The 57,671-nt window shown below is 69.7% G+C and carries 51 protein-coding genes, 1 tRNA gene and 2 pseudogenes (2 of these 54 running past the window's edge); 50 read left to right on the forward strand and 4 right to left on the reverse strand.

Annotation, left to right across the window (positions count from 1 at the left end; genetic code table 11):
• The 43 genes and pseudogenes from aroB to pyk form a co-directional block, all read left to right on the forward strand.
• Window positions 1-654, forward strand: the 3' portion of a protein-coding gene (aroB, locus tag FBY40_RS10160; protein WP_141938456.1) for a 3-dehydroquinate synthase. The gene continues 423 nt to the left of window position 1, outside the view; 654 of the gene's 1,077 nt are visible here — the last part of the coding sequence; the start codon falls outside the window, past its left edge; its stop codon occupies window positions 652-654.
• Window positions 651-1,196, forward strand: a complete 546-nt coding sequence (locus FBY40_RS10165) for a GNAT family N-acetyltransferase (RefSeq protein ID WP_141938457.1) — start codon at window positions 651-653, stop codon at window positions 1,194-1,196. The genes aroB and FBY40_RS10165 overlap by 4 nt, the downstream gene beginning before the upstream one ends.
• Window positions 1,193-1,651, forward strand: coding sequence for a type II 3-dehydroquinate dehydratase (gene aroQ, locus FBY40_RS10170; protein ID WP_141938459.1), 459 nt, complete (start codon window positions 1,193-1,195; stop codon window positions 1,649-1,651). The genes FBY40_RS10165 and aroQ overlap by 4 nt, the downstream gene beginning before the upstream one ends.
• A 92-nt stretch (window positions 1,652-1,743) precedes the next feature.
• Window positions 1,744-2,304, forward strand: coding sequence for an elongation factor P (gene efp, locus FBY40_RS10175; RefSeq protein ID WP_124293206.1), 561 nt, complete (start codon window positions 1,744-1,746; stop codon window positions 2,302-2,304).
• Window positions 2,305-2,320: 16 nt separating this feature from the next.
• Entirely contained in the window at window positions 2,321-2,731 is a 411-nt protein-coding gene (gene nusB, locus FBY40_RS10180; RefSeq protein WP_141938461.1) for a transcription antitermination factor NusB, read from the forward strand.
• Window positions 2,732-2,753: 22 nt separating this feature from the next.
• Window positions 2,754-4,166: a guanine deaminase gene (guaD, locus tag FBY40_RS10185; RefSeq protein WP_200829973.1), complete on the forward strand. Its 1,413-nt coding sequence runs from the start codon at window positions 2,754-2,756 to the stop codon at window positions 4,164-4,166.
• A 98-nt stretch (window positions 4,167-4,264) separates the two neighbouring features.
• Window positions 4,265-5,836, forward strand: coding sequence for a Rieske 2Fe-2S domain-containing protein (locus FBY40_RS10190; RefSeq protein WP_141938466.1), 1,572 nt, complete (start codon window positions 4,265-4,267; stop codon window positions 5,834-5,836).
• Window positions 5,837-6,275: 439 nt separating this feature from the next.
• Window positions 6,276-7,220, forward strand: a complete 945-nt coding sequence (locus tag FBY40_RS10195) for a DUF559 domain-containing protein (RefSeq protein WP_141938468.1) — start codon at window positions 6,276-6,278, stop codon at window positions 7,218-7,220.
• Between the two features lie 280 nt (window positions 7,221-7,500).
• The gene (gene pyrR, locus FBY40_RS10200) at window positions 7,501-8,040 is read left to right on the forward strand and encodes a bifunctional pyr operon transcriptional regulator/uracil phosphoribosyltransferase PyrR (RefSeq protein WP_141938470.1); all 540 of its coding nucleotides are present in this window, start codon (window positions 7,501-7,503) and stop codon (window positions 8,038-8,040) included.
• The gene (locus FBY40_RS10205) at window positions 8,037-9,002 is read left to right on the forward strand and encodes an aspartate carbamoyltransferase catalytic subunit (RefSeq protein ID WP_141938471.1); all 966 of its coding nucleotides are present in this window, start codon (window positions 8,037-8,039) and stop codon (window positions 9,000-9,002) included. Before pyrR ends, FBY40_RS10205 begins: the two co-directional genes overlap by 4 nt.
• A complete protein-coding gene (locus tag FBY40_RS10210) occupies window positions 8,999-10,330 on the forward strand; it encodes a dihydroorotase (RefSeq protein ID WP_141938473.1) in 1,332 nt (443 codons plus the stop codon). Before FBY40_RS10205 ends, FBY40_RS10210 begins: the two co-directional genes overlap by 4 nt.
• The gene (locus FBY40_RS10215) at window positions 10,327-10,830 is read left to right on the forward strand and encodes a PH-like domain-containing protein (RefSeq protein WP_141938475.1); all 504 of its coding nucleotides are present in this window, start codon (window positions 10,327-10,329) and stop codon (window positions 10,828-10,830) included. Before FBY40_RS10210 ends, FBY40_RS10215 begins: the two co-directional genes overlap by 4 nt.
• A complete protein-coding gene (carA, locus tag FBY40_RS10220) occupies window positions 10,827-12,023 on the forward strand; it encodes a glutamine-hydrolyzing carbamoyl-phosphate synthase small subunit (protein ID WP_141938476.1) in 1,197 nt (398 codons plus the stop codon). Before FBY40_RS10215 ends, carA begins: the two co-directional genes overlap by 4 nt.
• Complete coding sequence (gene carB, locus FBY40_RS10225) at window positions 12,023-15,310, forward strand: carbamoyl-phosphate synthase large subunit (RefSeq protein ID WP_141938478.1); 3,288 nt, start codon at window positions 12,023-12,025, stop codon at window positions 15,308-15,310. Before carA ends, carB begins: the two co-directional genes overlap by 1 nt.
• The gene (pyrF, locus tag FBY40_RS10230) at window positions 15,307-16,164 is read left to right on the forward strand and encodes an orotidine-5'-phosphate decarboxylase (RefSeq protein ID WP_141938480.1); all 858 of its coding nucleotides are present in this window, start codon (window positions 15,307-15,309) and stop codon (window positions 16,162-16,164) included. Before carB ends, pyrF begins: the two co-directional genes overlap by 4 nt.
• Window positions 16,161-17,060 carry a guanylate kinase gene (gene gmk, locus FBY40_RS10235; RefSeq protein WP_141938481.1) on the forward strand — a complete coding sequence of 300 codons (900 nt, stop codon included), beginning with the start codon at window positions 16,161-16,163 and terminating at the stop codon, window positions 17,058-17,060. Before pyrF ends, gmk begins: the two co-directional genes overlap by 4 nt.
• Window positions 17,061-17,134: 74 nt before the next feature.
• The gene (locus FBY40_RS10240; protein WP_141938483.1) at window positions 17,135-17,989 is read left to right on the forward strand and encodes an ABC transporter ATP-binding protein; all 855 of its coding nucleotides are present in this window, start codon (window positions 17,135-17,137) and stop codon (window positions 17,987-17,989) included.
• On the forward strand, window positions 17,986-19,038 hold the full coding sequence (locus FBY40_RS10245; RefSeq protein WP_141938485.1) for an aliphatic sulfonate ABC transporter substrate-binding protein: 1,053 nt from the start codon (window positions 17,986-17,988) through the stop codon (window positions 19,036-19,038). The genes FBY40_RS10240 and FBY40_RS10245 overlap by 4 nt, the downstream gene beginning before the upstream one ends.
• 65 nt (window positions 19,039-19,103) lie before the next feature.
• Window positions 19,104-19,925, forward strand: coding sequence for an ABC transporter permease (locus FBY40_RS10250; protein WP_141940126.1), 822 nt, complete (start codon window positions 19,104-19,106; stop codon window positions 19,923-19,925).
• Window positions 19,922-21,922, forward strand: coding sequence for an acetate--CoA ligase (gene acs / locus FBY40_RS10255; protein ID WP_141938487.1), 2,001 nt, complete (start codon window positions 19,922-19,924; stop codon window positions 21,920-21,922). The genes FBY40_RS10250 and acs overlap by 4 nt, the downstream gene beginning before the upstream one ends.
• A gap of 29 nt (window positions 21,923-21,951) precedes the next feature.
• The gene (locus FBY40_RS10260) at window positions 21,952-23,283 is read left to right on the forward strand and encodes an O-acetylhomoserine aminocarboxypropyltransferase/cysteine synthase family protein (RefSeq protein ID WP_141938489.1); all 1,332 of its coding nucleotides are present in this window, start codon (window positions 21,952-21,954) and stop codon (window positions 23,281-23,283) included.
• Window positions 23,280-23,888, forward strand: coding sequence for a CoA-binding protein (locus tag FBY40_RS10265; RefSeq protein ID WP_141938491.1), 609 nt, complete (start codon window positions 23,280-23,282; stop codon window positions 23,886-23,888). The genes FBY40_RS10260 and FBY40_RS10265 overlap by 4 nt, the downstream gene beginning before the upstream one ends.
• A gap of 84 nt (window positions 23,889-23,972) precedes the next feature.
• Window positions 23,973-24,227 (forward strand): DNA-directed RNA polymerase subunit omega, encoded by a 255-nt coding sequence (gene rpoZ, locus FBY40_RS10270; RefSeq protein WP_124293224.1) that lies wholly within the window; start codon window positions 23,973-23,975, stop codon window positions 24,225-24,227.
• A gap of 81 nt (window positions 24,228-24,308) precedes the next feature.
• Window positions 24,309-25,502, forward strand: coding sequence for a methionine adenosyltransferase (gene metK, locus FBY40_RS10275; protein ID WP_141938493.1), 1,194 nt, complete (start codon window positions 24,309-24,311; stop codon window positions 25,500-25,502).
• A gap of 31 nt (window positions 25,503-25,533) precedes the next feature.
• A complete protein-coding gene (locus FBY40_RS10280) occupies window positions 25,534-27,519 on the forward strand; it encodes a primosomal protein N' (RefSeq protein ID WP_141938494.1) in 1,986 nt (661 codons plus the stop codon).
• An 8-nt stretch (window positions 27,520-27,527) separates the two neighbouring features.
• Window positions 27,528-28,451, forward strand: a complete 924-nt coding sequence (gene fmt / locus FBY40_RS10285; RefSeq protein WP_141938496.1) for a methionyl-tRNA formyltransferase — start codon at window positions 27,528-27,530, stop codon at window positions 28,449-28,451.
• Entirely contained in the window at window positions 28,448-29,812 is a 1,365-nt protein-coding gene (locus tag FBY40_RS10290; protein WP_141938498.1) for an RsmB/NOP family class I SAM-dependent RNA methyltransferase, read from the forward strand. Before fmt ends, FBY40_RS10290 begins: the two co-directional genes overlap by 4 nt.
• A 46-nt stretch (window positions 29,813-29,858) precedes the next feature.
• Window positions 29,859-30,557 carry a ribulose-phosphate 3-epimerase gene (gene rpe / locus FBY40_RS10295; protein WP_268815535.1) on the forward strand — a complete coding sequence of 233 codons (699 nt, stop codon included), beginning with the start codon at window positions 29,859-29,861 and terminating at the stop codon, window positions 30,555-30,557.
• Window positions 30,558-30,570: 13 nt separating this feature from the next.
• Complete coding sequence (locus FBY40_RS10300; protein ID WP_141938509.1) at window positions 30,571-31,164, forward strand: hypothetical protein; 594 nt, start codon at window positions 30,571-30,573, stop codon at window positions 31,162-31,164.
• Window positions 31,165-31,210: 46 nt separating this feature from the next.
• Entirely contained in the window at window positions 31,211-31,474 is a 264-nt protein-coding gene (locus FBY40_RS10305) for a phosphoribosyl-ATP diphosphatase (RefSeq protein WP_141938510.1), read from the forward strand.
• 41 nt (window positions 31,475-31,515) lie between these two features.
• A complete protein-coding gene (gene hisG / locus FBY40_RS10310) occupies window positions 31,516-32,358 on the forward strand; it encodes an ATP phosphoribosyltransferase (RefSeq protein ID WP_124293231.1) in 843 nt (280 codons plus the stop codon).
• 1 nt (window position 32,359) lies between these two features.
• Window positions 32,360-33,154, forward strand: coding sequence for an imidazole glycerol phosphate synthase subunit HisF (gene hisF / locus FBY40_RS10315; RefSeq protein ID WP_141938511.1), 795 nt, complete (start codon window positions 32,360-32,362; stop codon window positions 33,152-33,154).
• Entirely contained in the window at window positions 33,151-33,540 is a 390-nt protein-coding gene (gene hisI, locus FBY40_RS10320; RefSeq protein ID WP_141938512.1) for a phosphoribosyl-AMP cyclohydrolase, read from the forward strand. Before hisF ends, hisI begins: the two co-directional genes overlap by 4 nt.
• The gene (locus tag FBY40_RS10325) at window positions 33,537-34,163 is read left to right on the forward strand and encodes a Trp biosynthesis-associated membrane protein (protein ID WP_141938514.1); all 627 of its coding nucleotides are present in this window, start codon (window positions 33,537-33,539) and stop codon (window positions 34,161-34,163) included. Before hisI ends, FBY40_RS10325 begins: the two co-directional genes overlap by 4 nt.
• 45 nt (window positions 34,164-34,208) lie before the next feature.
• A complete protein-coding gene (locus FBY40_RS10330) occupies window positions 34,209-34,439 on the forward strand; it encodes a DUF6704 family protein (protein ID WP_124293234.1) in 231 nt (76 codons plus the stop codon).
• 35 nt (window positions 34,440-34,474) lie between these two features.
• On the forward strand, window positions 34,475-35,284 hold the full coding sequence (gene trpC / locus FBY40_RS10335) for an indole-3-glycerol phosphate synthase TrpC (RefSeq protein ID WP_141940128.1): 810 nt from the start codon (window positions 34,475-34,477) through the stop codon (window positions 35,282-35,284).
• On the forward strand, window positions 35,281-36,546 hold the full coding sequence (gene trpB / locus FBY40_RS10340; RefSeq protein ID WP_141938515.1) for a tryptophan synthase subunit beta: 1,266 nt from the start codon (window positions 35,281-35,283) through the stop codon (window positions 36,544-36,546). The genes trpC and trpB overlap by 4 nt, the downstream gene beginning before the upstream one ends.
• Window positions 36,543-37,349, forward strand: coding sequence for a tryptophan synthase subunit alpha (gene trpA, locus FBY40_RS10345; protein WP_141938516.1), 807 nt, complete (start codon window positions 36,543-36,545; stop codon window positions 37,347-37,349). Before trpB ends, trpA begins: the two co-directional genes overlap by 4 nt.
• Before the next feature lie 10 nt (window positions 37,350-37,359).
• The gene (lgt, locus tag FBY40_RS10350; RefSeq protein ID WP_141938517.1) at window positions 37,360-38,361 is read left to right on the forward strand and encodes a prolipoprotein diacylglyceryl transferase; all 1,002 of its coding nucleotides are present in this window, start codon (window positions 37,360-37,362) and stop codon (window positions 38,359-38,361) included.
• A gap of 66 nt (window positions 38,362-38,427) precedes the next feature.
• Window positions 38,428-43,017, forward strand: coding sequence for a glutamate synthase large subunit (gene gltB / locus FBY40_RS10355; protein ID WP_141938519.1), 4,590 nt, complete (start codon window positions 38,428-38,430; stop codon window positions 43,015-43,017).
• A 58-nt stretch (window positions 43,018-43,075) separates the two neighbouring features.
• Window positions 43,076-44,368: pseudogene (locus FBY40_RS10360) on the forward strand (glutamate synthase subunit beta); the annotation flags it as partial.
• Window positions 44,337-44,531, forward strand: a pseudogene (locus FBY40_RS17690) (hypothetical protein); the annotation flags it as partial. The pseudogenes FBY40_RS10360 and FBY40_RS17690, both read left to right, overlap by 32 nt.
• Window positions 44,528-45,976 carry a pyruvate kinase gene (gene pyk / locus FBY40_RS10365; RefSeq protein ID WP_141938522.1) on the forward strand — a complete coding sequence of 483 codons (1,449 nt, stop codon included), beginning with the start codon at window positions 44,528-44,530 and terminating at the stop codon, window positions 45,974-45,976. The pseudogene FBY40_RS17690 and the gene pyk, both read left to right, overlap by 4 nt.
• 25 nt (window positions 45,977-46,001) lie before the next feature.
• Here pyk and FBY40_RS10370 read toward each other — a convergent pair whose 3' ends face one another.
• Both FBY40_RS10370 and FBY40_RS10375 read right to left on the reverse strand, forming a co-directional pair.
• Window positions 46,002-47,627 carry a RecQ family ATP-dependent DNA helicase gene (locus FBY40_RS10370; RefSeq protein WP_141938523.1) on the reverse strand — a complete coding sequence of 542 codons (1,626 nt, stop codon included), beginning with the start codon at window positions 47,625-47,627 and terminating at the stop codon, window positions 46,002-46,004.
• 97 nt (window positions 47,628-47,724) lie between these two features.
• A tRNA-Leu gene (locus FBY40_RS10375) sits at window positions 47,725-47,810 on the reverse strand.
• A gap of 90 nt (window positions 47,811-47,900) precedes the next feature.
• Between FBY40_RS10375 and FBY40_RS10380 the strand changes: the two genes are divergently transcribed.
• Together FBY40_RS10380 and FBY40_RS10385 are read left to right on the forward strand one after the other, a co-directional pair.
• Window positions 47,901-48,539, forward strand: a complete 639-nt coding sequence (locus FBY40_RS10380; protein WP_141938525.1) for an ANTAR domain-containing response regulator — start codon at window positions 47,901-47,903, stop codon at window positions 48,537-48,539.
• Window positions 48,540-48,583: 44 nt separating this feature from the next.
• Window positions 48,584-49,411, forward strand: coding sequence for a class I SAM-dependent methyltransferase (locus tag FBY40_RS10385; RefSeq protein WP_235014775.1), 828 nt, complete (start codon window positions 48,584-48,586; stop codon window positions 49,409-49,411).
• A gap of 8 nt (window positions 49,412-49,419) precedes the next feature.
• Here FBY40_RS10385 and FBY40_RS10390 read toward each other — a convergent pair whose 3' ends face one another.
• A complete protein-coding gene (locus FBY40_RS10390) occupies window positions 49,420-49,854 on the reverse strand; it encodes a hotdog fold thioesterase (RefSeq protein ID WP_141938527.1) in 435 nt (144 codons plus the stop codon).
• Window positions 49,855-49,905: 51 nt separating this feature from the next.
• Between FBY40_RS10390 and polA the strand changes: the two genes are divergently transcribed.
• The 5 genes from polA to FBY40_RS10415 all read left to right on the forward strand — a co-directional run bounded on the left by polA (window position 49,906) and on the right by FBY40_RS10415 (window position 57,606).
• Window positions 49,906-52,545 (forward strand): DNA polymerase I, encoded by a 2,640-nt coding sequence (polA, locus tag FBY40_RS10395; RefSeq protein ID WP_141938528.1) that lies wholly within the window; start codon window positions 49,906-49,908, stop codon window positions 52,543-52,545.
• 76 nt (window positions 52,546-52,621) lie between these two features.
• Window positions 52,622-54,295, forward strand: coding sequence for a DUF885 domain-containing protein (locus FBY40_RS10400; protein ID WP_141938529.1), 1,674 nt, complete (start codon window positions 52,622-52,624; stop codon window positions 54,293-54,295).
• A 94-nt stretch (window positions 54,296-54,389) separates the two neighbouring features.
• Window positions 54,390-55,460, forward strand: coding sequence for an LLM class flavin-dependent oxidoreductase (locus FBY40_RS10405; protein WP_141938530.1), 1,071 nt, complete (start codon window positions 54,390-54,392; stop codon window positions 55,458-55,460).
• Window positions 55,461-55,469: 9 nt separating this feature from the next.
• Window positions 55,470-56,825 carry an MFS transporter gene (locus tag FBY40_RS10410; RefSeq protein ID WP_235014779.1) on the forward strand — a complete coding sequence of 452 codons (1,356 nt, stop codon included), beginning with the start codon at window positions 55,470-55,472 and terminating at the stop codon, window positions 56,823-56,825.
• 19 nt (window positions 56,826-56,844) lie between these two features.
• Window positions 56,845-57,606 (forward strand): SGNH/GDSL hydrolase family protein, encoded by a 762-nt coding sequence (locus tag FBY40_RS10415; RefSeq protein WP_200829974.1) that lies wholly within the window; start codon window positions 56,845-56,847, stop codon window positions 57,604-57,606.
• A 43-nt stretch (window positions 57,607-57,649) separates the two neighbouring features.
• Here FBY40_RS10415 and FBY40_RS10420 read toward each other — a convergent pair whose 3' ends face one another.
• Window positions 57,650-57,671, reverse strand: the final stretch of a protein-coding gene (locus FBY40_RS10420) for a dihydrofolate reductase family protein (RefSeq protein ID WP_141938531.1). Its footprint extends 542 nt past the window's final position; 22 of the gene's 564 nt are visible here — the last part of the coding sequence; its start codon lies beyond the right edge, outside the window — the gene reads right to left on this strand; its stop codon occupies window positions 57,650-57,652.

Raw genomic sequence — 57,671 nt, forward strand, 5'->3', positions numbered from 1 at the left:
ACCGGCGTGAACACCGCGGAGGGCAAGAATCTCGTCGGCGCGTTCTGGCCACCGCGCGCCGTGCTGTGCGACCTCGACCTGCTCGCCACGCTGCCGCGCAACGAGGCCGTCGCCGGGTTCGCGGAGGTCGTCAAGGCCGGGTTCATCTGGTACCCCGAGATCCTCGACCTCGTCGAGGCCGACCCCGAGGGGGTGGTCGATCCGTCGACATCCGGATTCCGACGTTCGATCGAACTGGCCATCGAGATGAAGGCGCGGGTCGCCGGAGAAGACCTCCGCGAGGCGGGCCTGCGAGAGGTCCTCAACTACGGGCACACCCTCGGTCACGCGATCGAGCACGCCGAACGCTATCGCTGGCGTCACGGCGCGGCGATCTCGGTGGGCATGGTGTTCGCCGCGGAGCTGTCGCGCCTGGCGGGGCGCCTGTCGGATGACGCGGCGCAGCGTCACCGCGACGTCCTCGGGGCACTGGGCCTTCCCCTCACGTACCGCGCGGGCGCCTGGCAGCAGCTGCTGGCGACGATGCAACGCGACAAGAAGAGCCGCGGTGGGATGCTCCGCTTCATCGTCCTGGACGACATCGCCCGTCCCACGGTGCTGCAGGCGCCGGACGAATCGCTGCTCTTCGCGGCGTATCAGGAGGTCGCAGGGTGAGGTCACCGGCGGAGGTGCGTCGGGTCCGCCTGCACGAATGGGCCGAGATCCGCGACCTCCGTATGGCCGCCGTCAGCGATCCCGACGCGTCGCTGGCGTTCCTCACCACCGTCGAGCAGGAGCGGGAGCGCGACGACGCGGCATGGCGTGATCGCGCCGCCGGCGCAGCCCTCGGTGAGGACGCGGCGCAGTTCGTCGCCGTCGACGGCGATTCCTGGGTCGGGTCGGTCAGTGTGCTGCTGCGCGCGCCCGGTGTCCGCGATCACCTCGGCCGCGACGTCGATGCGCCACGGGCCGACGTCGTCGGGGTCTTCATCGCCCCGCCGGCACGCGGTGCGGGCCTTCTGGACCGGCTGATCGAGGCCGCCGCCGGGTGGGCCGCCGAGCACGGTGCGGATGCCCTCACCCTCGACGTGCATCGCGACAATGCGCGCGCCCGAGCGGCTTATCGGCGGATCGGCTTCGTTCCGACGGGTGTCGAATTCACCAGCGTCATCGGGCCCGAGATCGAGATGCGCAAACCCCTGGGGAGGACGACATGACCACGAACCGACGCATCCTGCTGGTGAACGGACCGAACCTCAACCTTCTCGGCGTGAGGGAGCCCGCGGTGTACGGCACCCAGACCCTCGCCGACGTCGAGGACCTCGTCGCGCGGACGGCGGCGGAGCGGGGATTCGAGGTGCGGGCTGTGCAGAGCAACCATGAGGGTGTGCTCGTCGACGCGATCCACGCGGCGCGCGAGGACTGCGACGGAATCGTCATCAATCCCGCGGGGCTCACCCACACCTCGGTCGTCCTGCGCGATGCCCTCGCGGGGGTCGCGCTTCCGGTCGCCGAGATCCACATCTCCGACATCCGCACCCGCGAGCCGTTCCGCCATCACTCCTACGTCGCCGACGTCGCATCCGTCCACGTCATGGGAGAGGGGATCGACGGCTACCGCACCGCGACCCGCCTGCTGATCGACCTCCTCACCGGCCAGGCCGAGGGCTGAGGGCCGATCGTCACGTAGAATCGGTGGTCGGCCGTTCGGCCGCAACGCCTCCGGGGCACATCGCCCGCACTTCGAAGGATCCGATCAGCGCAATGGCATCGACCGCAGACATCAAGAACGGCGTCGTCCTCAACATCGACGGACAGCTCTGGAGCGTCGTGGAGTTCCAGCACGTCAAGCCCGGGAAGGGCGGGGCGTTCGTCCGCACCAAGCTCAAGAACGTCGTGACCGGCAAGGTCGTCGACCGCACCTACAACGCGGGCGCCAAGGTCGAGATTGAGAACGTCGACCGCCGCGACTTCACCTACCTCTACAACGACGGCGACAGCTTCGTGTTCATGGACATGAGCGACTACGACCAGGTCAACGTCCCCGCCGCGACGGTGGGGGATGCGAAGAACTTCCTGCTCGAGAACCAGCAGGTCACCATCGCGCTGAACAACGGCAACCCGCTCTACATCGATCTGCCGGCCTCGGTCGTGCTCGAGATCACCTACACCGAGCCGGGGCTGCAGGGCGACCGCTCGTCGGCCGGCACCAAGTCGGCCACCGTCGAGACCGGCTACGAGATCCAGGTTCCGCTGTTCCTGGAGACCGGAACCAAGGTGAAGGTCGACACGCGTACCGGTGACTACCTCGGTCGTGTGAACTGAGCGAGGACGCCATCCGATGAGTGCCCGCACGAAAGCACGCAAGCGCGCGCTCGACATCCTCTTCCAGGCCGACGTCCGCGGCGAAGATCTCGGGGTGATCCTGGCGGTCGAGGCCAAGCGCGCCGCCAGTGAGCCCGCGCGTGAGGCATCGTGGCTGTACGCCCGGGAGATCGTCGACGGCATCATCGATCAGCGCGACGACATCGACGAGCAGATCACGACCTTCGCGAAGGACTGGTCGCTCGCGCGGATGCCCGCCGTGGATCGCGCCCTGTTGCGTATCGGCGCCTGGGAGATCCTGTACAACGACGCCGTCCCCGCCGCAGTCGCCATCGACGAGGCTGTGGAGCTCGCCAAGGAGTTCTCCACCGATGATTCGGGAGCGTTCGTCCATGGAGTCCTCGGCCGTATCTCCCGCGCAACCTGACCGACCGGGCATCGGGACGGGCGTGCGCGCGATCAGGGGAGCATTCCTCGACTTCGTCGATGATCCGTGGCGACATGTCGGCGATGAGCAGGCGGCGACGCGCTTCTTCGCCGACGGACTGCTCGTCGTCGATGACCGCGGGATCATCGTCGACTTCGGACCGCATGACGAGGTTGCGGCCCGGCATCCATCGACGGAGGTCGTCGATATCCCCGATCGCCTCATCCTTCCGGGTTTCATCGACGGGCACATCCACATTCCGCAGACCCGGATCCTGGGTTCCTACGGCGAGCAGCTCCTGCCCTGGCTGGAGAAGTGGGTGTTCCCCGAGGAGCGGCGGTACTTCGATCGGGAGTACGCAGAAGAAGGCGTGCGCCGATTCTTCGACACCCTCCTCGCCTCCGGCACCACGACCTGTCAGGCCTTCACCACGGCTCAGCCGGTCACGACGGAGGTCGTCTTCGAAGAGGCCGCGCGTCGGAACATGCGCATCATCACCGGCATCACCGCCATCGACGTGAATGCTCCCCAGTGGTTCACCACCACCGCCGACGAGTTCTACGCCGCGGCCACGGAGCAGATCGCGAGGTACCACGGCGTGGGCCGGAGCTCGTACGCGATCACGCCGCGTTTCGCCTACGGTGCGACGAAGGATCTGCTCGCCGCGTGCGGGCGGCTGAAGGCGGAGAACCCCGACGTCTGGGTGCACACGCACATCTCTGAGAACCCCTCCGAGATCCGAGGAGTCCTCGCGCTTCACGACGACTGCGCCGACTACCTCGAGGTGTACGAGAAGTACGGGCTGGTCGGCCCCAAGTTCACTGGCGGGCACGGCGTCTGGCTCACCGACGGTGAGTTCCGCCGATTGTCCGAGGCGGGCGCCGCCGTGACGTTCTGTCCATGCTCCAACCTCTACCTCGGCAGCGGCCTGTTCCGCCTGGGACGGGCGACCGACCCCGAACATCGGGTCCTGCTGACCTTCGGCAGCGATGTGGGCGGGGGAAACCGCTTCAGCATGCTGAACGTCCTCGAGGATGCGTACAAGGTCGGGATGCTCAACAACACCCAGCTCGACGGGAGCATCGACCCTTCGCGGCAGGATACGGCCGAGGCGGAACGGAACAGACTCTCTCCGTACCGCGCGTTCTACTCCGTGACCCTGGGTGGCGCGGAAGCGCTGCGACTGGACGACAAGGTGGGCAACTTCGACATCGGCAAAGAGGCCGACTTCGTCGTCCTGGACGGAAGGGGAGGCCCGCCGGCCGTGCACTGGCGAACCGGCCTCAGCGCCGGCGATGGTGCGCCGGCGACCCTCGAGCACGCCGCCGAGCTCCTCTTCGCGATCATGATGGTGGGCGACGACCGGGCGGTCGCCGAAACCTGGGTCATGGGCGATCGCGCGTACTCGCGCGACGCGGTCGACGACGTCGGCTGACCGGAGCGGATGCCGCGCCGCCGCGCCGCGGGTTCCCACGCTCGGCGGATGCGGAGGCGGCCCGCGTAGAATCGCTCCGGTTCGAACGGAGGAGATGCATGCGGATCACAGGCCTCGGGCACGCCGGGATGTTCATCGAGACGCGCGGTGGCAGCATCCTCTGCGACCCCGTCATGGGACCGACGTTCTTCGGTTCCTGGTTCCCCTTCCCCGACAACAGGGGCCTGGACTGGGACCGCTTCGGCAAGGCCGACTTCCTCTACATCTCCCACCGTCACCGCGATCACTTCGACCCGGCGCTGCTCGAGCGCTACGTTCGGAAGGACATCCGCGTCCTGCTGCCGGAGTACCCCACCGACGACCTCGAGCAAGACCTCCGCCGCCTCGGCTACGACAACATCGTCTTCACCCAGGCCGGTGTGCCGCTGGACTTCGGGCCGCTGAAGCTGATGGTCACCCCGCTGCGGGCACCGAGCGACGGCCCCATCGGGGATTCGTCCCTGTCGGTGGACGACGGCACCGCCAGCATCCTGAATCAGAACGATTCCCATCCGCTGGATCTGGAGAAGCTGCTGGCGTTCTCCAAGCCCGAGGCCTACTTCACCCAGGTCTCCGGTGCGATCTGGTGGCCGATGGTCTACGACCTTCCCGCCGACGCCAAGCGCAACTTCGCCGGGCTCAAACGCGACGCCCAGAACAAGCGCGCGATGTACTACATCGAGAAGGTCGACGCCGAGCACGTGTTCCCGATGGCGGGACCGCCGATGTTCCTGCGCGAGGCACTGTTCAAGTACAACGGCCAGGGTCTGGACGGCGACGCGATCTTCACCGATCAGCGGGAGTTCCTCCGGCACATGGCCGAGGTGCGCCCCGACCAGAAGGGGTACGAGTTCGTGCCCGGGACGGTCGTGGAGATGAATGACGGTGCGTTGACGGTCACCCAGACGCTCTACTCCGAGGCCGAGATCGATCGCATCTTCGACGACAAGTGGGCCTATCTCGCTGAGCAGCGCGACGCGCGGCAGGACGAGATCGCGGCGGAGGAGTCCACTCGCGCACCGGTGCTGCCGCCGGACGAGATGCTCGCGGCGATCAAGGAGTGGTGGGAGCCGCTGCTGCGTCGGGCGCGGACCATCCGCAACGGTGTCGGGGGGAACGTGCGCTTCCGGATCGGCGAATTGGACATGGTCGTCGACTTCCCGCGCGCCAAGGTGCGCGAGTACGACGGCGAGGAGTGCATCTACTGGTACACGATCCCTGCCGATCTCGTCTCGACCAACATCCGCGACCATGAGATCGACTGGTCCAACTCGATCTTCCTGTCGATGCAGTTCGAGGTCGGACGCTCGGGCAAGTTCAACGAGTTCCTCACGACGTTCTTGAAGTGCCTGTCACGCGACCGCATCGAGTACGTGGAGAACTGGTACGCCGAGCAGTCCGACGTCTCCGAAGACATCCGCCTGGCCGACTGGGTCGTGCAGCGGCGGTGCCCGCACCTGCGCGCCGACCTGTCGAAGACGGGCAAGGTCGAGGACGGCGTGCTCACCTGCAGCCTCCACGACTGGAAGTGGGATCTCACGTCGGGCAAGTGCCTGACCTCCCAGGGCCACCCGATCCGCGCGAGCCAGGCCGACGAGTCCGCCGACCGCGCCGAGGCTCCGGCGGCCTGACCCCGCGCGCGGCGGCCCCGCCGCCGTCGGCTCGGCGCCCTGCCTCCGCGCGCCGGCTCGGCGCCGCGCCTCCGCGCCGTCGGCACCCGTTCACCATCCGTTCGTTCGTCGAAGATGTACGCCGCAGAGGCGAAACGTGTACATCTGCGACGAATGAACCGCGCGTGAACGACGGCCGAGCCACCGCTCCGCGTCGTCCACCGCGCCGCGTCGTCCATCGCGCGCGCCGCGCCCGCCGCGCGCCCCCGCCCCGCAACGCCGCCGCCGCCGCGCCGCCGCCGCCGCGCCGCCCCCGCCGCGCCGCCCCGCCGCCGCTGCCACGCCGTTCATCCGTCGAAGATGTACGTCTCGAAGGGGCTTTTCCGTACATCTTCGACGGATGAACCGGGGTTGTGGACAAAGGGCGAGGGACGGATGGCGCGCCGGGCACCCTGGTCGGATGAATGCAGGCGGGCAGCGAAGGGCCTTCACCGTGGCCGACGCGCGGACGCGAGGGATGTCGCGCCGCCGCGTAGACCGAGCAGAGCTCGAAAGGCCGTTCCACGGAGTCCGGGCCGAACCCCGTGCGCACGATGAAGCGGCGCATCCGTTCGCGCGCCAGCGCGCCGCGATCATCGAGGCGGCGCTGCGGTTCAGCGTGCGGATGAACGACGGCGGCTGCTTCAGCCACACCACGGCGGCGCTCCTGTGGGATCTGCCGGTTCCGATTCTCTCCGACACGCGCGTTCATGTCAGCACGCCGGGGCGCGCACCTCGGGCTGCCGGCACCGTCGGGCATCAGGTCCGCCCCGACCTCGTCCGGATCGTGCGGCACCCGCTCTTCGGGGTCCCCGTGTCCGATCCGGCGACGACCTGGGCGATGCTCGCGCCCATGATCACCGCCTACGACCTGGTCGCGATCGGCGATGCGATCGTGCGATCTCCGCGTGTGGCCGGGCCCTTCGGGTATGTCATCCGCCCCGCCTTGGCGCACCACGACGAACTCCGTCGCGCCGTCACCATCGGCCGCCGGATCGGTGCCGAGGCGCTTCGTGCGGCGCTCGAGCGCATTCGTCCCGGGGTCGCGTCGCGCACAGAGACCTGGGCGCGGCTGCTGCTTGTCGACGCCGGCCTTCCCGAGCCGGTGACCGATCATGACGTCTACGGCGCGGCGGGGGAGTTCCTCGGATGCGTCGACCTGGCGTACCCGGAGCTGCGGATCGCCATCGAGTACGAGGGCGACCAGCACCGGACCGACGCCGCGCAGTGGCAGCGGGATCTGGAGAAGCACGAGCGGCTCACGGATGCGGGGTGGCGGGTCATCCGGGTCGCGCGCGATCAGCTGTTCCGATACCCGCTGCAGTACGTCGACCGCGTCCGCGTCGCGTTGAGCACGCGCCGCTGACGATCGGTCGTCCGCAGGCGTGCAGCACCTCGCATCCGCTCCTCGTTCGTCGCAGATGTACGCCAAAGGGCCGTTGGTGTGTGCATCTCCGACGGATGAACGGGCTTGGGCGGGGGAGCGGCGGTCGGAGGCGGGCGGGGCGGCGGGAGTGAAGGAACGACGGCGGGAGCGGGGGAGCGGCGGTGGGGCGCGCGGGGGAACCGGGGCGGGTCCGGTAGGCTGAGGAGTGGTAACCGGCAACCTTTAAATCCGTCCCGTGAGGCGGAGAAGGGAGCGGCGGATGACCGTGCGCACCGTGCTGCACGACGCCGACATCACTCGGGCGTTGACTCGGATCTCCCACGAGATCCTCGAGTCCAACAAGGGACCCGAGGGTCTGGTCATTCTGGGGATCCCCACGCGCGGCGTCCCCCTCGCAGAACGCATCGCCGCGTTCGTGACCGAGTTCGGCGGCGCCCGCGTCCCCGTCGGGGCGCTGGATGTCACGATGTACCGCGACGACCTCCACCGTCATCCGACGAGGGCGCCCCGCCCCACCCAGATCCCGCCGGGCGGGATCGACGGGGCCGTGGTCGTGCTGGTGGACGACGTGCTCTTCTCGGGCCGGAGCATCCGTGCAGCCCTCGACGCCCTCCAGGACATCGGTCGGCCCGCCGCCGTGCGATTGGCGACCCTCGTCGATCGGGGGCATCGCGAGTTGCCGATCCGCCCCGACTTCGTCGGCAAGAACCTCCCGAGCGCCCGTGAGGAGCGGGTCAACGTGCGCCTCCGCGAGATCGACGGCGAGGATTCGGTCTCGATCGAGGGGAGCGGAGCATGAGACATCTGCTGGACACCAAGACCCTCGACCGGCAGGCCGCGATCGGCATCCTCGACGTCGCCGAGGACATGGCCGACACCCAGAACCGCGAGGTCAAAAAACTTCCGACGCTGCGCGGCAAGACGGTGGTGAACCTCTTCTTCGAAGACTCGACCCGCACCCGCATCTCCTTCGAAGCGGCGGCCAAGCGCCTGTCGGCCGACGTCATCAACTTCTCCGCCAAGGGCTCGAGCGTGTCGAAGGGCGAGTCTCTGCAGGACACCGCTCAGACACTGCAGGCGATGGGCGCCGACGCGGTCGTCATCCGCCACGGCGCCTCGGGCGCCCCGCGCACGCTCGCCACGAGCGGGTGGATCACCGCGGGAGTGGTCAACGCCGGTGACGGCACCCACGAGCACCCCACCCAGGCGCTCCTCGACGCGTTCACGATCCGCAAGCGCCGCTTCGGCGATGGCAGTCGCGGCCGCGGTCTCGACGGCATCCGCGTGACGATCGTCGGCGACATCCTCCATTCCCGGGTCGCCCGCTCCAATGTGTGGCTGCTCACCGCGCTCGGTGCCGACATCACCCTCGTCGCTCCGCCGACGCTCATCCCGCAGGATGTCTCGGACTGGCCGGTCACGGTGCAGTACGACCTCGACCGGGCGATCGCCGACGGCCCGGACGCGGTGATGATGCTGCGGATCCAGCTCGAGCGCATGCGCGCGGCCTACTTCCCCACCGAGCGGGAGTACGCCCGGGTCTGGGGCCTGTCACGGCAACGGGTCTCGGCCCTTCCGACCGATACGATGGTCTTGCACCCCGGCCCGATGAACAGAGGGCTGGAGATCGCCCCCGAAGCCGCGGATTCCGAGCGATCGACGGTGCTCGAGCAGGTGACCAACGGTGTGTCCGTGCGGATGGCCGTGCTGTATCTCCTGCTGGCCGGCGAGCGCGACGACGAGAGAGAGGACGGACGATGAGCGCCCCTCACCCCGTCAGCCCGGCCCCCCTCCTCATCCGCGACGCTGCGCCGCTCGCCGGAGCTCGTGTGGACATCCTCATCGAGGGCGGTGTGATCGCCGAGATCGGCCCTGGCCTCAGCCGGGCGGGTGCCACGGTGATCGACGCCGACGGGCTGATCGCCCTCCCGGGCCTGGTCGACCTCCACACCCACCTGCGTGAGCCCGGATTCGAGCACGCCGAGACGATTCTGACCGGCTCGCGTGCGGCGGCGGCCGGCGGCTACACCACGGTGTTCGCGATGCCGAACACCTCGCCCGTGGCCGACACCGCGGGCGTGGTCGAGCAGGAGCTCGCGCTCGGTGAGGCCGCCGGGTACGTCACGGTGCAGCCGATCGGCGCCGTCACGGTCGGGCAGCGCGGTGAGAGCCTCGCCGAGCTCGGCGCCATGGCGCACTCCCGAGCGCGCGTCCGTGTGTTCAGCGACGACGGGTTCTGCGTGTGGGATCCGCTGATCATGCGCCGGGCGCTCGAATACGTCAAGGCGTTCGACGGCGTCATCGCCCAGCACGCGCAGGACCCACGGCTCACCGAGGGCGCGCAGATGAACGAGGGCGCCGTTTCGGCAGAACTCGGCCTCGCGGGCTGGCCCGCGGTCGCGGAGGAGTCGATCATCGCCCGCGACGTTCTCCTGGCCGAGCACGTCGGCTCGCGCCTGCACGTCTGCCACCTCTCCACCGCCGGGTCGGTCGACATCATCCGGTGGGCAAAGCGCCGCGGGGTGGCCGTGACGGCCGAGGTCACCCCGCACCACCTGCTGCTGACCGACGAGCTCGTCCGCGGGTACGACGCCCGGTTCAAGGTCAACCCGCCGCTCCGCCGTGACGAAGACGTGCGCGCCGTGCGGGAAGGCCTTGCGGACGGCACGATCGACATCGTGGCCACTGATCACGCCCCGCATCCCGCCGAGGCGAAGGCGTGCGAATGGCAGGCTGCCGCCAATGGAATGGTCGGACTCGAGAGCGCGCTGCGGGTCGTGCACGAGGCGATGGTCGACACCGGGATGCTGGGATGGAGCGACGTCGCCCGGGTGATGTCGGAGGCGCCGGCCCGCATCGGCCGCCTCGCCGGCGCGGGCACGCCGCTCGCCGCCGGACAGCCGGCGTCGCTGACCCTCTACGACCCGGCCGCGCCGCGCCCGTTCACCGCGGCCGACCTGCGCGGTCGGAGCGAGAACTCGCCGTACCTCGGCCGCGCCCTTCCGGGAGAGGTCCGCTGGACGTTCCACCGCGGGGTGGTCACCGTCGCCGACGGAGCCGTGCTCGATAAGCCCGGGGTGCACTCGTGACCCGCGAGGGTGCACTCATCGTCACCCTGATCGGGGTCGGCGCTGTCCTTCTCCTTCTCGTCTGGGCCTGGCGCCGACGATCGCGTCGTGATGCGGGGCTGGCCGCGCCGGTGGGGACACCACCCGAGACCGCGGCCGAGCTCGCGCGCTTCGGTGTGCTCTACGTCGCCACCACGCGCCACGACGAACCGCTGGAGCGTCTCGCGATCCGCCACCTGGGCTTCCGCGCCCGCGGCGAGGTCACCGTCACCGACGGCGGCGTCGCGCTCGACCTCGACGGCGCCCCCCGGCTCTTCCTCGCCACCGCCCGCCTCGCCGCCGTCGACCAGGCCACCGTCGCCATCGACCGTGTCGTCGAGTCGGGCGGCCTCACCCGCCTCGTCTGGCGGCTCGACGACGGCACGCCCGTCGATTCCTACTTCCGGCCGCAGGAAGCCTCCGCACAGGCCCTTGCGACCGCCATCCGACCCCTCGTTCCCCCGACTGGAGACGACACATGACCCGGCTCCCCACCGCAGGACTTCTCACGACCGATCCCGCCGTCCTCGTCCTGGAGGACGGCACCCGTCACACCGGGCGGGCGTACGGCGCGCGGGGGACGACCCTCGGCGAGGTCGTCTTCTCCACCGGCATGACCGGCTACCAGGAGACCCTGACCGACCCGTCGTACGCCGGCCAGATCGTGCTGCAGACCGCCCCGCACATCGGCAACACGGGCATGAACTCCGAAGATGTCGAGTCGCGCCGCATCTGGGTGTCCGGCTACATCGTCCGCGACCCCGCGCGCGTGGTGTCGAACTGGCGCTCCGAGCAGTCGCTCGACGACGCCCTGGCCGCTGACGGGATCGTCGGCATCAGCGGGATCGACACGCGGGCCGTCACCCGGCACATCCGCTCCGCCGGCAGCATGCGCGGGGGGATCTTCTCGGGCGAGGCCGCCGGCTGGGACGCCGAGGAACAGCTCCGCGTGGTGCAGGAGGCTCCGGAGATGACGGGGCAGAACCTCTCCTCGACGGTCTCGGTGACGGCCACGGAGGTCACACCCGCGCGCGGCGAGCGCCTCGGCAACCTTGCGGTGCTCGACCTCGGCGTCAAGCAAGCCACGATCGAGAATCTCGCCGATCGGGGTTTCGACGTGCATGTCCTGCCGCAGAACGCCACGATCGACGACATCCGCGCCATCGACCCCGTCGCGGTGTTCTACTCCAACGGACCCGGCGACCCGGCCGCGTCGGCCGATCATGTCGAGCTGCTGCGCGCTGTGCTCGATGACCGCCTTCCCTTCTTCGGCATCTGCTTCGGCAATCAGCTGCTCGGCCGCGCCCTCGGTCTCGGCACCTACAAGCTGCCCTTCGGCCACCGCGGCATCAATCAGCCGGTGCTCGACAAGGTCACCGGACGGGTGGAGATCACCGCCCACAACCACGGCTTCGCCGTCGACGCGCCGCTGGACGGGTCGTTCGAGAGCCCGCAGGGGTACGGGCGCGTCGAGGTGAGCCACATCGGTTTGAACGACAACGTCGTCGAGGGGCTTCGAGCCCTCGACATCCCTGCCTTCTCGGTTCAGTACCACCCCGAGGCGGCGGCTGGTCCGCACGACGCCAACTATCTGTTCGACCGGTTCCGCGACATGGTGCGTGCGCATCGTGACGCCCGCTCCGGCAACGGTGACACCCAGGAGAGCAACGACTGATGCCCAAGCGCGACGACATCCACAGCGTCCTCGTCATCGGGTCCGGCCCGATCGTCATCGGCCAGGCCGCCGAGTTCGACTACTCCGGAACCCAGGCGTGCCGGGTGCTGCGAGCGGAGGGGGTGCGGGTCATCCTCGTCAACCCCAATCCGGCGACGATCATGACCGACCCCGACTTCGCCGACGCGACCTACATCGAACCGATCACCGCTGACGTGCTCGAGACGATCATCGCCAAGGAGAAGCCCGACGCGATCCTCCCGACGCTCGGCGGCCAGACCGCGTTGAACGCCGCCATCTCGCTGCACGAGAAGGGGATCCTCGAAAAGTACGGCGTCGAGCTGATCGGCGCCAAGGTCGATGCCATCCGGAAGGGCGAGGACCGACAGGTCTTCAAGGAGCTCGTCATCGAAGCGGGCGCGGATGTCGCGGCAAGCCGCATCTGCCACACGATGGACGAGGTGCTCGCCGGCGCCGCCGAACTCGGCTACCCCCTTGTCGTGCGCCCGTCGTTCACGATGGGCGGCCTCGGATCCGGCTTCGCCTTCGACGAGGCCGACCTCCGGCGCATCGCTGGTGCGGGCCTCCACGACTCGCCCACCCACGAGGTGCTCCTGGAGGAGTCGATCCTCGGGTGGAAGGAGTACGAGCTCGAGCTCATGCGCGACACCGCCGACAACACCGTCGTGGTCTGCACCATCGAGAACGTCGACCCCGTCGGGGTGCACACGGGCGATTCGATCACCGTCGCGCCGTCGCTCACCCTCACCGACCGCGAGTACCAGAAGCTCCGCGACATCGGCATCGACATCATCCGCGCCGTGGGCGTGGACACCGGCGGCTGCAACATCCAGTTCGCCGTCAACCCTGATGACGGCCGCATCATCGTGATCGAGATGAACCCTCGGGTGTCGCGCTCCTCCGCCCTGGCCTCGAAGGCTACGGGCTTCCCGATCGCGAAGATCGCCGCCAAGCTCGCCATCGGCTACCGCCTGGATGAGATCCCGAACGACATCACCCGGGTGACGCCGGCGAGCTTCGAGCCGACGCTGGACTACGTCGTGGTGAAGGTGCCGCGCTTCAACTTCGAGAAGTTCCCGGCTGCCGACACCACGCTCACCACCACCATGAAGTCGGTGGGCGAGGCGATGGCGATCGGTCGCAACTTCACCACCGCCCTGCAGAAGGCCCTCCGCTCGCTGGAGAAGCGCGGCTCGAGCTTCCACTGGGGCCCCGAGTCCCGGTCGGTGGACGAGCTGCTGGAGGCCGCGAAGACCCCCACGGACGGACGCATCGTTCTGGTCCAGCAGGCGCTCCGCCTGGGTGCCACCCCGGAGCAGGCGTTCGACGCCACGGCGATCGATCCGTGGTTCCTCGATCAGATCGTGCTCATCAATGAGGTGGCAGACCTCATTCGAGACGCCCCCGAGCTGGATGACGCGACGCTGCGGCTGGCGAAGGATCACGGTTTCAGCGACGCTCAGATCGCGCAGCTGCGCGGGATGACCGAGGCCGAGGCGCGCGGCATCCGTCACGGGCTCGGCATCCGCCCGGTGTACAAGACCGTGGACACCTGCGCGGGGGAGTTCCCGGCGCTGACGCCGTACCACTACTCCAGCTACGACGCCGAGACCGAGATCGCCGCGTCGGAGCGCACCAAGGTCGTCATCATCGGTTCGGGCCCGAACCGCATCGGCCAGGGTGTGGAGTTCGACTACTCGTGCGTCCACGCCTCGTTCGCCCTCGCCGACGCCGGGTTCGAGACCATCATGGTCAACTGCAACCCCGAGACCGTCTCGACCGACTACGACACCTCCGACCGGCTGTACTTCGAGCCGCTCACCCTGGAGGACGTGCTCGAGGTGCTGTACGCCGAGTCGCAGTCGGGGGAGATCCTCGGCGTCATCTGCCAGCTGGGCGGGCAGACGCCGCTCGGTCTCGCCCAGGGGATCGAGGATGCCGGGTATCGGATCCTCGGCACGAGTCCCGCCGCAATCGAGCTGGCCGAGGAGCGGGAGTTGTTCTCGCGCCTCCTCGATGACGCCGGCCTCGTCGCGCCGCGCAACGGCACGGCGATCGACGTCGAGCAGGCCGTGACGATCGCCGAGGAGATCGGGTACCCGGTTCTCGTTCGTCCGAGCTTCGTGCTCGGGGGCCGTGGCATGGAGATCGTCTACGACACCCCGAGCCTGCGGGACTACTTCGTGCGCATCGCCGATCAGGCGATCATCGGTCCGAGGATGCCGCTGCTGGTCGACCGGTTCCTCGACGACGCGATCGAGATCGACGTCGACGCCCTCTACGACGGCGACCGGCTCTACATCGGCGGCATCATGGAGCACCTCGAGGAGGCCGGCATCCACTCCGGCGACTCCAGCTGCGCGCTTCCTCCGATGTCGCTCGGCCGCAGCGACATCGACCGCGTGCGCGAGGCGACCCTCGCCATCGCGCACCGTGTGGGGGTGCGTGGGCTGCTGAACGTGCAGTTCGCGATCAGCGCCGGAGTGCTCTACGTCATCGAGGCCAACCCCCGTGCGAGTCGCACGGTGCCGTTCGTCTCCAAGGCTCTCGGGATCCCGCTGGCCAAGGCCGCCAGCCGCATCATGGCGGGCTCGACGGTGGCCGAGCTCGTGACCGAGGGGCTTCTCCCCGAGCCCGACGGCTCGCGCGTGCCCCTGGGAGCACCCGTCGCCGTGAAGGAGGCGGTGCTGCCCTTCAAGCGGTTCCGCACCCGCGATGGACAGATCGTCGACTCGGTTCTCGGGCCCGAGATGCGCTCCACCGGTGAGGTGATGGGGATCGACCGCGACTTCCCGACCGCGTTCGCCAAGAGTCAGGAGGCCGCATACGGCGGGATGCCACTGACGGGCACCGTCTTCATCTCGGTCGCCGACGGCGACAAGCGTGCCGTGATCCTTCCCGCCCATCGTCTCCAGGAGCTCGGGTTCGACCTCGTCGCCACGGAGGGAACCGCGGAGATCCTGGGGCGCAACGGCATCCAGGTGCGGGTGGTGAACAAGTACTCCGCGACGCAGGCGACGGGGGAGACGAACATCGTCGACCTCATCAACGCCGGCGACATCGACATCGTCGTCAACACCCCGAGCGGCGGGCTCGCGCGTGCCGACGGCTACGAGATCCGTGCGGCGGCGGTCGCGGCCGACAAGGCCCTGTTCACCACGATGGCCGTGCTCGGTGCCGCCGTGAGCGCCCTCCCGGTGCTGCGTGAGGGATTCGCGGTGCGGAGCCTGCAGGAGTACGCCGCCGATCGGGCGGAGGCCCGGTGACCGGTTTCGCCGAACGGCTGCGCGCAGCCCTCGACACCCACGGGCCCCTCTGCGTCGGGATCGACCCCCACGCGCACCTCCTCGCCGAGTGGGGCCTCGATGACACCGCCGCCGGGGTTCGCGACTTCGGGCTGCGGACAGTCGACGCGGCGGCTGGACGCGTCGGCGTGGTGAAGCCCCAGGTGGCCTTCTTCGAGAGGTTCGGGGCTGCCGGCTTCGCCGCGCTGGAGGAGACGCTCGCCGCCGCACGTGCGGCGGGGCTCATCGTCATCGCCGACGCCAAGCGGGGCGACATCGGCAGCACGATGGCCGCGTATGCGGCCGCGTGGCTGAACCCCGGCTCACCATTGGAAGCCGACGCGCTCACCGTCAGTCCCTACCTCGGACCCGATTCGCTCCGCGAGACCCTCACCGGCGCTGTCCGCGCGGGCAAGGGCGTTTTCGTCCTGGCCGGCACCAGCAACCCCGAAGCGACGTCGTTGCAGACCGCGCACCCCGTGGATGTGGCGGCGGAGGAGGGCCAGACCGTCGCCGCGCGGGTCGCCCGCGATGTCACGTGGGTGAACGGCTCGGCAGCCTTCACCGGCGACCTCGGTCCGATCGGACTCGTGGTCGGTGCGACGGTGGACCGGTGGGAACTCGGGCTCACCGACGACCTGCTCCGCGGTGCGCCGATCCTCGCGCCCGGTTTCGGAGCCCAGGGCGCCGAGCCCGCCGACCTGCCGCGCCTGTTCGGGGCGCTCTCGCGCAACGTCCTGGCCAGCGAGAGCCGCAGCATCCTCTCCGCCGGACCGACGAATCTCGCCGCTCGGATTGACGAGCGGCAGGCTCTGTACCGGGAGGGACAGTCGTGACATCGTCCCGTCGCCCGCCCGAGGTCGACCGCCGCGCCGCATCGGAGCGGGCGGTTGCGGCGCGACGCGGCCGCGCTGCGCTCAAGCGCGACCTGGCCACCCGCGTCATCTCACCCCAGGAGCTCACCCGGCGTGCCTTCGCCGCTCCGGATTCGCCCGCCGGGACGTTGCGCGTCACCGAGTTCCTCACCGCGCTGCCGGCGATCGGGGAGGGCAAGCGCGACCGCATCCTCGAATCCCTCGCCATCTCGCCGGTCAAGCGACTCGGCGGGCTCGGCGCCCGCCAGCGCCGCGCACTGACGGCCTTCCTCGACGAGCGGTGGCCCGAGCCCGAGCCGCGAACGGGCCGGAGTCGTCTGATCGTGCTGGCCGGCCCGACCGCGGTGGGGAAGGGCACGGTCGCGACGCACATCAAGACGCATCACCCCGAGATCCTGCTGTCCGTCTCCGCGACGACGCGTGCACCGCGACCGGGGGAGCGCGACGGCGAGCACTACTACTTCGTCGACGACGGCGAGTTCGACAGACTCATCGCCGAAGGCCAGCTCCTCGAGTGGGCCACGGTCCACAACTCCCACAGGTACGGCACCCCCCGCCGGCCGATCGAGGAGGCGCTGGCGGCGGGCCGCACCGTCCTGCTCGAGATCGACCTCCAGGGCGCGCGGCAGGTCCGGGCGGCGGAGCCGTCGGCGACGCTCGTCTTCCTCCTGCCCCCCAGCTGGGACGAACTGGTGAACCGACTCGTGGGGCGCGGCACCGAGGATGCCGAGGAGCGGGCCCGACGCCTGCGCACCGCGCGGGTGGAGCTCGCGGCCCAGCCGGAGTTCGACTACCGCGTGGTCAACGACGACGTCGCCCGGGCGGCGTCCGAAGTCGTTTCGCTCGCCGCGCACTGACTTCGCGCACCCCGACGTTTCAGAACGTTACGTCCGAGATGTCGTGAGGGCGTCGTGGTCGGCAGTCTGTACGCATGCCCACCCCGATCTCCCGCGTCATCGACGTGCCCACCGCCGGCCGAGGCCGCGGTGCGGTGCGTGTCGCCGGAGTGTCGCGGACCTTTCCGACGCCCGTGCCGCTGCCGGTCCTGCGCGGAGTCGACCTGACTCTCGCGCCCGGTGAGATCGTGGCCGTCGTGGGGCCTTCCGGGTGCGGCAAGTCGACGCTCCTGCGCCTCCTCGCGGGGCTGGACGCCCCGACGTCCGGGGTGATCGAGCTCGACGACGCCCCCGTCCGCGACACCGACGAGCGCACCGCCGTGGCGTTCCAGGAACCGCGCCTCCTGCCGTGGCGCACGATCGCCGACAACGTCGCCCTGGGACTGTCCCGGGGGATCCGCGGGACGGAGCGCCGCGACCGCGTCGCCGAGCTCCTCGACCTCGTCGGTCTCGGCCACGCCGCCGAGCGTCGCCCGCGCGAAGTCTCCGGCGGCATGGCCCAGCGCACCTCCCTCGCCCGGGCGCTGGCCCGGGGCCCGGAGGTCCTGCTGCTCGATGAGCCCTTCGGCGCCCTCGACGCCCTCACCCGCCTGCGCATGCAGGACCTGCTGCTGCAGATCCACGCCGCACGGCCCACCACCGTCCTCCTCGTCACGCACGATGTCGAGGAGGCGCTGTACCTGGCCGATCGCGTGCTCCTGCTGCGGTCGCTCGGCGACGACACCGCGGCGTCCTCGATCGCCCGCATCGTCGAGGTGCCGGGGTCACGTCCGCGCGACCGCGCCGCCCACGAGTTCACCACCCTGCGCGCCGAGCTCCTCGAAGGACTCGGCGTCGACACCCACCACAGCACACCCGACACCCGCACCCCTGCCGAGGAGACCCGATGAGCACCATCGCCCGCCGCACCGTTCCCGCCCTCGCGATCGCCGGGACGATCATGCTCGCCACGACCGGGTGCCTCGCCGGGGAGAGCGCCGGCGCGTCCAACCTGGATGCCGCGGGCTCGGCCGGCGCGGAGAGCACCGAGTGGTCCACCGACACCCTGTCGATCGACTTCGCCACCTACAACCCGCTGAGCCTGATCGTCCGCGATCAGGGACTCATCGAAGAAGCCCTCGGCGATGACGTCACGGTCGAGTGGGTGCAGTCCGCGGGCTCGAACAAGGCCAACGAGTTCTTGCGCGCCGGCTCGATCGACGTCGGTTCGACGGCGGGCTCGGCGGCTCTGCTCGCGCGCGCCAACGGCTCGCCCATCAAGGTGATCGACATCTACTCGCAGCCCGAGTGGTCCGCCCTCGTGGTGCCCTCGGGAAGCGACATCACCTCGGTCGCCGACCTCGCCGGGAAATCCGTGGCCGCCACCCCGGGCACCGATCCCTACTTCTTCCTCCTCCAGGCTCTCGAGACCGAGGGACTGACGGTCTCGGACATCCAGCTGCAGAACCTTCAGCACGCCGACGGCCGTGCCGCCCTCGACGCCGGCTCGGTCGATGCGTGGGCGGGCCTGGACCCGATCATGGCCGCCGCGGAGGCGGAGTCTGGCGCCGAGCTGCTCTACCGGAACGTCGACTTCAACTCCTACGGCTTCCTCAATGCCACCGAGCAGTTCCTGACCGACCACCCCGACGTCGCGCAGGTCGTCGTCGACGCGTACGAGGAGGCCCGCGCGTGGGCCCTGGAGAACCCCGACGAGACCGCGGCGCTCCTCGCCGAGGTCGCCGGCATCGACCCCGCCGTCGCCGAGACGGTGATCACCGAGCGCTCCAACCTCGATGTCAGCGGCATCCCCGGCGATGACCAGCTGGCGGTGCTGGAGAAGATCGGTCCGGTGCTCGTCGAGTCCGGGTCGATCCAGGGCGGTCAGGCCGCGGTCGACGACGCGCTCGCCAGCCTCATCGACGACAGCTTCGCCCGCGCGGCCACGGAGGACCAGTGAGCACCGACGTCCGACTCGATCGCGCTCCCGGTCTCGATCACGTCGCCGACCAAAGCGGGCCGGCCGTGACGGCCGCTCCGGTCACCGCCCCCGTCGCTGCGGCGACGGGGGCTCCCGCGCGCCGGGAGTTCTGGGCCCGGCCCGGGGTCCGCGTCATCGGCGGCCTCGTCGTTCCGGGCCTGCTTCTCCTCGCTTGGCAGGTCGCCTCCAGCACCGGGGCCATCCCGGCCTACCGGCTGCCGCCGCCCGCGACGGTCGTCACCGCGGCGGTCGAGATGGCGCAGACCGGCGAGCTGTGGCTGAACATCGCGATCTCGGTGCAGCGCGTCCTCCTCGGATTCGCTCTGGGCTCGGTCATCGGCATCGCTGCCGCCGCTCTGGTAGGCCTCACCCGCATCGGTGACGTGCTGCTGAGCCCGTCACTCGCGGCGCTTCGGGCCATCCCGTCACTCGCGCTCGTCCCGCTGCTGCTGCTGTGGATGGGGATCGGCGAGGAGTCGAAGGTCACCCTCATCGCGATCGGTGCCTTCTTCCCGGTCTTCACCACCGTCGCCGGCGCCCTCCGTCACGTCGACGCGCACCTGGTGGAGATGGGGCGGTCCTTCAGCCTGCGCGGATGGGACCTGTTCCGCACCGTTCAGCTCCCCGCCGTTCTCCCGGCTCTCGTGTCGGGCCTGCGCCTGGGGATGGCGCAGGCATGGCTCTTCCTCGTCGCCTCGGAGCTTCTGGGAGCGGCGATGGGCCTCGGGTTCCTTCTCACGATCTCGCAGCAGACCGGACGGGTGGATCGCATCCTCCTCACCATCGTGCTGCTGGCACTCCTCGGCGCGCTCTCCAACGCCATCCTGAGCGTGGTGCAGAAGCGGCTGCTGCGGCGGTGGGCGTGACCCCCGCGCAGACCCTCGACCGCTCCTCGCTGCGCTTCGCCCCGCCGGCGGAGCTCGCAGCGCGCGCCAACGTCACCGCCGAGGCCTACGAGCGCGGCGCCATCGATCCGCTGGGGTTCTGGGACGAGGCAGCGCGGCGCCTTCACTGGACGACCCCGTGGCAGCGCACCCTGGAGTGGACGCCGCCCGATCCCGCCGACCCCGCGGTGATCCCCACGGCGCAGTGGTTCGGCGGCGGGCGACTGAATGTCGCGGTCAACTGCGTCGACCGGCACGTCGCGGCCGGTCGCGGCGACACGGTGGCGCTGTACTTCGAGGGAGAGCCGGGAGATCGCCGTCGGGTCACCTACGCCGACCTCCAGCGCGACGTCGCACGCGCCGCTCACGCCCTGAGCGCGCTCGGCGTCGGGCCCGGCGACCGGGTCGTGGTCTACCTGCCCGTGCTCGTCGAGACCGTCGTCGTCGCGCTCGCCTGCGCGCGGATCGGGGCGGTGCACTCCCTGGTGTTCGGGGGCTTCTCCGCCGAGGCGCTCCGCTTCCGCCTCGAAGACACCGGCGCGAAGGTGCTCGTCACCTCCGACGGGCAGTTCCGACGCGGAGCCGCGATCGAGGTCAAATCCACCGCGGATGCCGCGGCTGCGGGTCTGGCAGACCTCGAGCACGTCGTGGTGGTCCGCCGCACCGGGCATGACGTGCCGTGGAGGACAGGGCGCGACCTCTGGTGGCACGAGATCACGGCGGCGCAGCCCGACGTGCACGCCGCGAGCGACGTCGATGCGGAGCATCCGCTCTTCATCATCTACACCTCGGGCACGACCGGCCGGCCCAAGGGGCTCGTCCACACCTCGGGGGGATATCTCACCCACGCATCGTGGGCGCACTGGGCCCACTTCGATGCCAAGGCCGACGACGTCCACTGGTGCACCGCCGACCTCGCGTGGGTCACCGCGCACACGTACGAGCTGTACGGACCGCTCTCCAACGGTCTCACCCAGGTGATCTACGAGGGAACGCCGGACACGCCCGACCGGACGCGTCACCTGGAGATCATCGAACGCTACGGCGTGACGGTGTACTACACCGCCCCGACGCTCATCCGCACCTTCATGGCGTGGTTCGGCGAGAGCCTGCCCGCCGGATTCGACCTGTCGAGCCTGCGCCTCCTCGGCACGGTCGGCGAGGCGATCAACCCCGCCGCGTGGCTGTGGTTCCGCGAGACCTTCGGTCGGGGAGAGCTCCCCGTCATCGACACCTGGTGGCAATCCGAGACCGGTGCGGCGATGGTCGCCCCGCTTCCGGGCGCGACGACCCTCGCGCCCGGCTCACCCACACGCCCGCTCCCGGGCATCGACGTCGCCGTGGTCGATGACGACGGGGCCGAGATCGCCCCGGGCGGGGCCGGCACCCTCGTGGTGAGACGCCCGTGGCCGGGGATGGCCCGCACCGTGTGGCGCGACCCGGCACGGTACCGGAGCGCCTACTGGTCGACCTTCGCCGGCCGCGGCGAATGGGGCGGATACTACGTCGCCGGCGACGGCGCGACCCGCGACGAGGACGGCAACATCCGCATCCTCGGTCGCCTCGACGACGTCGTGAACGTCTCGGGGCACCGGCTGTCGACCATCGAGATCGAGTCGGCCCTGGTCGCCCGCGACGACGTCGCGGAGGCGGGCGCCACCGGCGTCACCGACGCGGTGACGGGTCAGCGCGTGGTGGTCTTCGCCGTCGCCGCCGGCCACGAGCGACCCGACGAGGCGACGCTCCGCGACGAGGTGGCCCGGGCGATCGGTCCGGTCGCCCGCCCTCACCGCGTGGTGTGCGTGCCGGAGCTCCCCAAGACCCGGTCGGGCAAGATCCTCCGGCGCCTGCTCGCACAGCTCTGGGAGGCCGACCTCGATCGGCGTGCCGGGCGCACGCCGGCGCCGCTCGGCGACACCACCTCCCTGCAGAATCCCGAGGCCGTCGCGGCGATCGCCGCGGCCCTGGCCGCCCACTGACCCCCGACTCCTTCTTCGGAACAGGACCCATGACAAACGACCATCGCTTCGGCTTCCGCACCCGCGCCCTGCATGCCGGCGGCACGCCCGACGCCGCCACCGGCGCCCGGGCCGTTCCGATCTACCAGAGCACCTCGTTCGTCTTCGACGGCGCGAAGGATGCGGCGAACCTCTTCGCTCTGCAGAAGTACGGCAACATCTACTCGCGTATCGGCAACCCCACCGTCGCGGCCCTCGAGGAGCGCCTCGCCTCCCTCGAGGGGGGCATCGGCGCGGTGGCGACGGCGTCGGGCATGAGTGCGGAGTTCATCACCTTCGCCGCCCTCGTCGGCGCGGGTGACCACGTCGTCGCATCGGCGCAGCTGTACGGCGGCACGGTCACGCAGCTGGATGTGACGCTCCGTCGTTTCGGCGTGGAGACGACCTTCGTCGCCTCCACCGAACCGGCCGACTACGCCGCCGCCATCCGGCCGGAGACCAAGGTGCTCTACGTCGAGACGATCGGCAACCCGTCCGGCTCCATCGCCGACATCGAAGGACTCGCCGAGGTCGCCCACGCCGCCGGCATTCCGCTGGTCGTGGACTCCACCCTCGCCACGCCCTACCTCGCGCGCCCGCTCGAACACGGCGCCGACATCGTCATCCACTCGGTGACGAAGTTCCTCGGTGGCCACGGGACGACCCTCGGCGGTGTGGTGATCGAGAAGGGCACGTTCGACTGGGGCAACGGCAAGTTCCCGCAGATGACCGAGCCGGTGGCCTCGTACGGCGGCATCCGGTGGTGGGACAACTTCGGCGAATACGGCTTCCTCACCAAGCTCCGCAGCGAGCAGCTGCGCGACATCGGACCGGCCCTGAGCCCCCAGTCGGCGTTCCAGCTCCTGCAGGGGGTCGAGACGCTCCCGCAGCGGATCGACGCCCACCTGGCCGGGGCGCGCATCGTCGCCGAATGGCTGAACGAGGACCCCCGGGTCTCCTACGTGACCTGGGCGGGGCTCGCCGAGCACCCTCACCACGAGCGCGCGCGACGGTACCTGCCGCTCGGCCCGGGATCGGTCTTCGCCTTCGGCATCCGCCCGCAGAGCGCCGGCGGCGCGAGCGAGCCCGATGCGGCCCGCGCGGCGGGGGAGCGGTTCATCGACTCCCTGCAGCTCGCCTCGCACCTGGCCAACATCGGCGATGCGCGCACTCTCGTCATCCACCCCGCTTCCACGACCCACCAGCAGCTGAGCGCCGAGCAGCTGAGCGCGGCGGGCGTCCCCGCCGACCTCGTGCGCATCTCGGTGGGGCTGGAAGACCCCGAAGACATCCTGTGGGACCTCGACCAGGCCCTGACCGCCGCGACGGGAGCGACCCGATGACCGATCTGTCCTGCGCCCTGCCCTCCGTGCGTCCGCCGGTCGCGCCCGACGAACAGCCCGTCACGACGGACGGCGCGGCGTGCGCGCTGCCCTCCGCCGCGGTGCCGGGCCGCGCATGGCAGGGTCCCGGCCCGCAGGAGCGCTTCGAGATCCTCCGGCGCACGCGATCGGTCGCGATCGTCGGCGCCTCGGACAACCCGGCGCGGGCCAGCTTCTTCGTCGCGACCTACCTGCTGGGGAGTGCGCCGTACGACGTGTACTTCGTCAACCCGCGCGCCGACTCCATCCTCGGACGGCCCGCTTACGCGTCGCTGGCGGATCTGCCGGTCACCCCCGACCTGGTCGACGTCTTCCGTCGCCACGACGACCTGCCGGGCGTCGCGGCCGAGGCGGTCGCTGCCGGGGCGAAGACCCTGTGGCTGCAGCTCGGCTCGTGGCACGAGGGCGCCGCCGCCATCGCCGAGGAGGCCGGACTGTCGGTCGTCATGGATCGATGCGTCAAGATCGAGCACGCGCGGTTCCACGGGGGACTCCACCTCGCGGGATTCGACACCGGGGTGATCAGCTCACGGCGTCAACTGCTCAGCCGACGCGCGGACCTGTAGAATGGGCGGATGGCGCGGCTCGGCCGACCGCCCCGCGCCCGAGGACTTCTCCGCCGACATCCTTTCGAACCAGGAGGTTCAGCCATGGCCGGAACCAACCAGGGCATCATCGAGCCCCCCATCGACAGCCTTCTCGAGAAGGTCGACTCGAAGTACCAGCTCGTCATCTACGCCGCACGTCGCGCGCGTCAGATCAACGACTACTACTCCGACCTGCACGAGGGGAACCTCTTCGACAACGTCGGTCCGCTCGTGGACTCCACGGTCGAGGACAAGCCGTTGACGATCGCCCTTCACGAGATCAACGAAGACAAGCTGCGCCTGCGCGCCGCCGAGTAAGTCGTTCTCGAGTCCCTGCCCGGGGTGGCTGTCGGCCACCCCGGGCATACTTGTGCCGTCCCCGCGAGATCTGGAGCATCGATGACCTCACTGCGTCTGTTCACGTCCGAATCCGTCACCGAGGGGCATCCCGACAAGATCTGCGACCAGATCTCGGACAGCATCCTCGACGCGATCCTCGCCGAAGATCCGCACGGTCGGGTGGCCGTGGAGACCCTCGTGACGACGGGTCTCGTCCATGTCGCCGGCGAGGTCTCCACGGCCGCCTACGTCGAGATCCCCGCGATCGTGCGCTCCGTCGTCAACCGCATCGGCTACACCTCCAGCGACACCGGCTTCGACGGTGACTCGTGCGGAGTGAGCGTCTCGATCGGAGCGCAGTCCTCCGACATCGCCGCGGGCGTCGACAAGGCGTTCGAGCGGCGCGAGGGCGGATCGATCGACCCGAACGACGAACAGGGCGCGGGCGACCAGGGCATCATGTTCGGCTACGCCACCACCGAGACCCCGCAGCTCATGCCGATGGCAGCGTGGACCGCGCACCGCATGGCCGAGCGCCTGGCGGCCGCGCGACGCGACGGCAGCCTTCCCTTCCTCCGCCCGGACGGCAAGACCCAGGTCACCCTGGGCTACGACGGCGCGGTACCCCGCACCGTCGAATCGGTGGTGCTGTCCACCCAGCATCACCCCGACATCTCCCAGAAGGCCCTGCGGGGCGCGGTGCGCGATGAGGTCATCGAACCGGTGCTCGAGGCCACGGGGCTCGACGTGTCGGGTGTGAAGTTCTACATCAATCCGGCGGGACCCTTCGTCGTCGGCGGCCCGAAGGGCGACGCCGGTCTCACGGGGCGCAAGATCATCATCGACACCTACGGCGGCGCCGCCCGCCACGGGGGTGGAGCCTTCAGCGGGAAGGACCCGTCGAAGGTCGACCGCTCGGCGGCGTACGCGATGCGGTGGGTGGCCAAGAACGCCGTCGCCGCCGGGCTCGCCGACCGTCTCGAAGTGCAGGTCGCCTACGCGATCGGCAAGGCGAAGCCCGTGGGTCTGTACGTGGAGACGTTCGGTACCGGTCATGTGGCCGACGAGGTGATCACCGCCGCCATCCGCGAGGTGTTCGACCTGCGCCCGCGCGCCATCATCCAGCAGCTCGAGCTCCTTCGTCCGATCTACGCGCAGACGGCCGCCTACGGCCACTTCGGCCGTGAGCTCCCCGATTTCACCTGGGAGCGCACCGACCGGGTCGACGACCTGCGCGCCGCCGCAGGCCTGTGAGCCGGGTTCATCCGGGAGGGGCTCCGCGCGCATGACCGGGGCGCGGGTGGCGCGGGTCCTCATCGATTCCCCGCTGCCGCAGCTGGACCGTCTGTTCGACTACGCCGTGCCCGCTGCCTTCGCGGGGGAGGTGGCGCCGGGCGTCCGCGTGAAGGTTCCGCTGCGCAGCGCCGGTCGGGTCGTGGACGCCTACGTCGTCGAGGTCGATGACGAACAGGATGTCGCCGAGCGGCCGCTCTCCGACATCGACGCCGTCGTCTCGCCGGTCCCCGTCCTCCCCGCGGGGCTCTACCGACTCGCTCGACGAGCGGCCGACCGGGCCGCCGGGTCGGCCTCCGACATCCTGCGCCTGGTGATCCCCAAGCGCATGGTGCGCGCCGAGAAGGTGTGGCTCGCGAGCGAGAGGGCGGCCGCGCCGCAGGTCTCGCCGGACGCCGAGAACTCGGCCCGCGCGACGCTCGACCGATTCCCCGGGCTCGCGGCGGCGCTGCGCGCCGGAGAACGACTCGCCGTCGACGCGCCGCCGCACCCGGTCACCACCCCGGCGGGCCAGGTCGGCGGGTGGGCGGATCTCCTGGCGGCGGCGGCGGTCGAGACCCTCGCGGCGGGGAGGAGTGCCGTCGTGGTCGTCCCCGACCATCGCGACCAAGCGCAGATCGAGCGCGCCCTGGCCTCTCGCGTGGACGCGGAGGCCGTCGTCCGAGACGACGCGCGCCAGTCGGGCCCCGCCCGGTACGCCGGCTTCCTGCGGATGCTCTCCGACGCCCCCTGCATCGTCGTCGGCAACCGATCCGCCGTCTACGCCCCGGTGCACCGCATCGGCCTCGTGGCGATCTGGGACGACGGTGACCCGCTCCTGGCCGAACCGCTGTCGCCCGGTGTACACGCGCGTGACGCCGCCCTCATCCGGCAGGAGATGGACGGCTGCGCGCTGCTCTTCGCCGGCCACACCCGCACCACCGATGTGGAGCGGCTCGTACAACTCGGCTTCGTCCGCGACATCCCCGCGGCGCGTCGCCGCTCGCCCCGGGTGGTGCTGAGCGCCACGCAGGAGGGGGAGCGCCGCGGAGTGCGCATACCCTCGAGTGCGTACCGGGCCGCTTCAGACGCCCTCGCCCACGGGCCGGTCCTCGTCCAGGTCGCGCGGCCCGGATACGCCCCCGTGCTGGTGTGCGCCGAGTGCCGCCGGCCCGCCCGGTGTCGGCACTGCGAGGGGCCGCTGCACGCGCGGAGTGTGGGTGCGGTGCCCGAGTGCTCGTGGTGCGCGCGCGCGGCGCGAGCCTGGACCTGCGTGCACTGCGGCTCCGAGAAGGTGCGACTGGCCTCATCGGGAAGCGAGCGAACGGCTGAGGAGCTCGGCCGCGCCTTCCCCGGTGTCCGCATCGTGATCTCCGACGGCCGACACGCGGTGGAGGACGTCCCCGCCGCTCCCGCACTCGTGATCGCCACCCGCGGCGCCGAGCCTCCCGCCGAGGGCGGCTATCGTGCCGTCGTGCTCCTGGACGGCGAACGGATGCTGCTCTCCGACGACCTGCGGATCGGCGAAGCAGCGCTCCGGTGGTGGTCGAACGCCGCCGCCCTCGCCGCGCCCGATGCCCCGGTGCATCTGGTCGGTGTCACCGGCGCCGTCGCCCGAGCCCTCGCGACCTGGTCGCAGGCGGCCTACGCCCGCTCGGAGCTCGCCGCGCGGGCGCCGCTTCGGATGCCGCCGGCGGTTCGGGTGGCCGCGGTCGACGGCGATACGCCGAGCGTCGAGGCGGCGGTGACGGCGCTTCGTCAGGCCGTCCCCGCTCTGGACGATGACAGCATCCTGGGCCCCGCCCCCCGCGGCGAGGGCGGGGTACGAGCCCTGGTGCGGTTCGACTACCGCGTGGGTGCCGACGTCTCCGAATCCCTCCGCTCCTCCGTCGTCGCGGCCGCGCTCCGCACCCGTCGCGCCCGTGGTCGCGCCCCGGCATCCGGCGGTGTGCCGCCTACACTCAGAGTGCGGGTGGACCTGCCCGACCTCGATCTGTGAGAGCCCCTATGCGTCTCGTCTTCGCCGGAACCCCCGCACCGGCCGTGCCGTCATTGCGCCTCCTTCACGCGTCATCCCACGAGATCGTCACCGTCGTGACCCGAGAAGACGCGCCCCTGGGGCGCAAACGCGTACTCACTCCGTCGCCGGTCGCCACGGTCGCCGAGGAACTCGGTCTGCCGCTTCTCAAAACCGGTCGATTGGATGACGCGGCGACGGCCGCGATCGAACGCGTCCACCCCGACCTCGGGGTCATCGTGGCCTACGGCGGCCTCGTACGCGAGCCGCTCCTGTCGACGCCTCGCCACGGCTGGATCAACCTCCATTTCTCACAGCTGCCGCGGTGGCGAGGTGCCGCGCCGGTACAGCACGGTCTGATCGCCGGCGACACCGAGATCGCCGCCAGCGTCTTCCGGCTCGTGGCCGAGCTCGATGCCGGCGACGTCTTCGACGAGGTGGTGCTCCCCACGCCCGAGGGTGCCACCGCGGGGGAGGTGCTGGAACTCCTCGCCGACCGGGGAGCGACTGTTCTGCGTTCGGTCGTCGATGCGATCGCCGACGGGTCGGCGACGGCCCGGCCCCAGCTGGGCGCGCCGACGTTCGCGCCCAAGCTCGGCGACGTCGACGGCCGCCTGGACTGGAACGGCACGCGCGATGAGGTGCTCCACCGGTTCCGCGGGGTGACGCCCGAGCCGGGCGCCCATACGACCCTCGACGGGGCCCGGGTGAAGGTGCTGCGCGCTCGGGCGGCCGTTTCCGACGCGCCGCGCCTGTCGCCGGGGCGCCTGGCGGCGCACGGTCGCACGGTCATCGTGGGGACTGCCACCGAACCGGTCGTGCTCGAAAGCGTCCAGCCCGCCGGGCGCGGGCCGATGGTCGCCGGTGACTGGTTCCGGGGACTGCGGCAGAGCGAGCCGGTGCTGGGGTCATGAGCGCTCTGAATCCCGCCCGGCTCGTGGCCTTCGAGACGATCCGCTCCGTGCACGACTCCGATGCCTACGCCAACCTGCTTCTGCCCACCGCGATCCGCCGCGCCGGGCTCGACGCCGCCGACGCGGGGCTCGCGACCGAGCTCACCTACGGAACGCTCCGCCGCGAGAACACGTACGACGCGGTCATCGCCGTCGCCGCCGCACGCGCGGTCGACCTCATCGATCCGCCCGTGCTCGATGCCATCCGTCTCGGCGTCCATCAGCTGCTCTCGACCCGCGTCGCCTCGCACGCGGCGGTCAACGAGTCCGTCGAGCTCGCCCGCCGGGCTGCGGGACGAAGCGCCGGGGGCTTCGCCAACGCGGTGCTCCGGCGGGTCTCCCGCGACACTCCAGGCGACTGGATGACCCGGATCGGCGAGACCGCGCGCTCCGACGACGAGCGACGGGGCCTGCTCACCTCCCACCCGGTCTGGGTCGTGCGCGCCTTCCGCCGGGCGCTGGCAGCCGAAGGACGCGCCGATGAGCTCGACGACCTCCTTCTTGCCGACAACGCCTCACCGCGGGTGACCTTCGCCGCGCTCCCGGGGCTCGCCGAGGTGCCGCCGGGCGCGCGGCGCACCGACTTCTCGCCCCTCGGATTTCGCTCGCCAGGCGGCGACCCCGAAGCCCAGGTGACCGCGTCGGGCGGCCGCATCCGCGTACAGGACGAGGGATCGCAGATCGCCGCCCTCGCTCTCACCCGCGCCCGTCCGGCGCAGGCGGGGGAGCGGTGGCTCGACCTGTGCGCCGGCCCGGGCGGCAAGACGGCGATCCTCGCAGCCGAGGCTCTCGCGGCAGGCGCGCAGCTCGAGGCCAACGAGGTCAACCCCGCCCGTGCGGGGTTGGTGCGGCGATCCGTCGCCGGAGTGCCGCTCGACGTCCCGGTCAGCGAGGAGGACGGTCGCACCCGGGCACGCGCCGGCGGGTACGACCGCATCCTCGTCGATGCTCCCTGCACGGGCCTCGGTGCGCTGCGCCGGCGCCCGGAGGCCCGCTGGCGCAAATCACCGTCCGACGTCGCCGACCTCGTCGATCTGCAACGCGGGCTCCTCGAGGCGGCGATCGACGGGCTGGCGCCCGGGGGCCTGGTGGCCTACGTCACCTGCTCGCCGCACCTCGCCGAAACCGCGGGGGTCGTCGCGGACGTCCTCCGGGCGCGCGGCGACGACGTCGAAGAGCTCGATGCCCGCGCCGTCATCACGGCGTTCAGCGCGACCGACCCCGACCTCCTTCCCCAGGTCGACGGATCGGGCCGGGCGCAGCTGTGGCCGCATCGGCACAACACCGACGCGATGTCGATCTCGCTGCTTCGACGGCGCTGACGATCGCGCGTCGGGCATCACCGCGGGGTGCCGACATAATGGTCCGGTGCACGCCGACCACGACTCTGCCGCAGCAGTCAGGATCAATCCCAGCATCCTGGCCGCGGACTTCGTCCACATGGCCGACGATCTCGCCCGCATCGCCGCCGCCGATTTCGTGCACGTGGATGTCATGGACAATCACTTCGTCCCGAATCTGACTTTCGGTCCGCAGATGGTCCAGCGCATCCAGGACACCAGCCCCGTCCCGCTCGATGTCCACCTCATGATCGACGACCCCGAACGGTGGGCGCCGGGGTACGCCGAGATCGGCGCCGCCTCGGTGACCTTCCACCTCGAGGCGGCGAGCGAACCTGTCGACGTCGCGCGGCGTCTGCGCGCGATCGGCGCCCGGGCCGGGGTTGCCGTCAAGCCCGCGACCCCGGTCGAGTCGCTCTACGACGTTCTCGACGAGTTCGACCAGATCCTCGTGATGACCGTCGAACCGGGATTCGGCGGGCAGTCCTTCCTGCCCGAGACGATGCCCAAGCTCAGCGCGCTCGCGGCCGAGGCGAGACGTCGCGGGTCCCAGGTGTGGCTGCAGGTCGACGGCGGCATCGGCGAATCCACCATCGCGCAGGCTGCTGAGGCCGGTGCCGACACCTTCGTCGCCGGATCGGCGGTCTTCGGCTCCGACAACCCCGAGCGGGCGATCATCGCGCTGCGTGATCAGGCACGCCATCACCACCGTCACCCCCGCCGCTGATCGGAGAACACTCATGACCGACCGCTCCGAGGACCCACCCGCAGGCTCCCGGCGGGAGCCCGGCGACGGTGCCACTGAGGCGGTGTCGTCTTCGAGCACCGAAGCGCTCCGCGTGGCAGGGGCTCGCGGAGCGAGGTGGCTGCTGTCGGCCTACAGCGGTGAGCACGGCATCTACGGCGTGGTCCTCGTGACCGCCCTCATCGGCGCCGAGATCGAGGCGCCCACCGACCTCGACGTCATCTGGTTCGTCGCCGGAACGGTCGGGGTCTTCTGGCTGGCGCACATCTACGCCGCCGTCGTCGCCAGCCGGGCGCGCAGGCCCGTGCCCCCGCTGCACGAGGGCATCCGTGACGGCGTGCGCCACTCCGGCGGAATGGCGCTGGCGATGCTCATCCCGGTCTTCCTCCTCGCCACCGGCACCTGGGGTGTTCTGGACGAGTGGACGGCCTACTTCCTGGCGCTCGGCAGCGGTGTGGTCATCCTGGGGCTGATCGGCTACTTCAACGCCCGGCGCAACGGGGCGACGTGGCCGTGGCGGATGCTGGGCGTCCTCGCGACGACGCTGCTGGGGCTGCTCGTCATCGGCCTCAGCATCCTCGTCCACTGACACCCCGCCGCGCCGGTCGGGCCCGCCCGTTCGCTACCCTGGCATGGTGAAGACTTTCGACGCGCTGTTCGCCGAACTCACGGCGAAGGCCGTCGAGCGTCCCGCCGGATCGGGGACCGTCGCCGAGCTGGATGCCGGCGTCCACGCCATCGGCAAGAAGATCGTCGAAGAGGCTGCTGAGGTGTGGATGGCCGCCGAGTACGAATCCGACGAGCGCACCGCCGAGGAGATCTCACAGCTGCTGTACCACCTGCAGGTGATGCTCGTCGCAAAGGGACTCACGCTCGAGGACGTGTACCGACATCTCTGAGCGGTCCTCCCGTCCGTTCTCTCTCCCGAAAGCCGCCCCCCATGCTCAGAATCGCCGTGCCCAACAAGGGCTCCCTCGCCGACACCGCCTCGGCGATGCTCCAGGAGGCCGGGTACACCGGCCGACGTGATCCCAAGGATCTGCACGTCATCGACCCTGAGAACGAGGTCGAATTCTTCTATCTGCGTCCGAAGGACATCGCCACCTACGTCGGTTCCGGCGCGCTGGATGTCGGCATCACCGGCCGCGACCTGCTGCTGGATGCCCGCATGCCGGGCGCCCGCGAGATCGAAGCGCTGGGGTTCGGCGACTCGACCTTCCGCTTCGCAGGTCCCCCCGGACGCTTCACCGATGTCGACGACCTCGAGGGCGTGCGGGTGGCCACCGCCTACCCCGGGCTCGTCGACGGCTTCCTCGACGAGCGCGGCGTCGCCGTCGATCTTGTTCCGCTGGACGGCGCGGTCGAGTCGGCCGTGCGCCTCGGGGTCGCCGACGCGGTGGCCGATGTGGTCTCGACGGGGACCACGCTGCGACAGGCCGGGCTGGAGATCTTCGGACCGGCGATCCTGCAGTCCGAGGCGGTGCTCATCGGGGCACCGGTCGAAGCGGAGGGTACCGAGACCCTCCTGAGGCGATTGCGCGGTGTCATGGTCGCCCGCCGATACGTGCTCATCGACTACGACCTGCCCGCCCGGCTCATCGACGAAGCGGTCGCGGTCGCGCCCGGCATCGAGTCGCCGACCATCTCGCCGCTGCGCGATCCGGAGTGGGTCGCGGTGCGGGTGATGAGCCCGCGCAAGGGTGTGAACCAGGTGATGGACGCCCTGTACGCCATCGGCGCGCGGGCGATCCTGGTGACCGAGATCCACGCGGCGAGGCTGTGAGATGACCCTCGCCACCCGCATCATCCCCTGTCTCGACGTCGCCGGCGGTCGCGTCGTGAAGGGTGTGAACTTCGTCGATCTGCGTGACATGGGCGACCCGGTCGAGCTCGCCAAGGCCTACTTCGACCAGGGCGCCGACGAAGTCACCTTCCTCGACGTCACCGCGACCGTCGACGAGCGCGCCACGACCTACGACGTCGTCCAGCGCACGGCGGAGCAGGTGTTCATCCCCCTGACGGTCGGCGGGGGAGTGCGATCGACCGACGACGTCGCACGCCTGCTGTCGGTGGGAGCCGACAAGATCGGCGTGAATTCCGCCGCGATCGCCCGTCCCGATCTGCTCGACGAGATCGCCGACCGTTTCGGCGCGCAGGTGCTGGTGCTCTCGCTCGATGTCAAGCGGGTCTCACCCGATCGTCGCGCCGGCTCGGCGTCGGGCTTCGTGGTGACCACCCACGGCGGTCGCACCGAGACCGACCTGGATGCGCTCGTCTGGGCCCGGGAGGCTGTGGAGCGAGGAGCGGGCGAGCTGCTTGTCAACTCGATCGACGCCGACGGCACCAAACAGGGTTTCGATCTGGAGCTCATCGCGGCGATGCGCGAGGTGGCTCGCGTCCCCGTCATCGCGTCCGGTGGTGCCGGCGCCCTCGAGCACTTCGCTCCCGCGATCACGGCCGGAGCCGACGCGGTCCTGGCCGCCTCGGTGTTCCACACCGGTCAGCTGCGGGTCGGCGAGGTGAAGGAGGCGATGGTGCGCCAGGGCATCGCCGTACGCCGAACGGAGAGGGAGCGATGACCGGGGCCGACCTTTCCGGGGATGTCGAGGATCGCATCGCTCGCGTGCGCTTCACCGATGACGGCCTCGTCGCGGCGATCGTCCAGCAGTGGGACACCCGCGAGGTGCTCATGCTCGGATGGATGGATGCCGAAGCGCTGCGTCGCACGCTGACCGAAGGCCGGGTCACGTTCTGGTCGCGATCGCGACAGGAGTACTGGCGAAAAGGCGACACCTCCGGCCACGCGCAGTTCGTCCGCGGCGCGCGGCTGGACTGCGACGGCGATGCGATCCTCGTCGAGGTCGATCAGGTCGGGGTCGCCTGTCATACCGGCACCCGGACGTGCTTCGACGCGGACGACCTCGACCCGGCGGTCGGCACGTCGCCCGTCGGCGATCCGTCGTGAGTGCCTCCGCAGGGTCGCGCGGCGGCGCGTCGGCCCGGCCACGCTCTCTGGCGGTGCTGCTCATCCTGGCCGCCGGCGCGATCGGGGTGATCGCCTCGACGCAGACCTGGCTGACGGTGACGATCGAGGACGGGGCGCGCGACCTGCTCCCCGTCAGCGGCGCAGCCGCGCTTCCCGTGCTCGCGCCCCTCAGTCTGACCGCCCTGGCACTGGGCGCGGCCCTCGCGATCGCGGGCACCGTGCTGCGTTACGTCTTCGGGGTCCTCACCGTCGTGATCGCCGTGACCCTCGGCGTCGCCACCGGTGTCGTCGCCCTCAAGGCACCCGTTGCCGCCGTCGTCTCGGCGGTGACGGAGGCGACCGGGATCGCGGGCGTCGAGGCCGTCGACGCCCTCGTCACGGAGATCTCCACCACGCCGTGGCCGCTCATCACGCTCGCGGCATGCGCCGTTCTTCTCGGGGCCGGCGTGCTGATCCTCGCCACGGCGCACCGTTGGCCGGGCGCGGGGCGGAAGTACCGCACGACCGCGGAGGCCGCCGCACCCGACGGTGCGACCACCCGGCGCACCGAGGCGATCGACTCGTGGGATGAGCTGTCGCGCGGACAGGATCCGACGGTCTGACCGATAGACTGGCTGTGGTGTGTCCCGGCGTCCTGGAGGATATTCATGAGCAACCACATCGGTGATCCCGGCCACGGCAACTCGCCGGCGGCATGGACGGCTGTCGTCATCATGCTCGTCGGCTTCACCGTCGGAACAGTCGCGTTCTTCTTCGACGTCCCGGTGGTGGTGTGGGCCTCAGCCGGTCTGGTCGTCGTGGGTCTGCTCGTGGGTTGGGGCATGTCGAGAGCCGGTTACGGCGTCGGCGGTGCCAAGACAACGGCGAAAGAGCATTGAACGCGGGCGCTGAGCGAACATCGGCGGGCATCGACCTGCTCGCCGAACTGACGGCCGGCGCCGTGGCGGACGCCGAGCGCCGCGCTGCAGAGACCCCGCTGGTCCAGGTGGAGCGCGCCGCATTGGCTCGCCCCGCGGCCAAGGACGCGCGCGCCGCCCTCGCGCCGAGCGCCGGGGTGAAGATCATCGCGGAGGTCAAGCGCGCAAGTCCGTCGCGCGGGTCGCTCGCCGACATTCCCGACCCCGCCGCGCAGGCGCGGAAGTACCAGCAGGGCGGCGCCTCGGCCATCTCGGTCCTCACCGAGGAACGTCGCTTCTCGGGCAGCCTCGCCGACCTCGACGCCGTGGTGGCCGCGGTCGATCTGCCGGTTCTGCGCAAGGACTTCATCGCCACCGAATACCAGGTGGTCGAGGCCCGCGCCGCCGGGGCCGACCTGGTGCTCCTCATCGTGGCCGCCCTCGAGCAGCATGACCTCGTCCGGCTGCACCGTCTCATCGGCGAACTCGGCATGACCGCTCTCGTCGAGACGCACAGCGCCGACGAGGTGTCACGGGCGATCGATCTCGGCGCCTCGGTCATCGGGGTCAACGCCCGCGACCTGTCGACGTTCGAGCTGGACCGTGACCTGTTCGGGTGTCTGGAACACCTCATCCCCGAAGGAACCGTCCGCATCGCGGAATCCGCGGTGTCGACTCCGGACGACGTCGCGCACTACCGCGATCACGGTGCCGACGTGGTCCTCATCGGCGAAGCCCTCGTGACGGGCGACCCGGTGGCGACGCTCGGTCGGTTCCTCGCGGCGGGAGACCATCCCGCCGGCCGAAACCGGAAGGAGCGGACATGAGTCTGCGTGAAGCGGCAGGGCCATTCTTCGGCGAGTTCGGCGGGCGGTTCATGCCCGAATCGCTCATCGCCGCCATCGACGAACTGAGCGCGGAATACGACCGCGCCAAGAACGACCCGGCGTTCCAGGAGGAATTCCTCGAGCTGCTGCGCAGCTACGCAGGTCGACCGTCCATCATCACGGAGGTGCCGCGGTTCGCCGCGCACGCCGGCGGCGGCCGGGTGTTCCTCAAGCGCGAGGATCTCAACCACACCGGTTCGCACAAGATCAACAATGTCCTCGGCCAAGCCCTGCTCACCCGCCGGCTCGGCAAGAAGCGCGTCATCGCCGAGACCGGCGCCGGCCAGCACGGCGTGGCGACGGCGACGGCGGCGGCACTGTTCGGCCTCGAATGCACCATCTACATGGGCGAGGTCGACACCGAGCGCCAGGCGCTGAACGTCGCGCGCATGCGCCTGCTCGGGGCCGAGGTCGTCCCGGTGACCACGGGCTCGCGCACCCTCAAGGACGCGATCAACGAGGCCTACCGCGACTGGGTGTCCAGCGTCGAGACGACCAACTACATCTTCGGCACGGCCGCCGGTCCGCACCCCTTCCCCGCCATGGTGCGCGATTTCCAGAAGGTCATCGGCGAAGAGGCGCGCCGGCAGCTCCTCGACGAGGTCGGTCGGCTGCCCGACTCGGTCTTCGCGTGCGTGGGCGGGGGATCCAACGCGATCGGCATGTTCGACGCCTTCCTGGATGACGCCGATGTGCGCCTCTACGGGGTCGAAGCCGCCGGCGACGGCGTGGACACCCTTCGCCACGCGGCGTCGATCGAGCGGGGACGCCCGGGCGTCCTCCACGGCGCGAAGACCTTCGTCCTCCAGGACGAGGACGGGCAGACCGTGGAATCCCATTCGATCTCCGCGGGCCTGGACTACCCGGGCGTCGGGCCCGAGCACGCGTGGCTCGCCTCGATCGGTCGAGCCGACTACATCCCCGCCACTGACGCCGAAGCGATGGCGGCGCTGCGGCTCCTGTCCGAGACCGAAGGAATCATCCCCGCCATCGAGTCCGCGCACGCTCTGGCCGGAGCGATCCGCATCGGCGAGCAGCTCGGTCCCGACGCGATCATCGCGATCTGCCTCTCCGGCCGCGGAGACAAGGACATGGACACCGCGGCGCGCTACTTCGAGCTCTACGACGCGGGCATCGATCTCGCGGCGGCTGCGGCCGAACCCGTCGTCGACGCCGCCAAGGGCGAGGGCGTGAAGCTGTGACGTCACCCGTCTCGGCGGCGATCGACGCCGCCAAGGCCGAGGGTCGCGGTGCCCTCGTCGGATACCTTCCGCTCGGATTCCCCGACCTGGCCACGAGCATCGACGCCGCCGTCGCCCTTGCGGAGGCGGGAGCCGACGTCCTGGAGCTCGGTCCGCCGTATTCCGACCCGGTCATGGACGGCACCGTGATCCAGGAGGCGACGCAGACGGCGCTGGCCGCCGGATTCCGCCTTCGCGACACGTTCACCGCCGTCGCGGAGATCACGCGGCAGACCGACACCCCGGTGCTGGTGATGACGTACTGGAACCCCGTGATGCAGTACGGGGTCGACCGGTTCGCCGACGACCTGCGCTCGGCCGGGGGAGCGGGCCTCATCACGCCCGACGTCACTCCTGACGCTGCCGGGGACTGGATCGCGGCGTCCCGCCGCACCGACCTCGACCGGGTCTTCCTGGCCGCTCCCACCTCCACCGATGAGCGTCTCGATCTCATCGCGTCGAACTCGACGGGCTTCGTCTACACGGTCTCCACGATGGGTATCACCGGCGTTCGCGAGGACCTCGACGCCGCCGCCCGCGGCCTGGTCGCGCGCCTGCGCGCGCACGGCGCCGAGCGCGCATGCGTCGGCATCGGCATCTCGAACGCCTCCCACGTCGCGGGCGTCCTGGAGTATGCGGACGGCGCCATCGTCGGAACAGCGCTCGTCCGTGCCCTGCGCGACGGCGGCATCCCCGCTCTGCGAGACCTCGCCGCCGAGTTGCACCAGGGCACGATGTCCGCGGGTGCCGGACGCCCCGCTTAGACTCGAATCCATGTCGTTCGCCCTCTCGAGCGCCGGAACATCCGTGCTCGCCAGCATCCCGAGCCCCGAGATCAGCTTCATCCAGCTCGGACCGCTCCGCGTCTACTTCTACGCGCTGTGCATCATCGCCGGAATCGTGGTGGCGGTCCTGCTCACGAACCATCGGCTGAGCAAGCGCGGTGCAGAGCCCTGGGTCGTCATCGACATCGCCCTTCTCGCGGTGCCGCTGGCCATCGTCGGCGCCCGGATCTTCCATGTGCTCACCCACCTGGGCTTCTACTTCTCCGAGGGCTCGAACCCGTGGAACCCCTTCCAGCCCGGCTCGGTCTGGGCCATCTGGGAGGGCGGGATCGCCATCTACGGTGCGCTGATCGGCGGCGCGGTCGGCGCGTGGCTCGGCTGCCGATGGACGGGGATCCGTTTCTGGTCCTTCGCCGATGCGCTGGCCCCCGGCATCCTGCTGGCCCAGGCCATCGGGCGCTTCGGAAACTGGTTCAACCAGGAACTGTTCGGTCTTCCCACCGACCTGCCGTGGGGTCTGGAGATCGACTCCGACAACGCCGCGTTCCCCCCAGGGCTGCCCGCCGATACGCTGTTCCACCCCACGTTCCTCTACGAGGTGATCTGGAACACGGCGGGCGTCCTCGTGCTGCTGTGGGCGGGGAAGAGTCTGCGGATGCAGTGGGGACGGCTGTTCGGCCTCTACCTGATCTGGTACAGCGCCGGCCGCATCGTGTGGGAGTCGATCCGCATCGATCCCAGCGACATCTACCTGGGGCTTCGCACCAACGTCTGGGCGGCGATCTTCGGCGTCATCGTCGGCCTCGCCATCATCATCGTGCAGCGTCGACGTCACCCCGGTACCGAGCCGTCACCCTATGTGGCCGGTCGGGAGTGGAAGGGCCGGGGCACGGTACAATCGCAGGACACCGACGACTTCGTCGACCTCAGCGAACCACCGGCGAACGAGGTCGCCGAGAGCGATGCCACAAGCACAGCCGCCAAGAAGTAGGGGTGTTCATCAGCTGATTCGGGCCGACGTCGTCCCATCTTGAGCATCAATGTGAGGACGGTACGCATGGCCGCGAGTTCCGGCAGAAGCACCTCCACGTCTGTCGTGGGCGGTGGCTTCCCCGCCCGGCAGGGCATGTACAACTCGGCATTCGAGAAGGATGCCTGCGGGTTGGCGATGGTCGCGACGCTTCGGGGCGAACCGGGCCACGACATCATCGACCTGGCCCTGACGGCGCTGCGGAATCTCGAGCACCGCGGTGCGATCGGTTCGGATGCGGGTACCGGCGACGGAGCGGGCATCCTCACCCAGATGCCCGACGCGTTCTTCCGCGCGGTCGTCGACTTCGACCTGCCCCCGATGGGGGAGTACGCGGCAGGGATGGTGTTTCTGCCGCGCGACGAGGAAGCACGAGCCGAGCAGAAGGCGGGCATCGAGCGGATCGCCGCCAGCGAGAACCTCGTCGTGCTCGGCTGGCGCGATGTGCCGGTCGCCGAGGAGCACCTGGGGAAGCTGGCCTTCGAGGCGCGCCCCGCCTTCGAGCAGATCTTCGTGTCCCGTCCCGGCGAAGGCGATGTGCCGGCACTGTCGGGCATCGATCTCGACCGGCGCACCTATCGGATGCGCAAGCGCGCCCGGCACGAGCTCGACGCCTACTTCGTCTCGCTGTCTGCACGCACCATCGGCTACAAGGGCATGGTCACGACGCTCCAGCTCGAACCGTTCTATCCCGACCTCCAGGATGAGCGTTTCGCCTCCGAGCTCGCCGTCGTGCACTCCCGCTACTCCACCAACACCTTCCCCTCCTGGCCGCTCGCGCAGCCGTTGCGGATGCTCGCGCACAACGGCGAGATCAACACCGTCAACGGCAACCGCAACTGGATGAGGGCGCGGCAGTCGCAGCTGGAGTCCGAGCTCCTCGGCGACATCCGTCCCCTGCTGCCGATCTGCACGGTCGGCTCCAGTGACTCCGCGTCGTTCGATGAGGTTCTCGAGCTCCTCACTCTGACCGGCCGGAGCCTTCCTCACGCGGTGATGATGATGGTGCCCGAGGCCTACGAGAAGCAGGCCGACATCGCGCCGGATCTCCGGGCGTTCTACGACTACCACGCGAATCAGATGGAGCCGTGGGACGGCCCCGCCGCGCTGATCTTCACCGACGGCACGCTCGTGGGTGCGACCCTCGACCGCAACGGCCTTCGTCCGGGGCGCTGGACGGAGACCACCGACGGCTTCGTCGTGATCGGCAGCGAGACCGGGGTCCTCGACATCGCCCCGGAGCGCATCAAGCGTCGGGGCCGGCTGCGTCCCGGACGGATGTTCCTCGTCGACACCGCCGCCGGCCGCATCGTCGAGGACGACGAGATCAAGCGCGACCTCGCGACCATGCACCCCTGGCAGGAGTGGCTGGATGCCGGGCGCGTGCGCCTGGCCGACCTGCCCGAGCGTGAGCACATCGTCCATCCGATCGCCTCGATCACCCGTCGTCAGCGCACCTTCGGCTACACCGAGGAGGAGGTGCGGATCCTCCTGACCCCCATGGGTCAGAACGGCGCCGAGCCGCTCGGCGCGATGGGCAGCGACACGCCGGTCGCCGTCCTCAGCGACCGTCCGCGCCTGCTGTTCGACTACTTCGTCCAGCAGTTCGCGCAGGTCACCAACCCGCCGCTGGACTCGATCCGCGAAGAGGTCGTGACCTCCCTGTCGCTGGGGCTCGGGCCCGAGCGCAACCTGCTGTCGTGGGGACCGGACCACGCCCGCACCGTGATGCTGGACTTCCCCGTGATCGACAACGACGAGCTCGCGAAGATCCAGCACATCGACACGGCACTGCCGGATCGATCGTCGGTGACGATCCGAGGTCTGTATCGCGTCGAAGCGGGGCACAAGGGCATGCGCAAGCGGCTCGAGCAGATGTGCACCGAGGTCGACCAGGCGATCGAGGACGGCGCAGAGCTCATCGTGCTCAGCGACCGCGACTCCAACAAGGACCTCGCGCCGATCCCGTCGCTGCTCATGCTGGCTGCTGTCCACCACCACCTCATCCGACGCGAGACCCGCATGAAGGTCGGTCTCGTGGTCGAAGCCGGAGACGTGCGGGAGGTGCACCACATCGCCACCCTCATCGGTTATGGCGCGTCGGCGGTGAACCCGTACCTGGCGATGGAGACGGTCGAATACCTCGTCCGCGCGGGTTACATCACCGGCGTCACCCCCGAGAAGGCGGTGAAGAACCTCATCTACGCCCTCGGCAAGGGCGTGCTGAAGATCATGTCGAAGATGGGCATCTCCACCGTGTCTTCCTACGCGGGTGCTCAGGTCTTCGAAGCCGTCGGCCTGTCGCAGGAGCTCGTGGACACGTACTTCACGGGGACCGAGACCAAGCTCGGGGGAGTCGGGCTCGACGTCATCGCCGCCGAGAACGCCGCCCGTCACGCCTATGCGTACCCCGAGGACGCCGCGGTGCGCGCGCACGAGCGGCTGTGGACCGGGGGCGAGTACCAGTGGCGCCGTGACGGATCGCCGCACCTGTTCAACCCCGACACCGTGTTCCGTCTGCAGCACGCGACGCGCACGCGGCGGTACGACATCTTCCGCGAGTACACGAAGCTGGTCGACGACCAGGCGGCCGAGCTCAAGACCCTGCGGGGGCTGTTCCAGCTGCGATCGGGAGTGCGCCCCCCGGTGCCCATCGACGAGGTCGAACCCGTATCGGCGATCGTGAAGCGTTTCCAGACCGGCGCGATGAGCTACGGCTCCATCTCCCAGGAGGCTCACGAGACCCTCGCGATCGCGATGAACCGAATCGGCGGCCGGTCGAACACCGGTGAGGGCGGCGAGGACGTCGAGCGCCTGCTCGACCCGGAGCGGCGGAGCTCGATCAAGCAGGTCGCATCGGGACGGTTCGGGGTCACGAGTCTCTACCTGACCGAGGCCGACGACATCCAGATCAAGCTGGCCCAGGGCGCCAAGCCCGGCGAGGGCGGGCAGCTCCCTCCGGCGAAGGTGTATCCGTGGGTCGCGCGCACGCGGCATGCGACCGCAGGCGTAGGGCTCATCTCGCCACCGCCCCACCACGACATCTATTCGATCGAAGATCTGAAGCAGCTCATCTTCGACCTGAAGCGCTCCAATCCCGGCGCCCGGATCCACGTCAAGCTCGTGAGCCAGTCGGGAATCGGTGCGGTCGCGGCGGGCACGGCCAAAGCGCTGGCCGATGTCATCCTCGTCTCGGGGCACGACGGGGGTACGGGTGCGAGCCCGCTGAACTCGCTCAAGCACGCGGGCACTCCGTGGGAGCTGGGGCTGGCCGAGACGCAGCAGACGCTCATGCTCAATGGGATGCGCGATCGCGTGGTGGTGCAGGTCGACGGTCAGCTCAAGACCGGGCGCGATGTCATCATCGGCGCGCTCCTGGGTGCGGAGGAGTTCGGCTTCGCCACCGCTCCGCTCGTGGTCTCGGGCTGCATCATGATGCGCGTGTGTCACCTCGACACCTGTCCGGTCGGCGTCGCGACGCAGAACCCGACGCTGCGGGCACGCTTCAACGGCAAGCCGGAGTTCGTCGTGAACTTCATGGAATTCGTCGCCCAGGAGGTGCGCGAATATCTCGCCGAACTGGGGTTCCGCTCGCTCGACGAGGCCATCGGCCGCACCGAGATGCTCGACCTGAATGGCGCGATCGAGCACTGGAAGGCCAGTGGGCTCGACCTCACGCCCGTGCTGCACGGCCCGAACTTCGCTGAAGACGAGCCGCGCCGCCATGGGCGCGCCCAGCTGCACGAGCTCGAGGAGCACTTCGACACGGTGCTCATCGAGCGCGCCCGCGATGTGATCGAACGCGGCGGGTCTGTCACGATCGATCTGCCCATCCGCAACACCGAGCGTGCCGTGGGCACGCTCCTCGGACATCACGTCACGCGTGCGCGAGGCGAGAACGGTCTTCCTTCGGGGTCGATCACCGTCAACCTCACCGGCTCGGCGGGTCAGTCCTTCGGGGCATTCATGCCGGCGGGGATCACGCTGCGCCTCGAAGGCGACTCCAACGACTACGTCGGCAAGGGGCTGTCCGGCGGCCAGATCGTGGTCCGCCCGCCGCGCGGTGCGTCGTTCGATGCGTCGAAGAACGTCATCGCCGGCAACGTCATCGGATACGGGGCCACCCAGGGCACCATGTTCCTCCGGGGCGTCGTCGGGGAGCGGTTCCTCGTCCGCAACTCCGGGGCGACCGCGGTCGTCGAGGGTGTCGGCGATCACGCGCTGGAGTACATGACCGGCGGCCTCGCGGTCATCCTGGGCGAGACCGGACGCAACCTCGGAGCCGGGATGTCGGGGGGAACCGCGTACGTCTACCGGCTCGACCGCAAGCTGGTCAATCGGGAGGCGATCGCGTCGGGCGAGCTCGTTCTCGGCGAGCTCGGCGCGGGTGACGTCGAGATGCTCCGCGACCTGCTGGAACAGCATGTGAAGGAGACCGGGTCAGAGCTGGCGCAGCGCCTGCTCGACGACTTCGAGCGGGAGGCGCAGAACTTCGTCCGTGTCGTCCCGCGCGATTACGCCGCCGTCCTGCAGACCCGGCAGGCGGCGCTCGACGAAGGACTCGATCCCGACGGCGACGTCGTATGGAGCCGCATCCTGGAGGTGACGGGTGGCTGACCCCAAAGGCTTTCTGAAGGTGACCGAGCGGGAGCTGCCGCCTCGGCGCCCCATCCCGGTGCGGATCATGGACTGGAAAGAGGTCTACGAGCCGGGGGACTCGGCCGTTCTCCGTCGCCAGGCCGGTCGATGCATGGACTGCGGCGTGCCGTTCTGCCACAAAGGATGTCCGCTGGGAAACCTCATCCCCGAGTGGAACGACCTGGTGTGGCGGGGCGAGGGGCGCGCGGCGATCGAGCGCCTGCACGCGACGAACAACTTCCCGGAGTTCACCGGCAGGCTCTGCCCGGCGCCGTGCGAGAGCTCGTGCGTTCTGGGCATCAACCAGCCCCCGGTGACGATCAAGCAGGTCGAGGTCTCGATCATCGACGAGGCGTTCTCGCAGGGCTGGGTCGAGCCCGAGCCCCCCGCGCGTCTGACCGGCAAGACGGTCGCCGTCGTCGGTTCGGGGCCGGCCGGCCTCGCCGCGGCGCAGCAGCTCACCCGGGCCGGTCACACGGTGGCGGTCTACGAGCGTGACGACCGCATCGGTGGACTGCTGCGTTACGGCATCCCCGACTTCAAGATGGAGAAACGTCATCTCGAGGCGCGTCTTCGTCAGATGCGCGACGAGGGCACGCGGTTCCGCGCCGGTGTGGAGATCGGCGTGGACATCTCGTGGAGCGATCTGCGCGCACGCTACGACGCCGTCGTCATCGCCACCGGCGCGACGGTGCCCCGCGACCTCGCGATCCCCGGACGCGATCACGCGGGCGTGCACTTCGCGATGGAGTACCTCGTCGAATCCAATAAGGCCGTGGCAGGCGACGCGGTGCCGAACCAGATCACCGCGGAGGGCAAGCACGTCGTCGTGATCGGCGGCGGCGACACGGGAGCAGACTGCATCGGCACCGCTCACCGGCAGGGCGCCCTGAGCGTGACCAACCTCGCGATCGGCAAGCAGCCGCCCGAGGAGCGCCCCGAGGATCAGCCCTGGCCGATGATGCCGAACCTGTTCGAGATCGCGTCCGCGCACGAGGAGGGCGGTGAGCGTCAGTACCTCGCGTCCACCGTCGAGTTCCTCGCGAACGCCGTCGGCGAGGTCCGCGCGCTGCGCGTCGCCGAGACCGAGTACCGCGATGGGCGACGCGTGCCGAAGTCGGGCACGGAGCGTGAGATCCCCGCCGACCTCGTGCTGATCGCCATGGGCTTCACCGGTCCGGAGCACGCGCACCTGGCCGATCAGCTCGGCACTCAGTTCGGTCCGCGGGGAAGCGTCGAGCGCGACGCGGTCTACCAGACATCGGCTCCCGGCGTGTTCGTGGCCGGCGACGCCGGACGCGGTCAATCGCTCATCGTCTGGGCCATCGCCGAAGGTCGCGCGGCGGCTGCGGCGGTCGACGAGTACCTCATGGGCAGCACCGACCTGCCGGCGCCCGTTCACCCGAACGATGTCGCCATCGGGCTGCAGCCCGCGTAGGCTGGCCCCGGCCCTTCGCCACTTCCCCCATCACTCGGAGTTCATACACGGATGAGACGCGCCAAGATCGTCGCCACTTTGGGTCCTGCCACTTCCTCTTATGACATGGTCCGCGCGATCATCGACGCCGGCGTGGACATCGCCCGGTTGAACCTCAGCCATGGTGACTACTCCGTGCACGAGGCCAACTTCGCCAATGTCCGAAAGGCCGCTGATGACGCGGGTCGTCCGGTGGCGGTGCTCGTCGACCTGCAGGGGCCGAAGATCCGCCTCGGTCGCTTCGCCGACGGCCCGCACGAGCTCGCCGAGGGCGACATCTTCAAGATCACCACAGAGGATGTCCCGGGCACCAAGGAGCTCGTCTCGACGACGTTCAAGGGTCTCCCCGGCGATGTCAAGCCCGGCGACTTCCTTCTGATCGACGACGGCAAGGTCCGCGTCGAGGTCGTCGAGGTCGAGGGCCAGGTCGTGACGACGCGTGTGATCGTCGCCGGCACGGTGTCGAACAACAAGGGGATCAACCTGCCGGGTGTGGCGGTGAACGTCCCCGCCCTGTCGGAGAAGGACGAGGCCGACCTCCGCTGGGGCCTGCGGATCGGCGCGGACTTCATCGCCCTCTCGTTCGTGCGAAACGCCAAGGACATCCAGCGCGTTCACGTCATCATGGCCGAAGAGGGGCGCCGGGTCCCTGTGATCGCCAAGATCGAGAAGCCGCAGGCGGTGGACAACCTCGAGGAGATCATCGACGCCTTCGACGGCATCATGGTCGCCCGCGGCGACCTCGGCGTAGAGCTGCCGCTGGAAGCGGTGCCGATCGTCCAGAAGCGTGCCGTGGAGCTCTGCCGCCGGATGGCCAAGCCCGTCATCGTCGCCACGCAGATGCTCGAATCGATGATCAACAACCCGGTGCCCACGCGCGCGGAGACCAGCGACGTCGCCAACGCCGTTCTCGACGGCGCCGACGCCGTGATGCTCTCGGGCGAGACCAGTGTCGGGGACTACCCCGTGAAGGTCGTCGAGACCATGGCGCGCATCGTCGAGTCGACCGAGGATCACGGACTCGAGCGCATCGCGCCGCTGACGACCAAGCCGCGGACCCAGGGGGGTGCCATCACGCTCGCCGCGATGGAGGTGGCCGACTTCGTCGAGGCGAAGTTCCTCTGCATCTTCACCGAGTCCGGCGACACCGCCCGCCGCATGTCGCGTCTGCGTCCGAAGATCCCCATGATCGGCTTCACGCCCGAGCCGGCGATCCGCCGTCGCATGGCGATCACCTGGGGGATCCGCTCGACGCTCGTGGAGCATGTCCCGCACACCGACCGTATGTTCATCCAGGTCGACGACTATCTGCTTGCGAACGATCTGGCCAAGGTCGGCGACAAGGTCGTCGTGATCTCCGGGTCGCCTCCCGGGATCGTGGGTTCGACCAACGACATCCGCATCCACAAGGTCGGCGATGCCGTGCACGGCGCGGCCCCGATCTACCAGACGCGGGACTGAGCTTCCGTGTCCTTGCGAAACCTCCTCACGCGACGCGCGTGAGGAGGTTTCGTTCTTCCACGGCAGCCAGCTGGAGGACCCTGTATCCCTGCTCGTCGAAGAAGACGGTCAGTCGATCGTCGTCGGCGTCCACCACGGTCCCGCGTCCCCATTCGACGTGGTCGACCTCGGCGCCCGCGGGGAACGGCGCGTCGACGGCGGCCGCTGCGGCCTCTTCTGCGGTGCCGCCGCGGCACGTGTCGCAACGGTGACAGGACGCGGATCCGTCATCTCCGAAGTAGCTGAGCAAGACCCGTCGGCGGCAATCCCTCGTCTCGGCGTACCGACGCATGACATCCAGCCGCGACCGCTCGATGCGTTCCCGGCGCTCGGCGGCCTCGCGCGCCAGCGCGGCCGCCTCTTTCGGTCGACGCACGGCGATGACGGTTGCGCCTTTCCGATCCACGACGACCACGCCTGCTTCGACCAGCAGATTCACCAAGCCCGTGACGCGCCGCGTCGGGAGCCCGATCTGCTCGGCGAGTGCCCGGATCCGCAGCGGCGTGCCGGCCTTCACGAGGGCGCGGTACACACGGCGGACGGCCTCGACGTCAACCGTGCGGGCGGTGAAGTACTTCCGGATCCCGAGGTCCTCGGATCGGTAGAAGAGCACGGCCTGCGCGGGTTCGCCATCTCTGCCCGCACGCCCGGTCTCCTGCGTGTACGCATCCAGCGATTCCGGAACAGCGGCATGCACGACGAAGCGCACGTCGGGCTTGTCGATCCCCATGCCGAACGCATTCGTGGCGACGACGACGTCGACCTCGCCGTCGAGGAACTGCTCGTGCGTGCGTCGGCGCGCCCCCGAGGAAAGACCGGCGTGGTAGGTCTCGGCACGAACCCCTCGGTCGCGAAGACCCTGCGTGAGCCTCTCAGCGTCACGGCGGGTGGAGGTGTAGACGAGCCCCGGGCGGGGGAGCGTCGGAATGAACTCGTGCAGTTCGCGCTCCTTCTCGGCTTCATCTGAGAATCGCCGGACGTCCAGATCGATGTTCGGTCTGTCGACGCCACGCACGACCAGAAGTGGATCCGCCATGTTCAGGCGTTCGATGATCTCCTCGCGCACGGGCGCAGCGGCGGTGGCCGTGAGCGCCACGGTCGGCGGACGTCCGAGGCGGTCGCGGACGTCGCCGAGTCCGAGGTAGTCCGGGCGGAAATCATGTCCCCAGCTCGCGACGCAGTGCGCCTCGTCGACGACGAACAAGCCGACCGCCACACCCGACAATCGATCGAGGACCTCGTCCTTGGCGAGCTGTTCCGGCGCGAGGAAGAGGAATTCGACGTCGCCGGCTGCGACGTTCCGCCACAGCTCCTCGGTCGCGCGGTCTCCGATGGTCGAGTTGAGCATCGCCCCGCGCGGAGCGCGGGGCGTATCGGCGAGACCTGCGAGCTGGTCGGCCTGCAGCGCGATGAGGGGGGAGACGACGATCGTCATCCCGTCTCGAAGCGCGCCGGCGAGCTGGTACACCGCGGACTTCCCAGAGCCCGTGGGAAGCACCGTGACGACGTCCCGTCCCTCGAGGAGTGCGGCCACGGCTTCTTCCTGACCGTCCCGCAGCTCCTCCCAGCCGAAGACCTCGCGGGCCGCGCGGACGATCGTCGATGTCGGCATGCCGATCCTCTCCTCGGAAAACGAGGATCATCCTGGCATCCGCCTCCGAAGTCGGGGCCCGGGGTTGACACGGCGCGGGAAAGACCGATCGTCGGCATGGTGCCGGTGGTGGGAGTCGAACCCACACGCCCTTTCGGGCAACCGAGTTTGAGTCGGTCGCGTCTGCCATTCCGCCACACCGGCTCGCGGCCAGCGGCCGCGTCCGCCCTCGACCCTATCGCAGCGAGCGGACCCGATTGCGGGGCCGCATGCGGGAAGCCGTAGGATTGCGGGGTGACTGAGTCAGAGCGCGCCGGGCAAGAGCAGACCGGGCAAGAGCAGGCCGCCGCATCCGCCCCTCGCCGGGTCGTCGTCGCCGAGGATGAGTCGCTCATCCGCCTCGACATCGTCGAGATCCTCCGCGACAACGGCTTCGATGTCGTCGGAGAGGCAGGCGACGGCGAGACCGCCGTGCAACTTGCCACCGAGCTGCGCCCCGACCTCGTGATCATGGATGTCAAGATGCCGCAGCTCGACGGCATCAGCGCCGCCGAGAAGCTCAGCAAGAACCACATCGCCCCCGTGGTGCTGCTCACCGCCTTCAGCCAGAAGGAGCTCGTCGAGCGCGCGAGCGAGGCCGGCGCGCTGGCTTATGTCGTCAAGCCCTTCACCCCGAACGATCTGCTTCCCGCGATCGAGATCGCTCTGGCCCGTCACGAGCAGATCATCACCCTCGAGGCCGAGGTCGCCGACATGGTCGAGCGCTTCGAGACCCGCAAGCTCGTCGACCGGGCGAAGGGCCTGCTGAACGAGAAGATGGGCTTGACCGAGCCCGAGGCGTTCCGCTGGATCCAGAAGGCGTCGATGGACCGCCGCCTCACGATGCAGGATGTCGCCAAGGCGATCATCGAGCAGCTCGCCCCCAAGAAGTGACCACCGAGCCTCCCACGGACGCCTCCGTCCCACACGCGGACGGAGTGAGGATCGCCTGGGAGGACGCGCGCGCGGTCAATCTCGCCAACTGGCAGGACCGGGCCGCGCTTCACGAGGAGGCCTACGGGCTGGAGGCCTTCGACGACCCCGAGCATCTGTCCGAGGTCGCCAGCGACGATCTGGCGGCGCTTCTGCCGTTCGTCGGCACGTTGCGCGGCAAGGACCTGTGTCACCTGCAGTGCCACATCGGCACGGACACTGTGTCACTCGCGCGAGCTGGTGCGCGGGTGACGGCGCTGGACTTCAGCGACCGTGCCCTCGAGGTCGCGGCGCGTCCGGCGGAACGCGCCGGTGTCGATGTGACCTGGGTCCTCGGCGACGTGCTCGAAGCCCGAACGCACGTGAGCGGTGATTTCGACATCGTCTACACCAGCGTGGGAACGATCGGCTGGCTTCGCGACCTCGATCGCTGGGCGATGCAGATCGCGGCCCTGCTGCGTCCGGGCGGGCTGTTCTACATCCGCGACGGGCATCCGATGCTCTACACGATCGACGAGGATGCCGACGACGATCTGGTGCGGCACCGCTACTTCGCAGACGGCACGGCGCAGATGTGGGATGACGACTCCACCTACGCCGGTGACGGCAAGGTCGCACACTCGCGAACCTACGAGTGGCCTCATCCGCTCTCCGAGACGATCAACTCCCTCATCTCCGCCGGGTTGCGGATCGAGAAGCTCGAAGAGGGACGAGTTCTCCCCTGGCGGTTCAGCGGGCGAATGGTGCCCGTGGACCACGGATGGATGTGGCCCGAGGGTGTCCGCGATCGCATTCCGGCGACCTTCACGATCATCGCGCGCAAACCCGCCTGACGGGGTGTTCAGCTGCGGGCGGCCACGTCCTTGATGTGATTGGTGATCCGCACCGTGGAGCAGCGGCGTCCCTCATCGTCGCTCACGACGATCTCGTGCACGGTGACGCTCCGACCGAGGTGCAGGGGCGTGCAGACGCCGGTCACGAACCCGGAGGTCGCGGATCGGGTGTGCGTCGCGTTGATGTCGACGCCGACCGCGAGGCGCCCGGGGCCGGCATGGAAGTTGGCGTGCATCGAACCCAGCGACTCGCCGAGCACGACGTACGCGCCGCCATGGAAGAGCCCGACGGGCTGGGTGTTGCCCGCCACCGGCATCCGCGCCGCGCACCGTTCGGCGGTGAACTCCAGCCACTCGAAGCCCATCTTCTCGGCGAGGGCCCCGATGCCCCGGGCCTCGGCCCAGGCGAGCTCATCGGAGGCGGTTTCGACGGTGTCGGTCATCGGCGAGTTCCTGGCTCGGGGGGTGTCTCACCCCGCGTCTAGGCTGTCAGGGTGACGGACTCCGCAAAGCCTACCCTCCTCGTCGTGGACGGCCACTCGCTGGCCTACCGGGCGTTCTACGCTCTCCCGGTCGACAATTTCTCCACCAAGGACGGGCAGCACACCAACGGGATCTACGGGTTCCTGGCGATGCTGATCAACCTCATCAAGGCCGAGAAGCCCACGCACCTCGCTGTCGCCTTCGACACCTCCCGCCAGTCCTTCCGTACGCGACAGTACGCCGAGTACAAGGCCAATCGCTCCGAGACCCCCAAGGAGTTCCAGGGACAGATCCCGCTGCTCAAGGAATGCCTCGCGGCGATGAGCATCCCGGTGCTCGAGCAGGAGGACATCGAGGCCGACGACATCCTCGCCACTCTCGCCACGCGCGGAGCGGCCGAGGGCTTCCATGTCCTCGTCTGCTCCGGAGACCGCGACACGATCCAGCTGGTCACCGACGACATCACGCTCCTGTACCCCAACGTCCAGGGCGTCTCGCAGCTCAAGCGCTATGACTCCGAGGCGGTCCGCGAGCGCTACGGCGTCGAGCCGGCGATGTACCCCGATGTCGCGGCCCTCGTCGGCGAGACCAGCGACAACCTTCCGGGCGTGCCGAAGGTCGGCGAGAAGACGGCGGTGAAGTGGCTGACGCAGTTCGGATCGCTCGATGACCTGCTGGCCCAGGCCGACAAGGTGACCGGGGTGGTGGGCAACAACCTTCGTGAGCATCTCGACGACGTGCGCCGCAACCGTCAGCTGAATGCTCTCCTCACCGACGTCGATCTCCCGGTGGGCCCCGCTGACCTCGCGGTGCGGCCGATCGATGCGCAGGCCGTCCGCGAGATCTTCGCGCAGCTGGAGTTCCGAACGCTCCTGCCGCGGGTCTTCGAGGCCGCGGGCGTCGATCAGGCCATGTCGGCGCAGGCCGCCGTGCCCACCGCCACGGCGCCGACGCCCGCCGAGCCCGACTCCTCGAGCCTGGCAGCCTGGGTCGACGAGGCGTCGGGCGATGTGGCGCTGACGCTGATCGCCGAGAACGGGCGACCGCGTCGCATCGGGCTCGCCACCGCCGACGCCGCCGTCGAAGCGAACTGGTCCGAAGAAATCGCCGCGGCTCTGACTCCGTGGCTGCTCTCGGAGGCGCCGAAGGTGCTCACCGACGCCAAGCCGCAGGTCAAGGCGCTCCGTCGGGAGGGCATCCGACTGGGCGGACTCGCCTTCGACACGATCCTGGCGGGCTGGCTCCTGCGACCGAGCTTTCCCGACAAGTCCCTCGCCGACCTCACCGATCGTTTCCTGGGCGAGAAGCTCCCCGAGGCCGACCCCGCGCAGCTGGTTCCCGAGACCGAGGGCGCGACTCCGGGTCAGCTGTCGTGGTTCACCCTGCGCGTGGCCGAGGCGCAGCGGTCGCAGCTCGCGGCATCCGTTCTCTCGGTCCTGACCGACATCGAGCTGCCGACCGTGCAGACCCTCGCCGACATGGAGCTGGCCGGGGTGGCGGTCTCGCACGCGAAGCTGTCGGAGTTCTCGGGCGAGCTGGGCGACCGGGCCGACCGGATCGCCCAGGAGGCGTACGCGGCGATCGGACGCGAGGTCAACCTCGGGTCGCCCAAGCAGCTGCAAGAGGTGCTGTTCGAAGAGCTCCAGTTGCCGAAGACCCGGAAGACCAAGACCGGATACTCCACGGATGCCGCGGTGCTCGCCGATCTGCAGGAATCCCACCCGCATCCGTTCCTGAACCTCCTGCTCCAGCATCGAGAAGCGACGAAGCTCCGCCAGATCATCGAATCGCTCGACACCGCCATCGGCGCCGATGGGCGCATCCGCACCACGTACCTCCAGACGGGGTCGCAGACGGGGCGGCTTTCGAGCACCGACCCGAACCTCCAGAACATCCCGATCCGCACGGAGGAAAGCCGCCGCATCCGGTCGGCGTTCGAGGTCGGCGACGGCTACGAGGCGCTGCTGACCGCCGACTACTCGCAGATCGAGATGCGGATCATGGCGCACCTGTCCGAAGACCCCGGCCTGATCGAGGCGTTCAACTCGGGGGAGGACACCCACCGGTTCGTGGGCGCGCGGGTCTTCGGTGTCGCACCCGAAGACGTCACCCCCGCGATGCGGACCAAGGTCAAGGCGATGTCCTATGGCCTGGTGTACGGTCTGTCGGCGTTCGGGCTGTCCAAGCAGCTGCGGATCGAGCAGTCCGAAGCGCGGGAGCTGATGCTCGAGTACTTCGCGCGGTTCGGCGCCGTGCGCGACTACCTGCGCACGTCGGTCGAGAAGGCCCGGATCGACGGCTACACCGAGACGATCTTCGGCCGCCGGCGGCCGTTCCCCGACCTCAACAGCCCCAACCGGGTGCTGCGCGAGAACGCCGAGCGGGCGGCTCTGAACGCGCCGATCCAGGGCAGTGCGGCCGACATCATGAAGGTCGCCCTGTTCCGCATCCACGACGACCTCACCTCACAGGGGCTCGGATCGCGTGTCCTCCTGCAGATCCACGACGAACTCGTCGTCGAGGTGGCGCCGGGGGAGTGGGACGCGGCCGAGCGCATCGTTCGGGAGCGGATGGCGGATGCGGCGGAGCTGACCGTTCCGCTCGACGTGCAGATCGGCCGCGGCGCCGACTGGAACGCCGCGGGCCACTGACCCGGTCGCGGCATCGGTCGCGGCTCACCGCCGCGGTGTTGGCGCTCGGGCGAGCGGGGTGCCTAGGCTCGGAGGTATGACAGACGCATCCCGCACCCCCACGCCGATCGACACGATCGCCGAGGCGTGGGTCGACACCCTGGCCGAACTCGATCCGTCGCTGGCGACGTACATCGGTCGATCCGAGCACAACCACCGCTACGGCGACTACTCGCCCGAGGGTCAGGCCCGCGTGATCGAAGAGGCGAAGAAGGTGCGCGCAGCACTTGCCAGCGCGACCCCCGCCGACGACATCGACGCCGTGACGAAGGAGGATCTCACCCGCGAGCTCGACCTGCAGATCGAGCTCGACGAGGCGAAGTGGCACCTTCGCGACCTCAACGTGATCGCCTCTCCGGCCCAGGACATCCGAGCGGTATTCGACCTCATGCCGACAGACAGCGCTGAGGACTGGTCGGTCGTCAGCGAGCGGATGTCTGCCCTCCCCGATGCCGTGCACGGATACATCTCCACCCTCCGGGAAGGGATCGCGCAGGGGATCGTTCCGGCTCGCCGCCAGGTGGTCGAGGTCGCGACCCAGATCGCGCGCTACACCGCCGACGGGGGGTTCTTCACGACCTTCGTCGGCAACGCCGCGCCGGCCGAGGGTCAGCTTCCGGCATCCCTCGCTCGTGAGCTGTCCGACCGCGCCGGCGCCGCCCGCGTCGCGTACGACGAACTGGCCTCGTTCCTTTCCGGTGAACTCGCCCCGGCGGCGACCGAGAAGGACGCCGTCGGTCGGGAGGTCTACGCGCTGATGTCGCGCCGGTTCCTCGGTGCCACGATCGACCTCGACGAGACCTACGACTGGGGCGTCGAGGAACTTGCGCGCATGGTCGCCGAGCAGGAGCAGATCGCCGGCGAGATCAAGCCGGGCGCATCGGTGGAGGAAGCCGTGGCGTTCCTGGAGGAGGACCCGTCGCGCAAGCTCCACGGCACCGAGGCGCTGCAGAAGTGGATGCAGGAGACCAGCGACCGCGCCGTCGCCGAACTCGGCAAGACCCATTTCGACATCGCCGAGCCGATCCGTCGACTCGAATGCATGATCGCCCCCACGAACGAGGGCGGCATCTATTACACCGGCCCCACCGACGACTTCTCCCGTCCCGGACGCATGTGGTGGTCGGTGCCGGAGGGCGTCACGGAGTTCGACACCTGGCGGGAGCTCACGACGGTGTACCACGAGGGCGTGCCGGGCCATCATCTCCAGATCGCGCAGGCCGTGTACAACCGCGCGCAGCTGAACTCGTGGCGTCGGCTGCTGGCCGGCCCTTCGGGCCACGCCGAAGGATGGGCGCTGTACGCCGAACGCCTCATGGAGCAGTTGGGGTACCTCGATGACCCGGCCGATCGACTCGGCATGCTCGACGGTCAGCGCATGCGAGCCGCGCGGGTCGTACTCGACATCGGCGTGCACCTGGAGAAGCAGCGCCCCGATGGTGAAGGGACGTGGGACGCCCCCTTCGCGTTGGAATTCATGCGCCGCAATGTCAACATGCCCGACGAGTTCGTGAGGTTCGAGGTGAACCGCTACCTCGGCTGGCCCGGGCAGGCGCCGTCGTACAAGGTCGGACAGCGCATCTGGGAGCAGCTGCGCGACGACTATCGAGAGGCGAACGGCGCGGATGCCGACCTCAAGGCGTTCCACAAGAAGGCGCTCGATATCGGCGGCGTGGGCCTGGACACCCTCCGTACGGCGCTCGCACGCTGACAGATGCGGTGACGTCCCCGAAGGAATAGTCTGGGAGCCGGCTTGTTGCATTCGTCTGAATAGGTCCCTCCAGGGCCGCAGAGAAAGGGCGATCATGATCGAGTTCGGACTCCACACCTTCGGGGACGTCACCGTCGACGCGGACGGCCACGAGCTGTCGCAGGCGCAGACCCTGCGCAACCTCGTCGACCAGGCGGTGCTCGCCGACGAGGTGGGCATCTCGTTCTTCGGCGTGGGGGAGCACCACCGCCGCGAGTACGCCGTGTCGAGCCCCGAGGTGGTTCTCGCCGCGATCGCGTCGCGGACCCGCGACATCCGTCTGGGAACGGCGGTGACGGTGCTGTCATCCGACGAGCCGGTGCGGGTCTACCAGCGCTTCGCCACCCTGGACGCCCTCTCGAACGGTCGCGCCGAGCCCATCCTCGGGCGCGGCTCTTTCACCGAGTCGTTCCCGCTCTTCGGCTACGAGCTGAAGGACTACGAGGTGCTCTTCGAAGAGAAGCTCGAACTGTTCGCCCAGCTGCTCACCGAGCGGCCGGTCACCTGGGAGGGCACGACGCGTCGCGGTCTGTCGAACGTCGAAGTCTTCCCCAAGACCGAAGGAGGGATGCCGGCGTGGGTCGGTGTGGGCGGCTCGCCCGAGTCGGTCGTGCGCACCGCGCGGTACGGCTTCGGTCTCATGCTCGCCATCATCGGCGGACCCGCCGCGCGCTTCGCCCCGTACGCCGAGCTGTTCCGGCGGTCGCTGGCATCCTTCGGACACGAGTCGCGGCCGATCGGGGTGCACTCGCCCGGTCACATCGCCGACACCGACGAGCAGGCGTGGGAGGAGGCGTATCCCGCGTTCGACGTCATGTTCTCCACGATCGGGCGCGAGCGCGGGTGGCCGCCGTACAACCGCCTCCGCTTCCAGCAGGATGTCGGTGAGGGCGCCATCTACGCCGGATCGCCTGAGCGGGTCGCCCGAAAGATCGCCGAGACGGTGCTCACCCTCGGGCTCGATCGGTTCGACCTGAAGTACTCCAACGGCACGCTCGGTCACGAGAAGCTCATGCGCTCGATCGAACTCTTCGGGACGCAGGTGATCCCGCGCGTGCGCGAGCTGGTCGCTGAAGCGCGGTCCCAGGATGCCGCGCCCGAACCGGCGACGACGGCAGCGCCCTAACATGACTGCGTGAGCATCCGCACCGCACCCGAGTCGGTCAGCGACCGTCTCGACGGTCTTCCCTTCACCCGTCGTCACCTCCGGATCCTCACCGGATCGGGCGTCGGGTGGGCACTGGATGCGATGGACGTGGGGCTCATCTCCTTCGTCATCGCCGTCCTTGCCCAGCAGTGGATCCTGTCCGGCACCGAGACGTCTCTCATCGCCTCAGCCGGGTTCCTCGGCATGGCCGTCGGCGCAAGCCTCGGGGGGCTCCTTGCCGATCGGATCGGGCGTCGCTCGGTGTTCGCTGTCACTCTGCTCGTCTACGGCCTCGCCACGGGAGCCAGCGCATTGGTCGGGGGCGTCGCGGCACTCCTGGTGCTCCGGTTTATCGTCGGTCTCGGCCTCGGCGCCGAGCTCCCCGTCGCGTCGACCTATGTCAGCGAGCTCGCTCCCGCGAAAATCCGCGGCCGGGTCATCGTCGTCCTGGAGGCCTTCTGGGCCGTCGGGTGGACTGCGGCGGCGTTGATCGGATACTTCGTGATCCCAGCATCCGAGAACGGTTGGCGCTGGGCCTTCGCGCTCGGGGCGCTCCCGGCCGCGTACGCCCTCGTGGTTCGCTGGGGTCTTCCCGAGTCGGCTCGCTGGCTGGAGCGCCGGGGTCGAGCCGGCGACGCGGAGACCGTGGTCCGCTCTTTCGAAGCGTCCCCGGCCCTCTTCCGGCGTGGGGGGACTCCGGTGGCCCCACCGGCGGCGACGGGGACGGTCGAGGGGAGCAGGGTGCGCGCCGGCATCGCGGCTCTCTGGAGCCCCGAGTTCCGTCTTCGCACCGCGTGTCTCTGGCTGGTGTGGTTCTGCGTGAACTTCAGCTACTACGGTGCCTTCATCTGGATCCCGTCGATCCTGGTCGCGCAGGGGTACGACCTCGTCCGCTCTTTCGGGTTCACCCTCATCATCACCCTCGCGCAACTGCCGGGGTACGCCGCTGCGGCCTGGCTGATCGAGGTCTGGGGTCGTCGCGTGACGCTGTCGGTCTTCCTCGTCGGCTCCGCCGTCGCGGCAGTGCTGTTCGGCACTGCGACGAGCGAGGCGGCGGTGATCGCGACGGGGATGGCCCTGTCCTTCTTTAACCTGGGCGCGTGGGGGGCGCTGTACGCGATCACGCCGGAGACGTATCCCACGTCGGTGCGCGCGACGGGCGCAGGGTGGGCGGCAGGGGTCGGCCGGATCGCGTCGATCATCGCCCCCCTCGCTGTACCGCCTCTCCTGGCACTCGGGGGAGCGCCGGTGCTCTTCGTCGTGTTCGCGGCCTTCTTCGCGGTCGCGGCGGCCGGTGCGTGGGGTCTCTCCGACCGGCGAGGCCGTGCCCTGGACGACCGCTGAGCATTTGTAGGGTGGTCTGATGGCTGCAGTGCGCTTTGTCGCGATCGGCGATTCCTTCACGGAAGGTGTCGGCGACGAGCTTCCCGACGGACGCACCCGCGGGTGGGCCGATCTCGCCGCCCAGGGCTGGGCGGATGCGACCGGGCAGCCGGTCCAGTACGCCAACCTCGCGATCCGCGGGAAACTCGTCTGGCCGATCGTCGAGGAGCAGCTCGAACCCGCACTGGCGTTGAAGCCCACGCACCTTTCCTTCAACGGCGGCGGCAACGACATGCTCCGGCCGCGGACCTCGATCCGACGGATCGCGGACGCCTTCAGCCAGGTCCTCCGGCGATGCGACGAGGAGGGGGTGCGGCTCATCCTGCTGTCCGGCGCGAATCCCTCGCCACAGCTTCCACTCAGTCGGGTCATCCAGAGGCGCGGTGACCTCCTGTCCATCGCCGTCGTCGGGCGCGTCCAGGATCGTCCCGATGTCATCCGCGCACTGAACTGGCCCGACCGCGAATTGTCGGCGCCGCCGTTCTGGTCGCCCGACCGGCTGCACATGAACAGCCGAGGTCACCATCGCGTCGCCGCTCGGGTGCTGACGGCGCTGGGTCTGACGCCACCGGAGCAGTGGTGGTCGCTGCCCGAGCTCGAATTCGGGCAACTCGGGCGCCGCGACTACTACCGCGAGCACCTCGGTCCGTGGGTGCGTCGGCGTCTGACCGGTACATCGTCCGGGGACGGTCGAGCGCCGAAGTACGCCGACTGGGTCACGATCGACCCGACGACGGCCTGAGTAGCCGTGAGGGGATGTGCGGACCGCGGCGCGCCCGCGCAGCTCACGCCGGCCGCACCGAGTAA

The organism is Microbacterium sp. SLBN-154, assembly GCF_006715565.1.
In the GTDB taxonomy this organism is placed as follows: Bacteria; Actinomycetota; Actinomycetes; order Actinomycetales; family Microbacteriaceae; genus Microbacterium.

Coding starts and splice junctions, on each gene's coding strand:
- aroQ (WP_141938459.1), top strand. CDS start 1,193: ATGACCACGAACCGACGCATCCTGCTGGTGAACGGACCGAACCTCAAC.
- efp (WP_124293206.1), top strand. CDS start 1,744: ATGGCATCGACCGCAGACATCAAGAACGGCGTCGTCCTCAACATCGAC.
- nusB (WP_141938461.1), top strand. CDS start 2,321: ATGAGTGCCCGCACGAAAGCACGCAAGCGCGCGCTCGACATCCTCTTC.
- FBY40_RS10190 (WP_141938466.1), top strand. CDS start 4,265: ATGCGGATCACAGGCCTCGGGCACGCCGGGATGTTCATCGAGACGCGC.
- FBY40_RS10195 (WP_141938468.1), top strand. CDS start 6,276: ATGAATGCAGGCGGGCAGCGAAGGGCCTTCACCGTGGCCGACGCGCGG.
- pyrR (WP_141938470.1), top strand. CDS start 7,501: ATGACCGTGCGCACCGTGCTGCACGACGCCGACATCACTCGGGCGTTG.
- FBY40_RS10205 (WP_141938471.1), top strand. CDS start 8,037: ATGAGACATCTGCTGGACACCAAGACCCTCGACCGGCAGGCCGCGATC.
- FBY40_RS10210 (WP_141938473.1), top strand. CDS start 8,999: ATGAGCGCCCCTCACCCCGTCAGCCCGGCCCCCCTCCTCATCCGCGAC.
- carA (WP_141938476.1), top strand. CDS start 10,827: ATGACCCGGCTCCCCACCGCAGGACTTCTCACGACCGATCCCGCCGTC.
- carB (WP_141938478.1), top strand. CDS start 12,023: ATGCCCAAGCGCGACGACATCCACAGCGTCCTCGTCATCGGGTCCGGC.
- FBY40_RS10240 (WP_141938483.1), top strand. CDS start 17,135: ATGCCCACCCCGATCTCCCGCGTCATCGACGTGCCCACCGCCGGCCGA.
- FBY40_RS10245 (WP_141938485.1), top strand. CDS start 17,986: ATGAGCACCATCGCCCGCCGCACCGTTCCCGCCCTCGCGATCGCCGGG.
- FBY40_RS10260 (WP_141938489.1), top strand. CDS start 21,952: ATGACAAACGACCATCGCTTCGGCTTCCGCACCCGCGCCCTGCATGCC.
- FBY40_RS10265 (WP_141938491.1), top strand. CDS start 23,280: ATGACCGATCTGTCCTGCGCCCTGCCCTCCGTGCGTCCGCCGGTCGCG.
- rpoZ (WP_124293224.1), top strand. CDS start 23,973: ATGGCCGGAACCAACCAGGGCATCATCGAGCCCCCCATCGACAGCCTT.
- metK (WP_141938493.1), top strand. CDS start 24,309: ATGACCTCACTGCGTCTGTTCACGTCCGAATCCGTCACCGAGGGGCAT.
- FBY40_RS10280 (WP_141938494.1), top strand. CDS start 25,534: ATGACCGGGGCGCGGGTGGCGCGGGTCCTCATCGATTCCCCGCTGCCG.
- fmt (WP_141938496.1), top strand. CDS start 27,528: ATGCGTCTCGTCTTCGCCGGAACCCCCGCACCGGCCGTGCCGTCATTG.
- FBY40_RS10290 (WP_141938498.1), top strand. CDS start 28,448: ATGAGCGCTCTGAATCCCGCCCGGCTCGTGGCCTTCGAGACGATCCGC.
- FBY40_RS10300 (WP_141938509.1), top strand. CDS start 30,571: ATGACCGACCGCTCCGAGGACCCACCCGCAGGCTCCCGGCGGGAGCCC.
- hisG (WP_124293231.1), top strand. CDS start 31,516: ATGCTCAGAATCGCCGTGCCCAACAAGGGCTCCCTCGCCGACACCGCC.
- hisF (WP_141938511.1), top strand. CDS start 32,360: ATGACCCTCGCCACCCGCATCATCCCCTGTCTCGACGTCGCCGGCGGT.
- hisI (WP_141938512.1), top strand. CDS start 33,151: ATGACCGGGGCCGACCTTTCCGGGGATGTCGAGGATCGCATCGCTCGC.
- FBY40_RS10330 (WP_124293234.1), top strand. CDS start 34,209: ATGAGCAACCACATCGGTGATCCCGGCCACGGCAACTCGCCGGCGGCA.
- trpB (WP_141938515.1), top strand. CDS start 35,281: ATGAGTCTGCGTGAAGCGGCAGGGCCATTCTTCGGCGAGTTCGGCGGG.
- lgt (WP_141938517.1), top strand. CDS start 37,360: ATGTCGTTCGCCCTCTCGAGCGCCGGAACATCCGTGCTCGCCAGCATC.
- gltB (WP_141938519.1), top strand. CDS start 38,428: ATGGCCGCGAGTTCCGGCAGAAGCACCTCCACGTCTGTCGTGGGCGGT.
- pyk (WP_141938522.1), top strand. CDS start 44,528: ATGAGACGCGCCAAGATCGTCGCCACTTTGGGTCCTGCCACTTCCTCT.
- FBY40_RS10370 (WP_141938523.1), bottom strand. CDS start 47,627: ATGCCGACATCGACGATCGTCCGCGCGGCCCGCGAGGTCTTCGGCTGG.
- FBY40_RS10390 (WP_141938527.1), bottom strand. CDS start 49,854: ATGACCGACACCGTCGAAACCGCCTCCGATGAGCTCGCCTGGGCCGAG.
- FBY40_RS10400 (WP_141938529.1), top strand. CDS start 52,622: ATGACAGACGCATCCCGCACCCCCACGCCGATCGACACGATCGCCGAG.
- FBY40_RS10405 (WP_141938530.1), top strand. CDS start 54,390: ATGATCGAGTTCGGACTCCACACCTTCGGGGACGTCACCGTCGACGCG.
- FBY40_RS10415 (WP_200829974.1), top strand. CDS start 56,845: ATGGCTGCAGTGCGCTTTGTCGCGATCGGCGATTCCTTCACGGAAGGT.